Source organism: Mesorhizobium alhagi CCNWXJ12-2, from assembly GCF_000236565.1.
Taxonomy (GTDB): Bacteria; Pseudomonadota; Alphaproteobacteria; order Rhizobiales; family Rhizobiaceae; genus Allomesorhizobium; species Allomesorhizobium alhagi.
Map to the genome: position 1 here is coordinate 1 of NZ_AHAM01000189.1, position 53,313 is coordinate 53,313.

Below are 53,313 nucleotides of genomic sequence, written 5' to 3' on the forward strand. Positions count from 1 at the left end.
GATGGCCTTCTCAAAGCTCAAGGCCTTGCTCAGAAAAGCGGCCGCACGATCCGTGGATGAACTCTGGTCGGTCGTCGCAGACTGCCTCCCAGCCTTCAAAGCCAACGAATGCCGCAACTATTTCGAGGCCGCTGGATATGAACCGGAGTAAGTCGAATCTGCTCTAGTACTACAGTTGGTGCGCCGGGAGACCGGCAAGGAGTAGACGGTGGAAGTCCGTTACGATGAAGGAATAGCGAGCCACATCGGCCCCGAGCCGTGCGCAGGCATCCGTGAGGAGGTCGGCGAAGCGTCGGCAGGGGAGTGCATAGGCCAGCCATTGAGCCGCGAAAGAGGGTTTTTCCGGGCGCCGACGCCGTCAACTGGGCGGAAGGCGAAATGGGCAGGCGCGCAAGCGCGAGTGTCTGTCCGGCCCGGCGTGGTCGGAGACCCTGGCATGTGCAGACGCTCCTTGTACGGGAACCGGGAGATCTCTGGATTGGCCATACACCCCAAGACTAATGGGGTGGGATGGTCCGCAACGGGAAGGTGAGGAGCCGTAGCCGTTGATGCACGATCCAGAGAAGTCTGACTCCGGCATAGTAGCTGTGAAACCGACGAACAAAGCCGGGCAACCGGCAGCGGAGCCGGTGGAGCCAAGGCTGGGGACCAAGGGGAACGCGGAACAGCAGCACATGCACCGGACCCAGAGCCGGGCTCGCATGTCCCAGTCGCTGGACCGCGTACGGCAAGCCGCAAGGCTGAGGAAGAAGGAACAGTTCACCGCGCTCTTCCACCATATCAATGTCGACACGCTTCGGACGGCGTTCTACGCGCTCAGGCGCAAGGCCGCGCCCGGGGTGGATGGCATGACGTGGCAGGACTACGAGGCAGACCTTGAGCGCAAGCTTGAGGACCTGCACAGACGGGTTCAACGGGGAGCGTACCGCCCGCAACCGTCGCGCCGGACGTACATACCGAAGGCGGATGGAAAGCAGCGGCCGCTGGCGATTGCAGCCCTGGAAGACAAGGTCGTCCAAGGGGCAACGGTCATGGTGCTCAATGCCATCTATGAAGGTGACTTCTGCGGTTTCTCCTACGGGTTTCGGCCCGGACGAGGACCACATGATGCGTTGGACGCTCTGTGCGTGGCGATCGATAAGCGGAAGGTGAACTGGATTTTGGACGCCGACATCCAGAACTTTTTCGGGAGCGTCAGCCAGGATTGGCTCGTACGCTTCCTGGAACACAGGATCGGCGACAAGCGCATCATCCGCCTGATCCGGAAATGGCTGAAGGCGGGCATCCTCGAAGACGGGATCGTGACGGTGGATGACAGGGGTACGGGTCAAGGCTCGGTGATTTCGCCGCTTCTTGGCAACGTTTACCTGCACTACGTCCTCGACTTGTGGGCCCAGCGCTGGAGACAGCGCGAGGCCACCGGCGACATGATCATCGTGCGCTATGCCGATGATATGATCGTCGGCTTTCGAGCATGAGGGCGACGCTCGTCGTTTCCTCGATGCGATGCGTGCGAGGCTTGAGGAGTTCATGCTGTTGCTTCATCCGGACAAGACCCGCCTGATTGAGTTTGGCCGCCATGCAGCGGCCAATCGCAAGCGGCGCGGGCTCAGCAAACCGGAAACCTTCGCGTTTCTAGGCTTCACTTTCATCTGCGGCAGGTCTCGCCGGGGCAGATTCCTGCTCGTGCGGAAGACCCGGCGAGACCGCATGCAGACGAAGCTCCGAAACATAAAGGAGGAGCTACGGCGCCGAATGCATTGGCCGATCCCTGAGCAGGGGAGATGGTTGAGGCAAGTTGTTACCGGCCACTTCGCCTATTTTGCCGTGCCGACAAATGGCCGCGCTTTACAGGCGTTCCGATGCCATGTGACCGATCTCTGGCGGCGTACGCTCAGGCGTCGCAGTCAGCGCAACAGGACAACTTGGACGAGGATCACAAGGTTGGCCGGGGACTGGCTCCCACAAGCCAAAATCCTTCATCCATGGCCAAACCAGCGCTTCGCCGTCAGGCACCCGAGGTAGGAGCCGAGTGCCCGAATTGGGCTCGCTCGGATCTGCGCGGGGGGCGCTCAGCAATGGGCGTCCCTACCGTGAACAGATGACCTCTTTTCTTGTAGTGAGCGATCATGGCCTGGGCTTGATGCCGTCGTCGCCAAAGCGACCAGGCGAAAATGAAGGCACGGCTGTGAAGCTTTCGCCTGATGAGGCGCATGATCAACGTTCGAATTTCGGCGACGGTGGGGATGAGAGCGATTTTGCGCGTCAGGCTGCGATTGCTGACTTTGGACTCGTTTCGTTCGGTTTGCCGAGAGCCGAACGGCGCAAATCGGCGCCGAGTTTGGCCAGGAAAGCGGCTGCCGCCATGACCAGCGTCATATGACGGTGCCAGCCGTGCCATGAGCGGGCTTCGCAATGATCGAGACCGAGATCGTCCTTGGCGCGCTGGAAACATTCCTCGATCGTCCAGCGCAAGCCCGCGGCGCCGGCCAGTTCTACGAGCGTCGCGTCCGCGGGCGCAAACACCAGATAAAAGCTAAGCGCATGCGGATCGGAGCGGCTCCTGCGGATGAGGACGTAGCGGGCAAAGCCTTCGTCCACGACATAGGGCAGAGCAATGCGTGCCCAGTCGTAGAGCCTGAGGCCCTTGGCGCCTTCACCCGCCGGAAGCGCCTGCCAGGCCTCGGCGGCGAGTTCCTCGGCCATCTCTTTCGGATCCGTCTGCAGCAGCCCCTGATCGGTCAGCATGCGCAAGGTATGATTGGACCGTATCGCAAGAACATAAGGCTGTCGGCGCTCCTCGAGCATGCGCCGGGTCTGATAATCCCCGCCATAGGCTGCGTCGGCCAGAACCCACGCGCACGGCACACCCCTGTCGAGCGCGTCGGCCAACATGGCGCGCGCGATCGCCGGCTTGGTCGCGAATGCCACGTCTTCGGGAATATGCGCAGCCCTGCGGCGCGCCTCGTCCTTGGCCCACGCTTCCGGCAAGTAAAGCCGCCGATCGATGAGTGCCTGGCCGAAACGGCTGGCATAGGCGGCAAACACGCCAACCTGACAGTTTTCGATCCGACCGGCGGTTCCCGAATATTGCCGCGCGACCCCAACCGAATGCTGGCCTTTCTTCAGGAAACCGGTGTCATCGACAACCAGCACACCCGATCGGTCGCCAAGCGCCTCAGTGACATAGTCAAAAACAACAGCGCGCATCATCTCGCAATCCCAATGCGAGCGGCCAAGCAGCGCCTGCATCCGCCACGGCCTCTCCAGGCCCGCCTGTTCGGCCAGCAGCCAGCCGGTCTTGCGCTCAATCCCCGACAAAAGACCGTCGATGAACGCACCGCAGCTCGCGCGCGCTTCCGAGCGACGGAACACCGAACAAAGCCGGCCTTTCAATGCCGTCAGTTCCCGCTCCCAACCAATCCCGGATCCAGCCCAGTCCGAAACAGACATTCCAGATTCTCCTCAAGCTAAACGCCTGAGATGAATCATGATTTGGCATCAATTGCAACTGTAGTACTAGACGTGAGGCGTCCATCAGGGCTGCTTTTCGCGCGTCGGCCACAGCCTCCCACTGGGTTTCGGCATCGGCCTTCGTGTCCTGCGCGAAGATGGTCGTCGGCATCGCGGCAACCGCCATGCGCTGCTTATAAGAGTCGGCGCGCGCGCAAGCGGATTGCGCTCCAGTGACTGCGGCATCTCTGGTGCGTGGCGTGAACACCCGGCGGGCGGCGGCGCGCAGGCCCTTGTGGTCGTCTCGATGACCAGCGTCCCACCGCCCAGGCCGCGAGTTCGCGGCCGAGATGGGGTTTCAGTCCCACGCCCTGCCATTGCCACCGAGGGCGTCGTTGCAGCCTACGAACAGATCGTCGGTGAGAAGTGGAAACCCTTCGAGCGGGCCGTCGAAAAAACTGCGAAACGAATCCACCTCCACTGGGGCTGGGGGCCTGCCGCGTTCGGCAGCCCCCAAATATGCTGCAGGACACAATACGGATGCGGCAACGCCACCGGGTCAAGATTTGCGCATTGGGGATTGACGAAGGAAAACTCGAATGCTTCTATTCTCGATCTTCAATAAGCGGTCTCGTTAATCGAGAAAAACGGAATAGGCACCCTCAGCCATGGTTCAGCCCCCGATACATGTCGGCATGACCGGCATATCCAAGACCTACGACGGCCATAGCTTCGTCGTCCGCGATCTCAACCTTGAGATCGCAAAGGGTGAATTCCTCACGCTTCTAGGTCCTTCGGGGTCGGGCAAGACGACGACGCTGATGATGCTCGCTGGCTTCGAATATCCCTCAAGTGGCGAAATCACGCTTGACGGGCGGCCGATTCAGGACAAGCCGCCGGAAAAGCGGAACATCGGCATGGTGTTCCAGAACTATGCGCTCTTCCCGCATATGACCGTCGCCGAGAATGTTGGGTACTCATTGCGGGTGCGCGGCCTTTCCAAGGAGCAGATCGGCGCTCGCGTCGGCGAAGCGCTGGCGATGGTGCAGCTTTCCAATCTTGCGCAACGGAAGCCGACAGCCTTGTCGGGCGGTCAGCAACAAAGGGTCGCGCTCGCACGGGCACTTGTCTTCGAGCCCAGCCTTGTCTTGATGGATGAACCACTTGGTGCCCTGGACAAAAAGCTGCGCGAGGACCTGCAACTCGAAATTCGTCGGATCGCCGATCGGCTTGACCTCACGGTCGTCTATGTGACGCACGATCAGCATGAAGCGCTGACGATGTCCGATAAGATCGCCATCTTTAGCGACGGCTGCATTCAGCAGATCGGCTCGGCGCAGGAGATCTATGGTTGTCCTGCCAACCGTTTCGTAGCCGAGTTCGTTGGCGACAATAACTGTCTCGATGCGAAAGTCGTCTCGATCGAAGGCGACCTGGTGCGCGCAAGGCTCGTCGGCGGGCAGGAAATGCGGGCCCGCAGCAGCGTGCACTCGAAGGTCGATCAGCGCGCGACGATTGCCATCAGACCGGAGAGCGTGCGCATCGCGGTGCAGGAGCGCGCAGAAACGCTGCGCGGCCAGGTCTGCGACGTCATCTACTGTGGTGACCAGTTCCGGATCCACGTCGAACTGCCGGGCGGGGAACGGTTAATTGCGAAGAGTTCATCATCGTTAGGGGTTCCGATGGAGAAGGGCAGACCTGTCCTTCTCGATTGGGAGCCGCACGATGCATGGGCGCTCGACGGCAGACAACGCAACTGAAAATCCAGAGAGGACATCACATGCTACGAGCGAGTTTCTTCAAGCGATCATGGCTGGTCGGGCTGATCTTGGCCGCAGGAGCCTTCCCTGCTACGGCAGACGGCCTGACGGTCGTGTCCTGGGGTGGGGCCCTGCAGGAGGCACAGGCAAAAACTTTTTTCGATCCATATGCAAAAATGAAGAACATCACCGTGACTCAGGATACCTGGAGCGGTGAACTGGCCAAGCTGCGTGCCATGGTCGACAGTGGCAATGTCGCGTGGGATGTTATCGACGTCGATCCGCAAACCGGGGCGACCGCATGCGACCAGGGGTTGCTTGAGAAGATCGGCTCTGACACGGCCTTCAAGTCCGCAGGCCTCGTCGATGGCGCCCTTACCGACTGCGCGGTGGGAACAAGCGTGTACGCAACCATCCTTGCGTTTCAGAAACAGGCGTTCCCGAAGGCGCCCACCAGACTGACGGACATTTTCGACACAACGAACTTCCCGGGCAAACGTGGCTTTCGCAAGAGCCCCGTCGACACGCTTGAACTCGCCTTGATTGCCGACGGCGTCGCGACGGCTGATGTCTACGCCACTCTGGCAACCGCAGAGGGCGTTGATCGGGCCTTCAAGAAGCTCGACACAATCAAGAAGGATATAGTTTGGTGGGAGGCTGGCGCGCAACCGCCGCAGCTTCTGAAGTCCGGCGAGGTGAAGATGGCGCTGGCCTGGAACGGCCGCATAGCGGACGCCAATGCCAAGGAAAATGCCGATCTTGGGATCGCCTGGACCAATCAGATCCGCGGCTTCGACATGTGGGTCATCCCATCCGGTTCCAAGAACATGGAGCGGGCCAAGGATTTCGTGGCCTTCACCGTCAAGCCGGACGTCAATGCCGCCTTGAGCAACCACATTGCCTATGGTCCAACCGTAAAGGCGGCCAGCGATCTCGTCGCCAAGGACGTGCTGCCGAACCTGCCGTCAGCTCCTGAGAACAGTGAGGCGGCCTTGGCCCAAGACGGAGCATTTTGGGCCAAGAACAGCGACACGCTGAACGCCCGATTCGCCAGCTGGATTTCCCAGTAGGCCGATCAGTGGGAGGTCTTAGACAATGCTTCCGTACGGCGACGTGGGCTTGTTCATGACGCAGGATGATGCGCCTGCGGCAAAACGCGCGTCGCCGACGACGGGTGTCGACGTTCGCTCTTCGATCAGGCGCGACAGCAACCGGAGGACAGTCCTGGCTGCCCTTCCGGCGGCGCCGCTCCTGATCTTTCTGCTTCTGTTCATGGTGATCCCGTTAGGCTCGATCTTACATACGTCGCTGTCGGATGGAGAAATCGACAAGGCCCTGCCACGAACCACGCACGCGCTTTCGGCCTGGGACGGAGAAGACCTGCCGCCCCCGGCCGTCTACATGATGCTTGGACGGGAGCTGGAGGCGGCGAGCAGCGCCGGATCCCTGCGCCCGCTCGGGCGTCGGGTGGGGTACGAATTGTCGCGCGGAATGCAGATCATTCTCGACGGCCATCGGGGACTGTCAGGCGACTTCGATCGCGCCGACCCCCAGGGCTGGAAAGCCGAGCTGATCAAGGCGGAGCCGGCTTGGGGCCAACGCGGAATCTGGAGCGTCATCAAGCGGCACAACGGTCGTTACAGCGCCTTCTATTTCCGATGGGCGACGGGCATTCCTGTGAAGATCGACGCAGATGGTCGGTCGTCGCTCGAAACCGCCTATGAATTTCGCTCGATCTATCTCAGGACAATACTCATCAGCCTCATTGTGACGGGCCTTACGATCGTGATCGGATACCCGGTTGCGTATGTCATCGCCAATTCCAGTGGGGGGATGGCGGCAGTCCTCCTGTTCTTCATTCTCCTCCCGTTCTGGACCTCGCTGCTGGTGCGGACCATGTCGTGGATCGTCTTTCTCCAGACGAACGGTGTGCTTAACAATGCGCTGGCTGGAATGGGGCTGCGTTCCGAGCCGCTGTCCCTACTTTACACGCGCATGGCGACGATCATCGCGATGATCCAGATCCAACTGCCATTCACGGTCCTGCCCATGATCAGCGTGATGCGGGCAATTCCGGTGAACCAGGTCAAGGCAGCCCGCAGCCTTGGTGCGGGCCCGCTCCTGGCCCACGCCACGATTTTTCTGCCGCAGGCAATTCCAGGCGTTGCGGCCGGCGGACTTCTCACCTTTGTCCTGTGCCTTGGATTCTACCTGACCCCGGCATTGGTCGGCGGTCCGTCGGATCAGATGGTGAGCTTCTTCATTGCAAGATTTACCAATGAGGAACTGAATTGGGGGCTCGCTTCGGCACTCAGCGTCGTCCTGATCGTCGCAGCGGGTATCGTTGCTCTGCCCCTGGCGCGACATGTCGCACGTCACTCATCGGATCGGATCTGAGCATGAGCCGCCGCGTCTATTCCGAGTTTCCTGCCTACATTCGGATCCCGCTTTATGCGTTTGTGGGGATCGCGCTTCTACTGTTGATGCTTCCGCTAGCGGTCGCGCTTCCGATCTCGATCAATGCCGATCCCTGGTTCACCTACCCATTCCGTGCAATCTCTCTTCGTTGGTTCACTCAGCTTTTTTCCTCGCCTTTATGGACCGGGGCTATGGTCAACAGTCTCGTGATTGCCGTTTCCACGACGGCCGTCGCCACAATTTTGGGCACGCTCGCGGCAATCGGGCTTGTCAATCCACGGTTTCCGTTCCGCGCCGCCGTGATGGCGCTCGCGATCTCGCCTATGATCGTTCCCGTCGTCGTGCTGGGCCTCGGTCTGTTCATTTTCTTTTCGCCGCTCGGGCTCAACTATTCGTTCGCTGGCGTCGTTATTGCCCACACCATTCTTGCATCGCCCTTCGTTGTGATCACCGTCACGGCGACACTGACGCGCTTCGACTTTAGCCTGATGCGGGCCGCGGCGGGTCTCGGCGCCGGCCGGGTGACGGCATTTCGAACGGTGATGCTTCCAATTATCGCTCCAGGCGTAGCAGCCGGGGCGATCTTCGCATTCGCCTCGTCATTCGACGAAGTGGTGATGGTACTGTTTATTGCCGGGCCTCAGCAGCGCACGGTTCCAAAACAAATGTTCACTGGACTGCGTGAACAGCTCGATCCCACGATCCTGGCCGCCGCCGCGGTGATGATCCTACTGACGAGTTGCCTGATGGCTGTAGCCTACAACGCCAATAGAAAAAGGTAACCGAATGCTGCACGCCATGTCGCGAAACACCGGGAAGCTTGGTGCGGCGCAAGCCGGATTGTTCGCCGACGATTATCTCGAGGAGCCTTATTGGTGGTCGGCGGCACCGCTTTCCGCTGCCGACGGGAACACAGTACCCGGCAGCCTTGACGGTAAGGCTGATGTTGTCATCGTTGGTGGCGGCATTACGGGTCTGGTCGCCGCGCTGCATCTGGCGCGCTCGGGTTGTGACGTTGCAGTTCTCGATGCGCAGAGGATCGGCGAAGGCGCTGCACGGCGCAACGCCGGTTTCGTCGGTCGCACGCTCAAGCGGTCTGTTGAATGGCTGGCGGAAAGGTCGGGGCGCGAGCACGCGATGAAGGTCTATCGTGAGCTTGATGCCGCTCTCCATGGTGTCCAGGCCTTCGTCGAGCGTGAGCGTATCGAATGTCACTACCAGACCTGCGGCCGCTTCATTGCCGCCAATTCGAAAGCCCATTTTCGAGCTTTGATTGCCGAACTCGAACAGACCCGACAAGCCGTCGGGTTTGACTATTCTGTGGTCGAGAAACATGATGTTCATAAGGAAATCGCCTCCGACTGCTACCATGGCGGCGCGGTCATTCCCGATCTCGGTTCGATTCACCCCGGGCTTTATCACGCGAGCCTTGTCCGCAAGGCGCTCGATGCCGGCGTTAGGTTGTACCCTCTTACGAACGTCGTGGGCGTCGATCATGGTGCGAGTGGGAAAACCATTCGAACTTCGAAAGGCGACATTGCTGCCCTTCATGTCGTCGTCGCCACCAACGGCTATACGAGCCGTAACCTCAAATGGCTTGCAAGGCGGGTTATTCCTTTCCGTGGTTTTGTTATTGCAACCGAGCTGTTGCCACCGGAAACAATCGACAAAGTGATACCGCGCCGCCGCACCTATCTCGACACCAGGATGAACATCGATTTTATCCGCCCGGCGCCTGATTCAAGCCGCATTCTTTTTGGTGGCATGACCGGTACGGCGAGTTCGACGGCGACGCCGCTCGCCGGCGCGCTCCGCGATCGCCTGGTGAAAATTCTGCCAGATCTCAAGGGCGTCCGCCTTAGTCGTGCCTGGACGGGGCACTGTGCCGGAACCTTCGATTTCATGCCCCATATCGGCACGAAGGACGGCGTGCACTTCGCCCTCGGCTATAACTTCGCAGGCATTCCTCTGGGAACACATTTCGGGGAGAAGATTGCAGCCCGAATTCTTCAACGAGGAGACACGTCATCTGTCTTCGATGTCGAAAAATTTCCTACGGCGCCATTCTTCAACGGCTCTCCGTGGTTCGTGCCCTTGGCTATGCGCTATTTCGACTGGCATGATGATCGAATCGCAAAAGGCTAGGGCGCATACATCATGGCAAAGAGTACGACGACCAAGGCGGCCACCGAAAAGCCCCTGGAGCGTTATGTGCGAATTCTTGAGATCGTCGCCGGTTTTCCGGATGGCATTTCAGGGACTGCCGTCGGCGAGATGCTCGATCTGCCGAAGGCCTCGGCCTACAGGCTGATGAAGAGCTTGGCTGATGTTGAGTTGATCGAGCCAAGCGGCCCAAAGACGGCCAATTTCAAGCTCGGACGACGGCTCGAAAGGCTGCTTTTTTCTGGCGCGAGCGACGAATGGTTCAAGGCCGTCGCACGCCCGACTTTACAAGAGCTCTCAGAAAAGACCGGCCAAGCCTGCTTTATCGCACGACTGGCCGGCGACAGCGTCCGCAGCGTCGACATGGTCGCGCCCGACAATCTGGTGAGGGCCTACATCGTCCCGGGACATGAAATTCCAGCCCATGCCGGCGCCTCTGCCAAGGCGATCCTCGCCTTTCAGGACCCGAACTTCATCGCTTCAATGCTTGACAAGCCACTCAAGCGGTTCACGGCGGCGACCAAAGTCGACTTCGATGTTCTCGTGGAAGAGCTGCAACTCGTCCGCAAAACCGGCGTGGCCTATTGCATCGGAGAAGATGTGGACGGATTTGCTGCGATCGCCGCCCCGATCAGGATCGACGGGCAGCGTACGCAGCATAGCCTATGCGTGACGGGAACGATCCAGGGGATCATCGACACAAACCGAGAACTTAATGTTGCACTGGTCAGGCGCATGGCGGAGAAACTTTCCAAGATTCTCGAGAAACAATTCCAGCAGACGTTGAAAATTGCAGTTTGAATTCAGGTATCCGCGGTTATCAAGCAGCGTTCGGTAGCAGCCGAAGCGATTCGATTGGCATGCGTCATTGACAGTATTGAATGTCCTGCGTGAAATCTGCAAACTAGGCATAAAACATTTCTAACAAATACCATTGAGGCACTCGCTTACAGAGCAGCGAGTTTCGAGGGGCACGATTCATCTTGACAGAAAGCGGCCGGCAATCTATTTTCTCGTTAATTGAAATATCATATCGATTATCGAGAAAGGTGATCCCATGAGCGTGATCGACTGGCGTCAAGCCGCTTCAAATCTCAATTTCCGCAATCAGGCGTTTATTGACGGCAAATTTGTCGACGCAGTATCCGGGGGCGTCTTCGATGCGATCAATCCTGCCGATGGGACAACGCTCGCCCAAATAGCGTCGTGCGACGCGGCGGATGTCGACCTGGCCGTACGCTCCGCGCGCAAGGCTTTCGATGCTGGCTCCTGGTCGCGGCGCTCGCCGAGCGAGCGCAAGAAAGTGCTGCAACGGTTCGCCGATCTGATGCATCAGCACGGGGATGAACTGGCCCTGCTCGAGACCTTGAACATGGGCAAGCCGATCTCTGACGCACGGTCCATCGATGTCCCGGCATCGGCCAATACGATCGCCTGGTACGCCGAGGCGATCGACAAGATCTACGACGAGATTGCTCCGACCGGCAGCGGTGCACTGGGCATGATTACCCGCGAGCCCGTTGGCGTCGTGGCTGCGGTTGTTCCATGGAATTTTCCTTTGCTGATGGCATGCTGGAAACTCGGGCCAGCGCTCGCGGCAGGCAACTCAGTCATTCTCAAACCGGCCGAGCAGTCGCCGCTTTCCGCGATCCGGCTCGCGGAGCTCGCGGCGGAGGCCGGCATTCCGGATGGGGTGTTCAACGTGGTCACCGGCCTTGGCGAGACTGCGGGTAGGGCGCTTGGCCTTCACTTGGATGTGGACGCGGTGACGTTCACTGGCTCGACTGAAGTCGGCAAGCTCTTCATGAGCTATTCTGCCCAGTCGAATATGAAGCGCATCGCGCTCGAATGCGGAGGCAAAACCCCACATATTGTCATGGCCGACTGTGGCAACCTGGACGAAGCTGCGACGGCGGCGGCCTATGGCATCTTCTTCAACCAGGGTGAAGTCTGTAACGCCGGGTCACGTCTGCTGGTCGACGCCAAGATCAAGGATGTGTTTATCGAGAAGGTTATTGCTGTCGGGAAAACGCTTACGGTTGGCAATCCCCTCGATGCCGCCACGAAGCTTGGCGCCATGGTCAGCCAAGTTCAAATGCAACGGGTGCTCGACTACATCGATGTCGGCGCCAAGGAAGGCGCCGAGCTCAGATCCGGCGGCAGCCGCGTCCTCAGCGAGACAGGCGGCTATTATATCGAGCCGACCGTCTTCGACAACGTCAGCAACAAGATGCGGATTGCGCAGGAGGAGATCTTCGGCCCCGTCCTCGCCACCATCTCCTTCTCCGGGGTGGAGGAAGCGGTCGCGCTCGCCAACGACACCATCTACGGTCTCGCCGCCGCAGTTTGGACTGACAATATCGACATCGCGCTGTCCACCGCGCGTCGGTTGAGGGCAGGCTCGGTCTGGGTCAACAACTTCGACGAGAGCAACATTACGATGCCCTTTGGCGGTTACAAACAGTCGGGCTTCGGTCGGGACAAATCTTTGCACGCGATCGACAAATACACCGAGCTCAAGGCGACCTGGATCAAGATCCGCGCTTAGCCGTCCTCTCGGCTGCAACCAATGACAAAGCACGCCGGCCTCGCTCTTTGACGCTAGGCCAGAAAGAGCCATGCATGCGGGATCCACGCTTCGATATCCTGTTCCAGCCGGTGCAGATCGGACCTGTTGGCGCCCGCAACCGCTTCTATCAGACGCCTCATTGCAACGGCATGGGCAATTTGCGTCCGCAAGCCCATGCGGCGATGCGCGGCATCAAGGCGGAGGGCGGGTGGGCAGTGGTCAATACAGAACACTGCTCGGTCCATCCGTCCGGCGATCTGATGCCGGAAGTTCTGCAGATGCTGTGGGATGACGGCGATATTCCGCCGCTCGCCCTCATGGTCGAAGCGGTGCACGAGCACGGTTCGCTCGCCGGCGTGCAACTCGCCTATCCCGCATATTACAATGCCAATCGCATGACCCGCGACGTACCGCTTGGGCCGATGGATCGGCCGGTCAGCGGGCATCATCCGGTGCAGGTCCGCGCCATGGACAAATCTGACATCAAGGCGCTCCTGGGTTGGTGGAAGGCGGCGGCGCAACGCGCGCGCAAGGCAGGCTTCGATATTCTCAACGTCGACAGCAATTTCTCCACCATCGCCTTCCAATTCATTTCGCCCCGCAATCAGCGCACGGACGAGTACGGCGGTTCTCTGAAGAATCGGGTTCGCCTGCTGAAAGAATTGATCGAGGTGACGCGCGAGGGCGGCGGTGATGCCTGTGCCGTCAGCGTAAGGCTGATCATCGACGAACTGTTCGGGCCGGAAGGGCTCCGCGCCGCAGAGGAAGGCATAGAGGCCATCGGCATGCTCGCCGAACTGCCCGACCTGTGGGATCTCGTCGTCGGAACGTGGGCTGACGATTCGCCGACCTCGCGCTTCGCGGCGGAGAACGACCATGAGCCGTTCATGGTCGGGATCAAGGCGGTCACCACCAAGCCGGTCGTGGGTGTCGGGCGCTTCACCTCGCCCGACACGATGGCGAGCCTTGTCCGTCGTGGCGTGCTCGACATGATCGGGGCTGCGCGTCCCTCGATCGCCGATCCCTTTCTGCCAAAGAAGATCGAAGAGGGGCGCTATGAGGATATCCGGGAATGCATCGGCTGCAACATCTGTGTGTCGAGCCATTTCGCCATGACGAACCTTCGCTGCACCCAGAATCCGACCATGGGCGAAGAATGGCGCCGCGGCTGGCATCCCGAGCGAATTGCCGGGAAATCGAGCAATGCGACTGTGCTCGTAATCGGCGGTGGGCCGGCCGGTCTTGAATGCGCCCGGGCTCTCGGCGAACGCGGCTATGGCGTGACCTTGGCCGAGCGGGAGAGTCGTCTTGGCGGTCGCGTCACGCTCGAAGGCGAACTGCCGGGCCTTCGTGAATGGCTGAGGGTCCGCGACTGGCGCGTTACACAGATCGACAAGCTGGCGAATGTCGGCGTTTATCTCCAAAGCGATCTGGGAATCGCCGACATTCTCGAATTTGACGCCGACGAAGTCGTTCTGGCGACAGGATCGCGATGGCGCAGAGATGGCATCGGACGCGCGGCGTTCAAGCCGCTTGCACTGTCATCCGGCCCGCCTGTGTTCACGCCGGATGATGTCATGGGCGGCAACATTCCCTCGGGCCGAATCATCGTCTATGACGACGATCACTATTACATGGGCGCCGTCATCGCCGAGAAGCTGGCCGTTGCCGGCAACGAAATTACGCTGGTGACACCGGCGGCGGATGTCTCGTCCTTCACCGTCAATACGCTTGAGAACATCCGGACGGCAAAGCGGCTTCATGAGCGCGGCGTGGTGATGGTTACGCACAAGGCGCTCGTCGGCACGCAGGACGATCAGGCGCTCCTCGTCGATGCGCGGACGGGCGCGGGCGAGCATAGAGAAGCCGACGCGCTTGTCCTCGTTACGGCGCGGCTCCCTCGCACCGAACTCTTCACCGCGTTGACCGCGCGCATCGAGGAGCGACAGGCAGGCCGGCTGCGACGCGTTTCACGCATTGGCGATTGCGAAGCGCCGGCTGCGATCTTTGCGGCCGTCCACTCAGGCCACCGCTTTGCGCAAGAATTCGAGAACGACCACCCGATCTTGCGCCGTGAGCGGATCAACCTTACTGCCTAACAACAAGACCGAGCAAAGAGCGCCCCATGTCAGTCCCGTCCTCCCCAAACTCCGAAAAGCTCTATGCCCGCGCTCTCCAGGTCATGCCTGGGGGAAATACGCGTACGACGGTCTATCGAGCACCCCATCAGATCTATGCCAAGCGCGGTGATGGCTGCCGCATCACTGACGTGGACGGCACCGTGCGGATCGACGCCCTGGGGAACTTCACTGCCCTGATACATGGCTATGGCAATCGCCATATCCTGGAGGCGGCGACCCGGCAGCTCGAAGCCGGAACGTGTTTCGGAGCGCCCACCGAGAGCGAGATCCGGCTGTCAGAGATACTCTGCGAGCGCCTGCCCTCTGTCGAGCAGCTTCGCTACACCAATTCCGGCACTGAAGCGGTGATGAATGCAATCAAGGCCGCGCGTGCCTATACCGGCCGACCAAAGATCGCAAAATGCGAGGGTGCCTACCACGGGACCTACGACCCGGCCGAGACAAGTCAGGACGCCAGCCCCGCTACCTGGGGCGATATCGACAGACCGGGATCCGTGCCGACCGCCAAAGGGACACCCCAGGGGGTGCTTGACGACGTCGTCGTCATTCCATTCAACAATACCCAGGTCGCTGAGGCGATCCTACGTGCTAGCGGCAACAATCTCGCGGCCGTGCTCGTCGATGTCATGCCCAACCGCGCGGGCCTGGTGCCGGCCACGCCCGAATTTTTGGCGATGCTGCGGCGAGTCACGCGAGAACTCGGGGCACTGCTGATTCTCGACGAGGTCATCACATTTCGCCTTGGCTACAATGGCGCGCAAGGTCGTTTCGACATCGACCCGGACATTACGACACTCGGTAAAGTTATCGGGGGCGGCTTTGCGATCGGCGCCATTGGCGGCCGTGCGGAAGTTATGTCGGTGTTCGATCCGAGCAAGGGAGCGCCCGCCGTGCCACACGGCGGCACGTTCAGCGCCAACCCTATGTCGATGTCAGCTGGAATCGCAGCGATCGAGGAACTGACGCCTGCCGCTTTCGAGAAACTTGAGGCACTCGGCGATCGCTTTGACCAAGGTATTCGTACTTGTTTTACCCGAAATGGAATCCAGGGGCAGGTTACGGGATTGGGTTCACTTCGACGTGTCCATCTGACAGACGCCCCGCTGAGCGACTATCGCTCAACATTTGCTGCGGCAGATGGCCCTACGCGCGTATCTGCTCTTGCAAAGGCGTTATTCGACGAAGGTGTAATTATCGCAGGCAACGGGCTCTTGGCGTTCTCCACAGCCATGGAAGAGGCCGACGTTGATGAAATAATACGAGGCTTCGACCGAGTCTTGCTGCCGTTCACGCGATGAAATCGGCGGAGAACCCCCGGCATCTTAAGGAGCGCCACATGACGAGAGCCAAGGTCCCCGTGAATAACAGCTGGGGGGAGGCCATCGGTTACTCCCGGGCGATCCGTGCCGGGAACATCATTATCGTATCGGGCACCACTGCCACGGGACCTGACGGCTCACTTCATCCGGGTGACGCAGAAGGGCAGACCATCGAGATACTGGACCGCATTGGTGCTGTGCTGCGCGAGCTCGATGCTTCGATCGATGATGTTGTCGAGACGCGTATTTTCCTGCGCAATATGAGCGATTGGGAAGCGGTTGGGAAAGCCCACGGCGCTGTCTTCGATAAGATCCGCCCGTCAACGACGATGGTGCAGGCGGGAGCACTCATCGACGATAGCCTTCTCGTGGAAATCGCCGCCACAGCCATCCTCGCGGACTAAGGGAGGTCGTATGTCTAAGGGCACCATCATCACTTGCGCCGTGACCGGAAGCCTCACGAGGCCGGAGGACAATGGCAATTTGCCGGTAACGCCTGAACAGATTGCGGTTTCAGCTCTCGAGGCTGCTGACGCTGGCGCGGCCATTCTGCACCTGCACGTCCGCCATCCCGATGGTCGGCCGTCCATGGAACTCGACCATTACCGAGAACTCGTTCGACTAATCCGCGTCAAGAACACGGAGGTAATCCTTAACATTACGACTGGCCCTGGTGGCCGATTTCAGCCCGGTGAGGAAGACCCCAAGATTGCAGGCCCGCGTACGAATTTTGTCACCGCTGAACGTCGCGTCGAACATATCCGGGATTTGCGGCCCGATGTCTGCACGCTCGACCTCAATACGATGACATTCGGCAGCGAGATCGTGATCAATACCCCGCCCTACGTCAAGAAAATGGCCGAGATCATCTATGACTGCGGGGTGCGACCCGAATTCGAGCTTTTCGACAGCGGGGACATCAGCCTGCTCAATGACTTTCTCGCAAGCGGCGTGTTTCGCGGGCCGCCACTCGCAAGCCTTGTGCTAGGCGTAAAATACGGCTTCACGACCACACCCGAGACCATGATGTTCGCCCGCAACATGCTGCCGCAGGACGCAATTTGGACCGGTTTTGGCATTGGCCGTGCCGCTTATCCCATGCTGCTACAATCTTACCTGCTGGGTGGCCACGTCCGCATCGGCATGGAAGACACCGTCCGAATGTCTCGAACCGAACTCGTGAAGAGCAATGCCGAACTCGTAGACAAAGCGAAGTGGCTCCTGGAAAGTGTTGGTGCGACGATCGCAAGCCCAGAGTGGGCAAGGTCTAAGCTTAGATTGGATAGTTAGCTCCGCTTTCAGATTGCGCCGTACGTAATCTAGGAGAGGCCGGGTAGTGCGAGGGAACGACATACCCGCCGCTTAGCAAACAAGATTTAGAAGCGGTGTGAAGGACTGCCTTCCAAACAATGCCGCTGGACAAAATGCATTGGTTGAGGAGATCGAAACCATGGCCGCCGACAAGAACGCGTTCGTCTGGGAGGATCCCTTCCTTATCGAGAACCAGCTTTCGGAAGATGAGCGCATGGTGCGTGATGGCGCCGCGGCGTTTGCCGCCGATAAGCTCGCGCCGAAGATCGAGGAAGCCTATCTCGAGGAAAAGACCGATGCTGGGATCTTTCGCGAAATGGGCGAAGCCGGCCTGCTCGGCCTCACCATCCCCGAGGAATATGGTGGGCTTGGCGCCAACTATGTCACCTATGGGCTGGTGGCGCGGGAAGTCGAGCGCGTCGACTCTGGCTACCGCTCGATGATGAGCGTGCAGTCCTCGCTGGTGATGTTTCCGATCCATGCCTATGGCTCGGAAGAGAAGCGCAAAAAGTATCTGCCGAAGCTCGCCAGTGGCGAATGGATCGGCTGCTTCGGGCTGACCGAACCGGATGCAGGCTCCGATCCGGGCGGCATGAAGACGCGCGCCGAGAAGACCGCCAACGGCTACCGGATTTCCGGCTCAAAAATGTGGATTTCCAATGCGCCGATCGCCGACGTGTTCGTCGTCTGGGCGAAATCGGCGGCGCACGGCAATGAGATCCGTGGTTTCGTGCTGGAAAGGGACGTGAAAGGTCTGTCGGCGCCGAAGATCGGCGGCAAGCTGAGCCTGCGCGCGTCGATCACAGGAGAGGTCGTCATGGAAGGCGTCGAGGTCGGCGAAGACGCGCTTTTGCCCAATGTGTCGGGCCTGAAAGGGCCGTTCGGTTGCCTTAACCGGGCGCGATACGGCATTTCCTGGGGCGCGATGGGTGCGGCGGAGGATTGCTGGCACCGGGCCCGCCAATATGGCCTCGATAGAAAGCAGTTCAGCAAGCCGCTGGCCGGCACGCAGCTGTTCCAGAAGAAGCTCGCCGACATGCAGACCGAGATCGCGCTCGGCCTGCAAGCCAGCCTGCGGGTCGGGCGGTTGATGGACGAAGGCAAGATGGCGCCTGAGATGATCTCGATCGTCAAGCGCAACAATTGCGGCAAGGCGCTCGACATCGCCCGCCAGGCCCGCGACATGCATGGCGGCAACGGCATCCAGATCGGCTATCACATCATGCGCCACGCGCAGAACCTGGAAACCGTCAACACCTATGAAGGTACGCATGACGTGCATGCGCTGATCCTCGGCCGGGCACAGACGGGTTTTCAGGCCTTCTTTTAGGCGGCCACAAGGCTTTGCTGGGATGAAAATGACTATGGGATTGTCACAATCGCTCCACTTGCGCGCCGTTCTTCGGCAGCGCGGTGTGCCTCGGCGATATCTTCCAGTGCAAAGCGCTGCCCGATCTCGAGCGAAACATGCCCCTTCGCAACCGCATTGAACAGATCGGCCGCATTCGACCGGAACCGGTTGAGATCGGCATTGTGCGGAAAAACGGACGGGCGGGTCAGGAACAGACAGCCCTTCTTGTTCAACAATTCGGGATCGATCGCCGGCGCCTTTCCCGAGGACGCGCCGTAGATCACCACGAGTCCGAAGGGCGCTGCGCAGTCGAGTGACTTAAGCAGCGTGTCCTTGCCAACGGCATCATAGACGACGCGCGCCCTTTCGCCCTCCGTCGTCTTGAGAAAAGCATCCGGCCAATCCTGCTGGCTCGTGTCCACGACCGCGATACAGCCGGCGTCGAGAGCCGCCTGGCGCTTCTGAGGCGAGCCTGTGCCACCGACCACGCGCGCACCAAGTGCGGTAGCCCAGCGTGTCAGGATCTGCCCGACGCCACCGGCTGCGGAATGCACGAAAATGAGGTCGCCCCGCTGAACTGCATGGGTGTGGCGCAGGAGGTATTGCGCAGTCATGCCTTTGAACAGGACTGTGGCAGCCGTTTCGTCGTCGATGTCATCGGGCACCTGCACGAGCTTGTCTGCCGGAACATTGCGCCGGTCGGCATAGGCGCCGACACCGGCATTCATATAGGCAACCCGCTGGCCTGGCTTGATATCATCAACCCCTTCGCCAACCGCTTCCACGATACCCGCCGCTTCGAAGCCGAGGCCCGTGGGCAGAGGAAGCGGATAAATGCCTTTGCGTTGATAGATGTCGATAAAATTGAAGCCGATCGCCGTCTGGCGGACCTGCGCCTCACCTTCAGCCGGGTCGGAAATGCCTTCCTGCACGATCTTGAGAACTGACGGACCGCCGAACTCCGTTATTTCTACCACGCGTCTGTTCGTCATGTCCGTTGTCTCTCACTCATTCGCACGATAGGTATGACAAGAACCATACCTTGGACGAGGAGGCAATGGCAGAGTTTCTTCCCGAGCCACGGCCTGACGAAATGGATCTGCTGACAGTCCTGTTCGCTTTGGCCGATCCGCATCGCTTACATATTGCACTTGCGCTTGCGAGATCGCCAGATGCAGTCCTTCCCTGTACCGCGTTCGACCTTCCCGTCACCAAGGCGACGCGCACATATCATTTCAGGATTCTGCGCCAGGCAGGTATCATTCGCCAATACGACCATGGTAACGGGCGCTCAAATCAATTGCGGCTCGCGGACTTGAGACAACGCTTTCCCGGCCTCCTAACGATACTGCTTGCAGAACAGCTGACGTTAAAGCCGGCGAGTCCACTTAAGTAGCGATTGGAAGTGCCGAAAGCCGCCTGAGGGATCGGTCGCGGCGAGCATTGAAGGCTATTCGCAGCCGCAAGAGCCAATATCATAACTACCGGATCCGAACGGAATCATCGACGAAGCAAGCGGCGGGTGCGTCCGATGTTGGGCTTCACGTCGTTTCCATCAGCGGCAGCCACCTTGGCCGGCATTGAAATGTTGCACATGATGCGCAAGCAGCAAGGGCGCTTACTTTGAACCGGGACCCGTCGCTCAAGGAGCAATTTCAGGGCAATCGCCGCATGAATTGCGTCCATACGGAAGTTGCCTCTTGCCTTCTCAAAATTTGCAACACAACCACAGGGCCTGAAGTCGCTTTCGGCCGCACAAGTGCGACGGGTATTGGCCCACAATGCAATGAAGTTCTTCGCGATCGCCGGCTGCACATGGCGCCCAGCATTCCGCAACTCTCTACAGGGAGGACACGGCGGGGGCGGTGCCGCTCGCGACACGTCGCGGCGCATTGACGATGTGCTGCCGCATGAGGTCGGCAGCCACGCTGGCGCTGCCTTCCGACATCGCCTTGAAGATTGCTTTGTGTTCCTTCCACACCTGGAGCGTCATGCCAGGAAACCTCAGAACCTCTCCCATCGAACGGCGCAAATGGCCCCAGTTCAACTGCATCATGTCGGTGATGATCTCGTTGCCGCTGAGTTCATAGATCAATGTGTGGAAATCGATATCGGCCTGAAGCACGCCTCTGGCGTCGTTGGCATGCATCAGTCTTGTACCGCGAGCGACGATCTCGCGGCCGCGTGTGATGGAACCAGGCGAAAGCCGCGGTGTCGCCAATTCCACGGCCAGCGGTTCAATGGCGCCGCGCACCTGGTAAATCGATTCGAACAGTTTCGCGTCCACAGGCGCCACTTCGACTCCGCGGCGCCCCGTATCTATCACGAAGCGCTGGGCTCTCAACATGGCGATCGCGCTGTTGACAGGCTGACGCGAGACTTTGAGACGCTCGGCGATCTCATCCTGCCCGAGACGTTGCCCAGGCCGGAACTCGCCGGTGCAGATGGCATCTAGGAGCGCGCCGTATGTCTTGTCGACCAACGATTTGCTCGGACTGATGGCCTCCATGAACGTCTCCATTCTTCATGCCGTCAGAGATAGCAGCAGATTGCGAAAGCGACCACTTCTGGACTCTTTCATGAAATTCGTATACGAAATACGAAATTTAGGAAAGGGGAGGCGATTTCATGGCACAGCCGATTCGGGTCTTGCTGGCCAAGGTCGGGCTCGACGGGCATGACCGCGGCGTGAAAGTGGTGGCGCGTACGCTGCGCGACGCCGGCATGGATGTCGTCTATTCCGGCCTGCATCGCTCGCCTGAGGAGGTGGTTACCGCGGCTGTGCAGGAGGACGTCGATGTGCTCGGTGTCAGCCTTCTCTCCGGCGTGCAAATGACCGTCTTCCCGAAAATATTCGCGCTCCTCAAGGAAAAAGGCGTGGAGGACATGATCGTCGTGGCAGGCGGGGTGATGCCTGACGATGACGTTGTCGAGCTGAAGAAGATGGGCGTCGCCGAGGTCTTGCTTCAGGACACGCCGCCCAATGCGATCGTCGAGACGCTGACCCGCCTGGTGACCGTACGCGGAGCCCGCTGATGGCAACCGAGATGGAGAGCTGGAGCTTTCCTCCGGCCTATGACGACAGCTATTTTCCGCCGGCAGGCCAGCGCCACTGGTTTCCCAAGCGCGAGACGATGCCGCATGCCGATCGCGAGAAGGCGATCCTGGAGCGGCTGAAGCAGGTCTGCGCCTACGCCTATTCGCATGCGCCCTTCTATAAGACAAAATGGGACGAGGCCGGCTTCCACCCCTCGCAGCTGAAGTCGCTGGAAGACTTCGAGAGCAGCGTGCCGGTGGTGACGAAGGCTGAACTGCGCGCCTCGCAGGCGGCCAGCCCGCCCTTCGGTGACTATCTATGCGTACCCGACTCGGAGGTTCACCACGTCCACGGCACAAGCGGCACGACGGGTCGCCCGACCGCCTTCGCGATCGGCTGCAACGACTGGCGTTCGATCTCCAACGCGCATGCCCGCATCATGTGGGGTATGGGGATGCGCCCCGGAGACATCATTTGCGTCGCCGCGATCTTCAGCCTCTATGTAGGCAGCTGGGGCGCGCTGGCCGGAGCGGAGCGGCTCGGCGCTAAGGCGTTCCCGTTCGGGGCGGGTGCGGCCGGCATGAGCGCGCGCTGCGCGCAGTGGCTCGACCTGTTGCGGCCGCAGGCCTTCTACGGCACGCCAACCTACGCGCTGCATCTCGGCCAGACGGCAATCGACAATGGGCTCGACCCGCGTCAGTTCGGGCTCAGGCAGATGTTCTTCTCTGGCGAGCCCGGCGCCTCCATCCCGGCGGTGCGCGGCAGGATTGAGGAGCTGTTCGGCGCAAAGGTGTTCGACAGCGGATCGATGGGTGAGATGACGCCCTGGATGAACGTCGCAGGCTCTGCCGAGACCGAAGGCATGCTGTGTTGGCAGGACGTCGTCTATACCGAGGTGTGCGACCCGAACGGATTCTGCCGTGTGCCCTACGGCCAGCGGGGCACGCCGGTCTACACACATCTGGAGCGGACCTCCCAACCGATGATCCGGCTGCTGTCCGGCGACCTGACGATGTGGGAGTTCGCCCCCAATCCGTGCGGGCGCACCTATCCGCGACTGCCCATGGGCATCATCGGCCGCATCGACGACATGTTCACCATCCGTGGCGAGAACGTCTATCCGAGTGAGATTGACGCCGTGCTCAACGAGACGCCGGGCTATGGCGGCGAGCACCGCATCGTCATCACGCGCGACGGCGTGATGGATGAACTGGCGGTGAAGGTCGAGGCCGAGGACACGCTGTGGCGCGAGGGGCCTGCGCGCATCGCCGCCTTCCGTGGCACGGTGGCGGCAGGCCTGCAGAAGCTGCTCGGCCTGCGCGCCGTGGTCGAGATCGTGGCTCAGAACTCGATCGAGCGGACCGACTTCAAGGCGCGCCGGGTGATCGACGACCGCGAGGTGCTGCGCGACATGCGCGCCCGCCTCGAAGGCGCGTCGTCGTAGGGCGGTCGATGGCGTACACTCCTTCCGCGGAACTCGTCGGCCGCGTCGAGAAGGGCGAAACCTTCGCGGTTGCCCGGCTCATTTCGCGCGCCGAGGCCGGCGTGCCGGAGGCGCGCGCGGCGATCGGCGAGATCTACCGCAAGGCGGGCCGCGCGCATGTCGTCGGCATCACCGGCGTACCAGGCTCCGGCAAGTCGACGCTCGTTGGCGTGCTGGTCAAGAAATTGCGAGCGACCGGCGCCACCATCGCCGTGGTGGCGATCGATCCGTCCAGTCCCTATTCCGGCGGTTCGATCCTGGGAGACCGCATCCGCATGGCCGACGTGGCGCTTGATCCTGGCGTGTTCATCCGCTCGATGGCGACACGCGGCGCAGTGGGCGGCATGGCGCATGCGGCGCTCGACGTGGTCGACATCCTCGACGTCGCCGGCTTCGACTGGATCGTGCTGGAGACAGTCGGCGTTGGCCAGGACGAGGTCGAGATCGCCCATGCTTCGCACACCACCGTGGTGGTGTCGGCGCCGGGGCTCGGCGACGAGGTGCAGGCGATCAAGGCCGGCATCCTGGAGATCGCCGACATCCACGTCGTCTCCAAATGCGACCGCAGCGACGCCAACCGCACGCTGACGGACCTGAAGATGATGCTGAAGGAAGCCATGCCGGGCGACAGCGGCTGGCGCCCGCCGGTCGTCGGCGTCTCGGCGCTGAACGACCAGGGGCTCGATACGCTGCTGGAAGCCGCCGCAAGGCACCGCAAGGCGCTCGACGGCCCAGCCGGCGAGCGCCGGCGCCGCCACATTGCCGCCTTCCGGCTGGCGAAGACCGCCGAAACTCTGGTTCTGGAGCGGCTGAAGCCGCTTATGGCCACCTGCTCGGCCGACGCGGCGCAGAAATTATCCGCACGCCACAGCGATCCCTATTCCGAGGCGAATCGGCTGGTCGGCGAGTTCACGGGAGAGAACGACCATGACTGATACGATCGATCGCATCTCCACCGAAGCGCTGGAAAAGCAGGTCCGCGAGTGGGAGGAGGGCGAGGTCGCCGCTTTCGTCAAGCGCGCGCCGGAGCGCAAGGAGCAGTTCTTCACGCTGGGCGACATTCCGGTGAAGCGCACCTACATCGCCGCCGACATCGCCGGCACGCCGGCCGAGGATATCGGCCTGCCCGGCCGCTACCCCTTCACGCGCGGTCCGTACCCGACCATGTATCGCGGCCGCAACTGGACGATGCGCCAGATCGCCGGCTTCGGCACCGGCGAGGATACCAACCGCCGCTTCAAGTTCCTGATCGAGCAGGGCCAGACCGGCATATCGACCGACTTCGACATGCCAACCCTGATGGGCTACGACAGCGACCATCCGATGTCGGACGGGGAGGTCGGCCGCGAGGGCGTGGCCATCGACACGCTGGCAGACATGGAAGCGCTACTTGCCGACATCGACCTGGAAAAGATCTCCGTGTCGCTGACCATCAACCCGACCGCCTGGATCCTGTTTGCGATGTATGTCGCGCTCGCCGAGAAGCGCGGCTACGATCTGAACAAGCTGTCGGGCACCGTGCAGGCCGACATCCTCAAGGAGTTCATGGCGCAGAAGGAATACATCTTTCCGATCGCGCCATCGGTGCGCATTGTGCGCGACCTGATCGCCTATTCGACCAGGCACATGAAGCGCTACAACCCGATCAACATCTCGGGCTACCACATCTCGGAAGCCGGCTCCTCGCCGCTGCACGAGGCGGCCTTCGCGCTCGCCAACCTCATTGTCTATGTCGAAGAAGTGACGAAGCTCGGTATCGACGTCGACGATTTCGCGCCGCGGCTCGCCTTCTTCTTCGTCAGCCAGGCCGACTTCTTCGAGGAAGTGGCAAAGTTCCGCGCGCTACGCCGCTGCTACGCCAAGATCATGAAGGAGCGCTTCGGAGCCAGGCAGCCGGAATCGATGCGCCTGCGCTTCCACTGTCAGACGGCCGCCGCCTCGCTCACCAAGCCGCAATACATGGTGAATGTGGTGCGGACCGCCATGCAGGCGCTGTCGGCCGTTCTGGGCGGTACGCAGTCGCTGCACACCAACGGCTTCGACGAGGCATTTGCGATCCCGACTGAGGAGGCGATGCAGCTGGCACTGCGTACGCAGCAGGTGATTGCGGACGAGACCAACGTCACCCAGGTGGTCGATCCGCTCGGCGGATCCTACTATGTCGAGGCGCTGACCAACGAATACGAGAAGCGCATCTTCGAGACCCTTGACGAAATCGATGAGCGTGGTGGCACGATCAAGCTGATCGAGGAAGGCTGGTTCCAGAGGCACATCGGCGATTTCGCTTACGAGACGGCGCTGCGCAAGCAGTCGGGCGAGAAGCCCGTGATCGGCGTCAACCGCTACCGGCTGGAGGGCGCGGAGGAGAAGTTACACGTGCATCCCTACGACCCGACAACGGCCGAACGCCAGATCTCGCGCACGCGGCGCGTTCGTGCCGCGCGTGACGAGGCCAAGGTGCAGAGCCTGCTCGACAAGCTGGTCGCCACGGCCAGGGAGCAGGACGAGAACATCATCCCCGTTACCATCGAGCTGGTGCGCGAGGGCGCCACGATGGGCGACATCGTCGAGAAGCTCAAAACAGTGTGGGGCGTCTATCGAGAAACCCCGGTATTTTGAAATGCAGACCATCACGCACAGCTGGAGTTGCAGGGCATGATGACCGGGCAAAAGCTATTCGTCCTTCCCTATGACGGGATCGCACCGCAATTGGCATCGGCCCCGGTGTATACAGGTGCGCATGCCTCTGTCCTCGGCCGCGCCACGATCGGGCGAGACGCATGGCTCGGCATACATTCGGTGATCCGGGCCGACGGACACGACGTCACCATTGGCAACCAGTTCCGCCTGGGCGCCCGTGCGACCGTCCATATCGCACATGATGTCTTTCCAACCCATATCGGCAACGGTGTGACGGCAGGCGCCAATTCGATCATCCATGCCTGTGACGTCGGCGACCGCTGCCATATCGGACGCGACGTCATCATCCTCGACGGCTCAAAGGTACCGGACGATGTCGCGCTTGCCGATGGCGCAATCGTCTTCCCCCGCTCCATTCTCGAAAGCGGATGGGTGTATCAGGGCCAGCCCGCAAAGCCCGTCAGAAGGCTTGAGACGGGCGAACTGGACGCACTGCATGCCCGTAGCCACCGTGAACCGGACGAAATGGCAGCATCACTCCAGCTGAATGGATCCATTGACACTGCCGGCCCTCTTTTTCGAGCGGCAACGGCAAGCACGAGCGGGCGTATCGTCGCCGGCGCAGATGTCGGCATCTGGTTCAGCTGTGACCTTGATGCCGGGCGGCATGAAATATCGGTCGGCGAGCGCACTAACATCCAGGACAACACCATCATCCGCTGCGTCGAACAGCCGGTGACGATCGGATGGGAATCCACAATCGGTCACAACGTGCGGATGAATGACTGCGTCGTCGGAAGCCGAAGCCTCGTCGGCATGGGCGCGATCCTGGCGGAAGGAACCGTGGTTGAAGACGACGTCTTGCTTGCTGCCGGTGCACATACCATCAAGGGTCAGAGGATCGCGAGCGGCTGGCTGTATGGAGGAGACCCTGCGAAGAAGCTGTCACCCCTCGATGACCGCAAACGCGGCGTCATCGCCGCCATATGGCCTATGTACTGCATGTACGCACGCAAGTTCGACGACCAGCAGCGGGAACAACACTCACAAGGCAACTGAATGGTTCCCGGTGCCGGCACCCCAAGAAACGAAAACCAGATCGTGAGGAGGACAGCATGGCAAACCGCATCGGAACTCGGCCTGGGGACGCGGGCCAGACACGGCTGGCCTCGGGCTTGCTCGTAGACAAGGATAGTCCAACGATCGAAACGCTCGGCGTCCTGGACGAGTTGAATGCGTCCATAGCAGTGGTGCAGGCCGTCTCAGCCTTCCCGGAGCAACACGCAATTCTCGCGCGAGTTCGGGCCGTCATCCAGGAGATCGGCAACCTCATCGCCGCAGGTCGGTCAGCTGTCTTGTCGCCGAAAGAGGTCGAAGAGCTCGAAGTGCAAATTCGGAATGTCAGAGTGACTTCGGAATCTCAGCCGCATGCCGTTCCACCGGTCGGTAGTTTGTCGGCAGCGTTCTCCGAGGTAGCCAGGGCGCAATGCAGGCGAGCTGAACGTCGTCTGCTTACGCTGAGCGAGCTGCCTTTCAGCGCCCCCGGCCTCGGCGATTATCCGATCGACAGGCCACAGTTTCAGCACGCACTCCGGTATCTCAATCGACTTTCAGACTTTCTCGCCCTGACTGCGACAGTTGCCGACGCTTCCGGTGGAGAGTTGTCGAAACACTGACCACAGTTGCGTCAAGACGACGGTGAAAGACTTGCTTGCAGCAAAGGAAGATTTGGGCCGCCTCAACGCGACGCAGCACACCGGGCTTCGTCGCCAGATCACACCGCTGATCGCCCGCTCACCAAGCTCGTCGGAATCACTTCCTCGGTGCTGCCATGACTCTCATCCTTCCGTGGAATGTGAGCCTCCATCAGACCCCGGCACGCGATACGCTGGCATCACTTCCAGTCGTTCACCAGTTCGATGAATCCGAAACCAGTGTCCTGCTCCCCCGGTAGGTTCCGGAGATGGCGCTTGCCGCCTCATAGTTGCGCGAGCCGAGGGTCGGTGAGAGCCTGAGCTCATCTCGAAGCCAGATGATCCCATATCAACATGCATTTGACGGACCCCACCTGTCATGAGCGACCGCGGCCTGCGCCGCCTGTTGCGCTGCAGCTGTTCTTGCCAAGGTCAGTTCCGCCGCGACCTGATCGGGCATCTGCGCGGCGCCGGCTTCATCGCCTCCGGGCCGCGCAGCCCCACGCCCGGTGCGCCCTACACCTACGTCACCACAAAAGAGTTCCTGCTGGAGTTCGGCTTCGACACGCTGCGTGATTTGCCGGATTTCGAGGCGCTGGAGGATGCCGGGCTGCTGCACCGCCCCAACCTTGCCAAGGCAGACCTCCGCGACCATCCGGTCGAACCCGGCGCGTGCGACCGCTGGCGGCAGAGCGGCCGAGATCGTCGTCGATCGTGTCGATGCGAGACCAGCCAAGCGCCGTCAGACGGTCGCGCATGGCATATTAAGTCTGCCGCTCTCGCAGTGCAGGATCTGATAGGCGGACAACTGGCGCACAACAGGATTGCCTTCCGCTCCAGATGATGCGACCTGATCTTCTCATGCATCATGACGCGCCTCCCTCTCTCCGGGAGAGTGCTCGTCGTCGACGTGGTCGAGGATCAGGCTTACCATCAGCTTTGTCACTGATCGACTCGTCTCGGCGGGCAGCGCCTGCCATCGCGGCGTCTGCGCGAAACCGTAGTCGTCGTGTTGCCCGCCGCTCCCATCGTCAACACTCTGACAGCAGGCGCGCATGCGACGCGTTATCGGAATGGATATCCACCGGACCTTCGGGGAGGTTGTTTTCTAGGAAGAGGGCAAGCTTCGTCATGGCGGGCGTGTCGACATGACCCGGACGGCACTGGAAGGCTTGTGCAAAGATGACGATCGCATTTCTCGACCGCCTGACCCAACACTGCCACATCCTCGAGACCGGAAACGACAGCTTCCGAGTCACGAATCTCTCGGCCCACACGGCCAAGACCAGGGGGGCGGAAAACAGGAACTTGACCGCCGCATCCGACCTGAGAGGGAGGCGGGTCAGTTCTCGGTGAGAATGCCGAGTCGGTCTCAGCGAAAATCAACAGATGAAGCACAAAGATTGAGGAAGGAGCTGAAAAATCGAAAGCAGGCAAGGGATCCCAGCGAAACAATTTTGTACAATTGTCCCCGAGGTAAGCGGGACAGTATCGGGATGGATGAATGGGAGTTCGCCTTGAGCGTGACGACAAAAGTGGCTTCGGCCGAGAACGCTCCACAGTGGGGGAGCGATCTGATCGCAGACACGCTCCGCACGATCGGGTTCAGGTATATCAGCATGACCCCGGGGGCGAGCTTTCGCGGGTTGCACGACAGTATCGTCAATCATTTGCGGAACACGGATCCGCAAATGCTTACATGCATCCACGAGGAAAGTGCCGTTGCCCTCGCCCACGGCTACGCGAAGGTGACCGGCGAGCCGATGGCCGTAGCGCTTCACGCCAATGTCGGCCTGATGCATGCGACGATGGCGATTTTCAACGCATGGTGCGACAGGGTTCCGATGGTTCTGCTGGGTGCGACGGGTCCAATGGACGCGACGAGGCGGCGACCGTGGGTCGACTGGATCCATACCGGCCGTGACATGGGAAGCCTGATCCGGGGATACACGAAGTGGGACGACCAGCCATGCTCGCCGAGCGCGGGCGTGGAGTCACTGCTTCGGGCCAATCAGATTGCAAGGACCGCCCCTTGCGGCCCGACCTATGTCTGCCTGGATGCAGGCGACCAGGAATCGGAACTGACGGGGGTGCCCGACCCGGTAGAGTTGCGCCGGTTTCAGCCACCTCGTCCGGGCATCCCGTCGGCCGAAATTGCCGAAGAAGCCGCCAGACGGCTGCTTGATGCGAAACGCCCGGTCATTCTGGCGGGGCGCTCGTTGCGTAGTCAGGCGGCTTGGGACGCAAGGGTGCGCCTCGCGGAATCATTGAATGCCCGCGTCGTCACGGACCTGCGTACCGGTGCCTGCTTCCCGACCGTGCATCCGCTGAACCCCTACCGGCCGGGGATCTATATCGGACAGGATGCAATCGACGATATCGGTAGGGCGGACGTGGCACTGAGCCTCGACTGGATCGATCTGGCTGGAACGTTGCGGCAATCCGGGGCGACGTCGGCGCATGTGATCCACTTCTCGCCGGACCAGTATGGCCACAACGGCTGGAGCTTCGACCACCTCGGGGTCCCCGAAGTGGATCTGTTCTCTCTGACGACCAGCGATAATGCGGTATCCGTCCTCAACGAGGCGGTCCAGAGCCTCGGCATGGCTTCCAGGTCCGAGTGGCGAGCGGAGGAAGCGCCGCCGTCAAGTCCGCCGACCGGCGAGGACATGCCGCTTTCGATCAGGCAATTCGCGACCACGACCAGCAGCGCTCTGGAGGAGTTTCGTCCCACCTACATTCGCCTGCCTATCGGTTGGCCGGGAGAGTGCTGCAGTTTCGAGGGTCCGCTGGATTACCTCGGTTACGACGGCGGCGGAGGCATCGGGTCCGGCCCGGGCATGGCGGTTGGCGCGGCACTCGGGCTCAGGGGGACCGACCGGCTTCCGGTTGCCATTATCGGGGACGGCGATTTCCTCATGGGCGCGACCGCGATCTGGACCGCCGTGCGCTATCGGGTACCTCTGCTCGTGATCGTCGCCAACAACGCATCCTTCTTTAATGACGAGATCCACCAGGAGAAGGTGGCGATAGAGCGCGGGCGGCCGGTCGAGAACCGTTCCATCGGGATCAGCCTTGACGGACCGGTCTGCGACGTGGCGGCCATTGCCCGTGCGCAGGGTGCCGAAGCGTCCGGTCCCATCGAGAGCGCTTCGCAACTGGAGGGTGAGGTTCGAAAGGGTGCAGCGCACGTTCGAAGCGGAGGCGTGTTCGTCATCGACGCCCGGGTGGCGCCGAACTACGGAAAACAGGTTCTCCGGGGGTTGCTGAAGCCCTGACCCCGGGTTCGTACAAGCAGGGCAAATCATGGGAGGAAATCATGAAACGACCCGCAGCACTCATTCCGATCTGGGCGGCCGCATTCGTTGTCGGCGCGGCTTGGGCAACCGTGGCTGGCTCCGTGGAAATCGCGGCATCGCAGTATGGCGTCGCCACGGGCACCTATCCCTATGCACTGGCAAAGGCCAAGGGACTGTTCGAGAAGCATGGCGTGAACGTCGAGGGTATCCGCAGCGGCCGCGGATCCACGCCGACGATCCGTGAAATGGTGGCTGGTGAACTTCCGTTCGCCGACGCAGGCATAACGGGTGTTCTCCAAGCACGCGCGTCCGGTGCCGACGTCGTGCCCGTCGGTTGTGCGGTGGACACGTTCGCAGAAGTGATCTGGGTCACGAAGCCGGATTCGCCCATCAACGACATGGCCGACATCAAGGGCAAGCGGGTCGGCTATACCTCGCCGAAGTCCGCCACCAACATGATGGCGGTGATGCTCGTCGACAAAGCCGGATTGCCTCAGGATGAGGTGGAACTGGTCTCCGTGGGTGGGTTCAACGAACTTCTCACCGCACTGAACGCCGGCGGAGTCGACGTCATTCCGATGGTCGAACCGACCTTCACCATGGAAGGCGACAAGTACAAGGTACTCGCCAGGGGCAACGAGACGTTTCCCCCGATCAGCAACACCATGCTTCTGAGTTCCAGGAAGGCCATCGAAGAGCAGCCGGACGCGGTGCGGGGTATCATTGCGGCGCGGCGCGAGGCTGTCGAGTTCATCCGCAGCAATCCGGAAGAAGCGGGTGAACTGATCGCCAAGGAACTCGAACTCGATCCGGAAGTCATCAAGAAGGTCGTCAAGAATCTGCTCGAATTCGGTTCGGTGGATGGAATCGAATATTGGGGCCTCGGTGACTGCTACGACTTCAAGACCGTGAACAACATGTTGGAGGGAGCTCGCACCGTGGGAATGATCGACGGTGATTTCGACGTGAAATCAATCGTGGATCTGAGCCTTCTTCCGGAGGACCTTCAATAAGAAGTCGCCGCGGACAAGAGCGAAACGGAAAGATCCTCGATGCGCAACGGTGATATGATGCGCGTCGAGGATCGCAGTCTCGTCCAGGGACGAGGACGCTACACCGACGACATCGTACTCGAGAACATGGCCTATGCCGCCTTCGCGCGCTCGCCCTATCCTCATGCGCGGCTGCTTTCGGTAGACGGCAGCATTGCCGCCGGGCAGGAGTCGGTACTCGCGGTCTACACGCTCGAAGACTACCGCGCGGACGGCTGCCGGCCATTGCCCTACCTCCTGCCGCCACCGGAGAACAGGATTGGTGCTGCGGCCTTCCTTCCCGACCGCTGGCCCCTTGCGGGTGGTCGATTGCGACATGTCGGCGACCCGTTCGCCCTGGTGGTCGCAACCACGCTGGAGGCGGCGCTGGAGGCGGCCGAATCGGTCGTTGCCGAAGCCGCGATGCTCGCTCCGGTCATGGAAATGCGGGACGCGACGCGCTCGTTTCAGCCGATCTGGGAGGAGTGCGCGGACAACGTCTGTTTCCTTCATGAGGCGGGAGACGCCGACAGTACCGCGGCGGCTTTCGGCTCTGCCCCGCACGTGGTCTCCGGCAGGTTCGTGATTCCCCGTGTGAGCGCGAATCCGCTGGAACCTCGCGGCTGTGTCGCCGCCTACGATCCCGACAGCGATAGGTTGACCGTTTTCGCCGGTGTTCAGGACGTTTTTGGATGCAGGAGCGGATTGGCAACGGCGCTTTGCCGCACACAGGAGAGCATCGACGTGGTTTCGCCGTGTGTCGGCGGCAGCTTCGGGCTCAAGTACCTCGACCCGGAAACGACGGCGGTATGCTGGGCCGCTACGAAGCTCCGGCGGCCCCTGAAGTGGGTGTCGTCGCGCTCCGAAGCCTTTCTCAGCGACAACCACTCGCGCGACAACGTGACCATCGGCGAACTCGCTGTCTCGTCAAAAGGCGAGTTTCTCGCGTTGCGCGTCAGGACCGATGCCAATGTCGGCGCCTACGCCGCGTCGCTCGCTTCTGCCTCTCCTGTCAACAACCTTGGCTCGCTTGCCGGCGTCTATCGTACCCCCGCCATCGACGTGCGGGTCAGGGGCATCTTCACCAACACCAACCCGACCGGTCCTTACAGAGGCGCGGGGAGGCCGGAAGCCAGCTATGTGATCGAACGGCTTGTCGACATGGCGGCGAGAAGGCTGGGCCTCGACAGAACCGAGATCCGGCGCCGCAACATGATCCGCGCCGAAGAAATGCCCTACCGTACCGCCCTCACATATACCTACGATTGCGGCGAATTCGAAACTGTGATGGACAAGGCGTTGCGGGCCGCCGACTGGAACGATTTCGAACGAAGACGGGGACGTTCACGCCAGGACGGCAAGCTGAGGGGGATCGGGATATCCACTGTCATCGAGCGGGCCACCCTGGCCTGGACGTTCGAAAACGTACGCACCATCGCCAGATCCGATGGCCGGCTCACGATCGTGGCCGGCGGTTCCGATCAGGGTCAGGGACATGGAACCATGTATACCCAGCTGGCGACATCCTGGCTGGGACTGTCTCCCGACAGCATCGAAGTCGTAGAAGGCGATACTCGGTGGTTGCCGTCCGGAGGAATGACCGGAAGCTCGCGCACGTCGGCAATGGGTTCGGCCGCACTCGATCGATCAGTTCAGGATCTACTGAAGAGGGCCAAACCGATCGCCGCAGATCATCTGGAAGCGCATTCCGCCGACGTCGAGTTCAGAGCTGGCTTCTTCGTGGTGGCCGGGACCGATAGGCAGGTTGCGCTGACCGAAGTTTTCCGGATCGCCGCGGCAGCCGCGCCCGGATCGGCATCCGGAGGCCTTGAGGGAAACGGTCATTACAGTGCCGAAGTGGAGAATTTTCCGAACGGATGCCACGTCTGCGAGGTCGAAATCGATCCTGAGACCGGTGAACTCACGTTCTGTGACTATGTGGTAGTGGACGATGTCGGCAACGTCATCAACGAAACCATCGTAGACGGTCAACTCCACGGCGGAATCGCGCAAGGGATCGGCGAGGCGCTGATGGAAGCGGTTCGCTACGGAGACGATGGTCAGCTCATGTCCGGAAGCTTCATGGACTACGCCATGCCCAGAGCGGGCGACATGTGCGGCTTCAGGACAGGACTTCATCCGGTGCCCACGGCGACGAACCCCGTAGGCGCGAAGGGCGCGGGAGAGGCCGGCCTGGTGGGGGCGCTGCCCGCCATTGTCGGTGCCATCGTCGATGCATTGGCGGACTATGATGTCGACCACCTCGACATGCCGATCACCAGTGCGAAAATCTGGTCGGCGATCAGCGGCCACTGCCGAGCCGATTCCCCAATGGTCCACGAACCGCCGGCTGAATGAACCTGTCTTTGCGTCCCTACGCTCTCTGGCGGACTCGCACCATGCCGTTGCCTGGCCAGCCTACGAAAGGCGCCGTTCCCGCTATCAGTCCGCGACAAAAACGCGGTACACCATCGGTACGAACAGCAGGACAATGGCAATGCGAACCACATGCAGAGCCGCGACCAGCGCGACGTCCACTCCCATAGCATATGCAATGAGGCTCATTTCCGGGAACCCTCCCGGTGCGAAAGCCAACAGCAGGGCGGAAACGTCGAATGGCGAGATCCGGCTCACCACGTAGGCTCCGAAGAGGGCAATGAGGACCATCATCAGACTGGACCCCAGTCCGAACAGGAGAGCCTGCCCGACGAGGCGAGGCGGGACACCGACAAATCCGACCCCCACCGAGACGCCAAGCACGACCTGGGCGGAGATGACGAATTCGCTAGGGACACTGAAATCGCTCATCCCGCTCAGGTGAAACAGTGCGCTGACGATCATGGGGCCTACGAATGCGTACGCCGGAAATTTCAGAGCCTTACCCAGGTAAGTCCCGGCCACTGCAAAGGCGAGGATCAGGCAGAGCGTTGCGATGTCCATCTGGGCGATGGATGGGCCCGAAATCGTGCGGCCCGAAAACGGAATATCCAAGACATATCGGATCACCCAGGGCAGCAACATCACGACCAGGAGTATTCGCGAGGAGTGAGCCAGCGCAATATCGGTTTCCTTGCCACCGCCCAAACCTCCCAGGATGACCATCTCGGTCAGACCGCCCGGGGAACTCGAATAGAAAGCCGTCGCCTTGTCGAACTTCGCGACCGAATGGTAGTAGAGATAGTTGACCGTTACGATCGTTGCGACGACCACGAGCAGTCCGGCCAGCGGTGTTGCCCAGATGTCGAGCCTTTCGAGGAGCTCCGGTTTGAATGTCGTTCCGAGCATGACGCCGATGAGGGCGACGACCGGAGGTCTGGTCCAACTGGGGCTGGTCAGGCGCGGATATGCAAGATTGACCAGCAGGCAAGCGTACATCGGCCCGAGAACGAACGGCAGCGGCAGGTGCACCAGATAGAAGGCTATCGCTCCGATCACCCCAACGGCAAGCGCCGGGATCAGGCCGTCAATCAGGTATTGCCGCGGTCCTGCAATCCTTGGCCGCTTCAACATTGCGGATGCTCACGCACGAATGCTACCTGTTCCCCCCGTCCGGCGCCATATTCCGGATCATCAAGAAGCAGGAAGATCATCGCACAACGCAAATTTCCTATGCTTCGCATCAGTTTTCCTAATGTAGCCGGTAATCACCCAGAAACCCGAGCATACGCGCATCGCGTATCTTACCAGCCGTCTGGCTTCCTCCTCCCGGTCAGTTGTACGGCTCTGCCGGTCGCCATGAGACCTAGGCTCCCCGCCAGACCGGATCCCGTTTCTCCTTGAAGGCGACGGCGCCTTCGCGTGCATCCTCGCTGGTCTCCACCCTGCGCCATTCCAGAACCGTCTTGGCCCAGCCGTCGGCTTCTCCCGCTGCCGCTGCGATTTCGCAAAGCGACAGTGAGGCCGCGACTGCCAGCGGTGCATTGATGGCGATCCTTCGCGCCAAGTCTTCGGCTGCTGCGTTCAGTTCCGGCGTCGACACGACGGTGTTGAGAAGTCCCAGTTCGTACGCGCGTGCGGCAGTGATGGGATCGCCGGTCAGGAGCATCTCGCGCGCGACGACCAGCGGCATCCGGGACGCCAGTCGCACCGCGCCGCCTCCCGCGGCGATGATCCCGCGCTTGACTTCGGGAAGGGCGAAGCGCGCGTCGATTGTCGCAACGGCGAGATCGCACGCCAGCATGATCTCGAAACCGCCGGCAAACGCCCCGCCCTGGACCGCCGCGATGATCGGCTTCCTACGGCGCCGCCGAACGAAAAAGGCGAAACCGTCCTCGTCGTCCAGGCCTGGCCGTTCCCCGGCAGCGAACGCCGCCAGGTCCATGCCCGCGCAGAACACCGGCCCTGCGCCGCCGAGGATCGCCACGCGCGCCGAGGCATCATCCTCGAAAGCCGTGACGGCTTCCCGCAAGGCAAGCGCCATCCGAGTGTCGATGGCGTTGCGCTGCTCGGGCCTGTTCAGGCAGATTCGGCCGATGCGGGCATCCCGCGCAGACGGCGAATAGGTGACGAGGGACGACTGCGAGGCTGTCATGGAGCGAGACCTTCAGCGTTGCGGTTTCAGAGTATCCGGTTGCCGGCCGGCATTCACAGACAGGTCTCGAACAGCCCTGCCGCGCCCATGCCGCCGCCCACGCACATGGTTACGACCACATATTTCACGCCGCGCTTGCGGCCTTCCATCAGCGCGTGGCCGACCAGCCGCGCTCCCGTCATCCCGTAGGGATGTCCGATGGAAATGCCGCCGCCGTTGAGGTTGTATCGCTCGGGATCGATGCCAAGCCGATCGCGGCAATAGATCGCCTGACAGGCGAAGGCTTCGTTCAGTTCCCACAGGCCGATGTCGTCAACCGTCAGACCATGTTGGCGGAGCAGCTTGGGCACCGCGAAGACGGGCCCGATACCCATCTCGTCGGGTGCGCAACCGGCAACGGCCATGCCTCGATAGAGGCCGAGAGGCGTGAGCCTGCGCGAAGCCGCCAATGATCCTTCCATCAGCATCAGCGCCGCGGCGCCGTCGGACAGCTGCGAGGCGTTGCCGGCGGTCACCGTGCCGCCCTCGATCACCGGCTTCAGCCCGCTCAGGCTTTCGAGCGTCGTACCCGGGCGATTGCACTCGTCCTTGGCCAAGGTGACGGCCTGCTCGCGCGTCTCCCCGGTGGTCCGGTCCGTTTCCAGCATCGTGGTCGCGAAGGGAACGATCTCGTCGTCGAAGAGGCCGGCGGACTGGGCACGGGCAGTACGTGCCTGCGATTCCAGCGCATAAAGGTCCTGTGCCTCGCGGGTGATGCCGTAGCGTTCGGCGACGACTTCGGCCGTCTTCAGCATCGGCATGTAGGCCGCCGGTACTTTTGCGGTCACCGCCGCGTCGGCCTCGGCCGACACCCAGTCGAAATATCTGCCCTGGACGGCGGAAATGTTCTCCTGCCCGCCGGCCGCGACGATGTTCATTCCGTCGCAGACGATCTGCTTGGCAGCCGTGGCGACCGCCGTCAGTCCCGAGGCGCATTGACGATCCATGGTCTGGGCGGCGACTTCGGGCGGGAGCCCGGCCGCAAACACCGCATTGCGCGCGAGGTTCATCCCCGCCGTGCCGGCCGCGAGCACCGTCCCCAGCACGAAATCATCGATCTCACCCCCTTCGACGCCGGCCCGCTCCACTGCATGGGCGAGCGCGAATCCGGCCAGACTCGGCGATTTCGTGGCGTTCAGCGCCCCACGAAACGCCTTGCCGATGCCGGTCCGCGCGGTGCTGACTATGACTGCTTCTCTCACGGCCGTCCTCCCTGCGATGTCCACTTGCTGATCCTGCCGCCCTCTTCGGCCAGGCGGCGCAGCAACGGTGCGACGCTCCAGTACCCGTACGGGTCGCCGCCCCTTGCCGCGTAGTGCTCCATGCCCGTGACAATGCGCGCGAGCCCGATTTCGTCGGCCATGAAGAGCGGACCTCCGCGCCAGCGCGGGAAACCGTAGCCGGAGGTCCAGGCCACGTCGATGTCGGAGCCGCGATAGGCAATCTTCTCCTCTAGGATCAGCGCTGCCTCGTTGACCATCGGAAAGAACAGCCGCTCGAAGATCTCTTCTTCGGGAAAATGCTTCCTGCGAGCGATCCCAAGCTCGGCCGCCAGCCCGGTACAAAGCGCGGAGTGATCGGGATCGGGCAGAGCCTTGCGCCCCTCGTAGAGGTAGTAGCCAAGACCAGATTTCTGCCCGTGCCTGCCGGTTTCGTACATTCTGCGGCAGAGCGCCCGATAGGCCGGATCGCGCGGCCCGGCGCCCGAGGCGACCCACTCGATGACCGTGCGCGCGCCGACGTCCACGCCGGCCATGTCGAGCATCCGGCTCGGTCCCATGGACATGCCGAGAAACGCCGGATCCTCGATAACCCGGTCGATGTCTTGCGGCGAGGCTCCTTCCAGCTGCATGGCTTCGCTTTCTCGCATGTAGACCTCGGCCATGCGATTGCCGATGAAGCCGTAGCACACGCCGCTGACCACCACCGTCTTTCCGATCCGGCGGGCCGTCCTCAGGATCGTTTGCAGGACATCCGGCGCTGTTGATTTCCCGCGCACCACTTCCAGCAACCGCATGATGTGTGCGGGCGAGAAGAAGTGCGTGCCGATGACGTCGCCGGGCCGGCCGGTCGCGGCCGCGATCGCATTGACGTCGAGCGTGGAGGTGTTGGTGGCGATGATCGCTCCGGGGTTGCAGAGACTGCCCAGTTCCCGTGCGACGGCAAGCTTGAGCTCCATGTCCTCGAACACGGCCTCGACAACGAGATCGGACGAGGCGAGTGCGGCAGCGCCGACCGCGCCCTCTATGCGCGCAAGGGTGGTCTTCGCCGCCTCGTCGGACAGGCGGCCGCGGCGTACGAACGCACCGAGGGCATCGCTCAACCCCTCGAATGCGCGGTCGATCGCGGACTGCTCGGTGTCCGAGAGGATCACCTCGAAACCGGCAAGCGCAAAGCTGAGCGCGATCCCGGTCCCCATCGTGCCCGCGCCGAGGATGCCGACTTGCTCGACCGACCGGGTCGGGGATTCTTTCGGCAGATCGGGTATCGAGGCCGCGGCACGTTCGGCAAAGAAGAGGTGGCGCTGCGCGCGGGCAGGTACCGAGGGCACCAGTCTCGCGAACCAGTCAGCCTCTATCGCCGCGCCTTCGGCAAAGGGCCGCTCGATTGCGGCGGCCAGCGCCTCCGCTACCGCCCGATAGGCCGGCTCTTGCGGTTTTCCCGCCGCGGTCTTGCGCAGGCCGTCGAGCACTTCCTGATCCGCCCGTCCTTGCAAGGGCGCCGGCTCTGGCCGGCCCCGCGATGCGACGTATCCGACGAAGTCCGCGATGGCGGCGCCGTCCATGGGATCGGCGATACGATCGATCAGCCCGATCTCGAGCGCCTTCTCCGTGCCGATGGCTTCGCCCGTAGAGATCATCCGGGCCGCTTCCGCAAGCCCGACGAGGCGCGGCAGGCGCTGCGTCCCGTGCGAGCCGGGGATGAGCCCAAGCCGGATTTCCGGCATTCCGAACGCGGTTCCCTCGGCCGCGATGCGTCCGTGGCAGGCGAGTGCCAATTCGAGCCCGCCGCCGAGGACGGTTCCAAAAAGCACTCCGACCACCGGCCGGCTGCTCGCCGCGATCCGGTCGAGGAGGGCGTTCAAGGGCTCCGCGGAAAATGCCGGATTGTCGAAAAGCGCGATGTCGCCGCCGGCCACGAAGGTCCGGCCGGCGCAGCGAATGATCAGGCCGTCGGCGGAACCGTCCTTTTCGAACAGGTCGAAGCCCGCGATCAGCCCCTCTATCACGGAGCGTGAGAGAGCGTTGACGGGCGGATTGTCGATCGACAGAACCGCCAGCGCCCCCTCCCGCGCGAATGTCACCGTCTCGGCCATCTCTTCTCCCGACTCGACCGCCATTCACGTATTCCCTTCTCTCAAGGAGCTTTCTCGTCCGTTGCGAACTCCGCGAAGCCGGTTTCCTTCCTGCACGACGGTCCCCTCCGATCCGACCGAACCGTGACCTGAGGTCTCCGACAAGGAGAAGGACCTATTTCATCGTCCGCTGCAGCCGGGCCATGCCGTCCAGCCATCGGTCGTAGTCCGCCGCCTTGCGCTGCATGTACTTCGCGACGTCAGAATGCGGCAGGATGAGGAACCGGCCTTCCACGATCGCGGCCAGCGTCACGGCAGCCACCTTCTCCGCGGACATCACGCCGTCCGCCGATTGAGGGCCTTCGGGCAGGCCCCGCAGCATCGGTGTGTCCACGCCCTGCGGGCAGAGCGCAAAGACGCGGATGCCGTCGTCGCGGTGCGTGATGGCAAGGTTCTCCGCGAAGCCGATCGCGGCGTGTTTCGTCGTCGCGTAGACCGCGCTGCCGATCTGGTTGAGCAGCGCGGCGGCCGAGATCGTCTGCAGGAATGCGCCACCGCCGCGTGCCTTCATGAGCGGAACGAGTACCCGCGCGGCGTGAACATGCGCCATCACGTTGATCGCCCACGCCCTCTGCCACACCGCGTCGGGAGCCATGGCGGCATTCTCGAAGCTCTGATCGAAACCCGCGGCGATCCCGGCATTGGAGCAGAACAGTTCGACCGGACCGACTTCCGCCTCGACCCGGTAAACGAGCGCTTCGATCTGCTGCTGCTCCGAGACGTCGCAGGGTACGGCGATCCCGCCGATGTCGGCCGCCACCCTGCCGGCGCCGGGGACGTCGATATCGGAAACCACCACCTTGCGCGCCCCGGCGGAGGCGAAGGCCCTGCACAGTGCTTCCCCGATGCCGCTGGCGCCGCCGGTGACGACGACGATCTTGCCTTCGATCGTCATGCGCCGGTCACTCCCGCGATGGTCACCCCGCCGTCGACGACGATCGTCTGGCCGGTCACGAACGATCCCGCGCGCGCCGACAGGAAGATCGCGGTCCCCGCGATCTCGTCGGCTTCGCCAATGCGGCCGAGCGGGGTCTTCGCTTCGTATCCGCCCAATACGTCCGGGTTGGTCCAAAGGGCGCGCGAGAACGCGGTTCTGACCAGGCCCGGCGCGATGCAATTGACGCGGACGTTGTCCTTGCCGAATTCGACCGCCAGGTTTCGTGCGAGCTGCATGTCCGCCGCCTTCGAGATGTTGTAGGCGCCGATCGCGGCGGAGCCCGTCAGCCCTCCGATCGACGAGATGATCGTGATGGCGCCGTCACGGCGGGCGCGCATCCCTGGCGCGACCAGCGAGATCAGCCAGTGCGTGGAGAGCACGTTGTTCTCGAATACCTTCCGGAACTGCTCGTCCGTGATGCCCGCCAATGGCCCGTAGTGGGGGTTGCTGGCTGCGTTGCAGATCAGTAAGTCGATCCCTCCCCAGGCCGAGTTGGCCGTCTCGACGAGGTTCTCCAGGTCGGCGCGTACGGAAATATCCGCAGGGATCGGGATTGCCAGGCCATCCCCGTGCGCCTGGTTGATGGCGTCCGCGGCCGCCTGGCAGGCGTCGGACTTGCGTGAGGAGATCGTCACTCGCGCGCCGGCTTCCGCCATGCGGGTCGCGATCGCGAGGCCGATCCCGCGTGATGATCCCGAAATGAGGGCGCGCGCGCCCGTCAGGTCGAACAAACCTGTCACCGGCATGTTCCGCTTGGGGCAACCATGCGTCCTCGTTCCTCCCTCCCGGGTGGATTTCCGGGGCAGGCCGGGAGGACATGCGCTGCATTAGTCATGATCGATCTCCTCGTCGTCCATGCCATCGGTCTGCCTGGAAACGGCCGGTGCGAAAATCGACTCGGGTGCGGCGTTCAACGCCTGGATGACGTGTCGCAGGTGGCGTCGGCCGGCCGCCTCCGCCCGGTCGCCGTCGCCGGACAGGATTGCGTCCGCCATCGCGCGATAGTCGGCGAAGCGCTCCTTCGCCGGCCGGCGAAGGTAGGTGCGGATCAGGTGGACCTGGAAGCTGGGGATGAGACGGGCGAGGGCACGGTTGCCGGCGGCACGGGTCATGGCGCGATAGAAGCGGTTTCGCGCCTGAACGTGGTCGAACGAATCCTCCTTGTCGGCGAAGGAGGCGAGGTGCGCGTAGGCCGCCCCGAAGTTTTCCCGGCTCGCGGATCCTGCCATGTTCTGCGCCGCCAGCCTGGCGGCGAGGCCGATCGTCACTTCCAGGAGTTGGAGTATTTCCGTCGCTTCAGCCCGCGAGAGGTGACGAATCTGTGCGCCGCGGAAGGCAGTGATGCTGACCACCCCCTCCGCGGCAAGCCGCTTCAGCGCCTCGCGCACGGTACCGCGGCTGACGGCGTAGAGGCGCATCATGTCGGGTTCGATCAGTCTCTGCCCGGCAGCAAATCGGCCATCGTAGAGCCCGCGGACGATGTCGCGCACGATCTGGTCGGACGAACTCAGCCGCGGTCGATCGGCTCCGCGGGCGGGCGCAGTCTGCGCGGTCATCGACGCCCCCCCTCGCGGTTGCACGCCGGGCCGCGGTCCCCGATGGCGGAGAGCTTCGCCGGGATGCTTTCTGGCGCTTCGTCGAGGGCGTCACGACCTGCGGGCGCGCGAACGGAGGCGATTTCCGCTCCGCTCCAGGCCGCGCCGGCAATCCCGATCTGCGCCTTGTGCGTCACGTGCCGCCTCCGCTACCCTGCGCCAGTTCGACCGCGACCTCCGAGATGGGCCGGGCTTTCGCGCCAATCTCGGCAGCATCCGCGTTGGAGGCCGTGCCGTCCAGCGCGCGTTTGGCGATGCCCTGCATGATCGCGGCGATCCTGAACATCGACAGCACGAGGAAGAATTTCCAGTGACGGGTGTCGGAGAGACCGGTGCGTTCGACATAGCGGGCGAGATAGGTCTGCTCGTCCGGGATTCCGGTCCCTGCGAAATCGGTGCCGGCCAGTCCGCGGAACAACTCCGGCCGCAGACGCCAGCTCATCATGTGATAGGCGAAATCCGCCATCGGGTCTCCGAGCGTGGAAAGCTCCCAATCGAGCACGGCGACGACGCGCGGCTCGGTCGGGTGGATCAGTAAGTTGTCGAGGCGATAGTCGCCATGAACCAGCCGTGTGGGACCGTCCGGTGGAAGGTTGCGCGGCAGCCAGTCGATGAGCCAGTCCATTGCAGGGTTCGGATCGATTTCGGAGGCGCGGTACTGCCTCGTCCAGCGCGCTACCTGCCGTTCGGCATAGGCCCCGGCCCGGCCGTAGTCACGAAGGCCGATGGCCGCGACATCGAGGGAGTGAATGCGCGCGATCGTCTCGTTCATGGAATTGAAGATCGCCGATCGCTCCGCGCGGTCGAGGTCGATGAGCCGGGGATCCCAGAAGACACGCCCCGGGACGTAGTCCATCACATAGAACACGGTGCCGATGACGCTTTCGTCCCCACACAGCGCTCTGACGCACGGCACCGGGACGCCGGTACCCCGCAGCGCTTCCATAACGCGGAACTCCCGGTCGACGGCGTGCGCACTGGGCAGCGTTGGGCCCGCCGGCTTGCTCCGCAGAACGAGATCCAGGTCGGTCGCACGCAGACGGAAGGTCGGATTCGACTGGCCGCCCGCGGTTCGCTCCAGCCGAATCTCGCCCCGAAAACCCGGTATGGTTGCCGACAGCCATCGCGTCAGCCGTGCCCGGTCGGGTACCCAGTCTCCTGCGCCGCCTGTTCCGGTGGCAGTGCCCATTTCTTTCCTCTCGACGTTCTACGGGCATAGCCGGTCAGTTGCTCCCGTGTAGGACTTCACTGAACAGATAGTCAATCGAAATCGTCGGACGATGTCGCCAAAGCCCTTCAGATCGTCTATGGATGTCTTTGTGCGGCGATCGAAGGCCAAGGCACGGGCGCCTCGATGGCCGCGCGTCATAGTGTGAGTCGGCGAGACATCGCTGCCCGAGATCAGGTGGACGTAGCCATGCTCGAGAAATCGCAACGGGTCCTCGAACTGGAAGAAAGGCTCGTTGCCTTCATGGAGGAGCACATCTATCCGAACGAGGCCCGCTTCTACCGGGAGGCGGAAGACCACGGTCCATGGGCCGTCTATCCGGTCGTCGAGCAACTCAAGCCCAAGGCAAGGGAGGCCGGCCTGTGGAATCTCTTCCTGCCGCACTGCGAACACGGGGGCGGTCTCTCCAATCTCGAATATGCGCCGCTCTGCGAGATCATGGGGCGATCGCATCTGGCGCCCGAGATATTCAACTGTTCGGCGCCGGATACCGGCAACATGGAAGTTCTGGCGCGTTACGGCACGCCGGAACAGCAGGCCCGGTGGCTGATGCCCTTGCTCGCCGGCGAGATCCGTTCGGCCTTCGCCATGACGGAACCCGCCGTCGCGTCCAGCGATGCCACCAACATCGAGAGCGAAATCCGCGCGGATGGCGACGACTACGTCGTCAACGGGCACAAGTGGTACACGACCAATGCCACGGACCCGCGCTGCAAGGTAATCATCTTTATGGGCAAGACGGATCCGGACAACCCGGACCGTCATCGGCAGCAGTCGATGATCCTGGTGCCGCGCGACGCGCCGGGCGTCGAGGTGGTTCGTTCGTTGCCGGTGATGGGCTTCTACGGCGTGCCCGATCGTGCGGCCGAAGTGGTGTTTCGGGATGTCCGCGTGCCGAAGTCCAACCTGTTGCTTGGGGAAGGCCGCGGCTTCGAGATCGCCCAGGGCCGGCTTGGTCCCGGCCGGATTCATCACTGCATGCGCCTGATCGGACTTGCCGAGCGGACGCTGGAAAAAATGTGCCTCCGAATGGCGGAGCGCGCCCCATTCGGCAAGCCTCTGAGCGATCAGTCGGTCAGCCGCGAACGGATCGCCGAATCGCGCATCATGATCGAACAGTGCCGACTGCTCACGCTCAAGACGGCGCACATGATGGACACGGTGGGGAACAAGGGGGCCAGAAGCGAGATCGCGATGATCAAGATAGCCGTCCCGAACATGGCCTGTAAGGTCATCGATTGGGCGATCCAGGCATTCGGCGGCGGCGGTACCAGCAATGATTTCGGTCTAGCCGCAGCTTATGCGACCGCACGGTTGCTGCGACTTGCCGACGGCCCCGACGAAGTTCACCGCGATCAGCTCGCGCGGCTGGGGTTCAGGAAGCAGATGGGCAACAGGCAGCGTGGCGGCGCCTCCAACTGGGCACCGGCTCTAAGCGACCGAGCGCTTGGCGTCGTGACGAAGTGAGCGGCGTGTCTGCGACAGGCATGGGGCTGTCGTGGCGCTTGCGATCATTGCCTGGGGAACGTCGAGTTCGGTTCGGCTTCCGAATCGAACTCGACGCCATGCTGGATCGCGCGCTCTGATGGAAAGCGTCGCGATTGTCGGAGCAGGATGCCGTGGCGCCGGGATCTCGCTGGGCCGTCGATTGACGGCCGGAAACGGTGCATGGAGGGGTGCGGGCCCCCTGGAGCCATTGCCGGCTGGGTTGCGTGATCGTCTGAGGCAGGGCGATCCGTCTCACGGCATGCATGTTGTCGGCCTGCGCTGCCGCATCCAACTGCGCGATCGGCATTGCGTATTGTAGAAAATTGGTACTGTGTTCGAAGACTCGGCAGGCGCCTGAGCATCCGTTTTCCGACCCGTCTCACGTTCGGCGATGCGGGCGGCATGAAGACCGAGGGAGGAAGTCGATGAGTTACCGTCTCCCGCCGCTGAACGCGCTGAAGGCGTTCGAGGCCGCGGCGCGCCTCGGGAGCTTCAGCCGGGCCGCGGACGAACTCTGCGTGACGCAGGGAGCCATCAGTCGCCACATCAAGATCCTGGAGGAGAGTCTCGAGACCAAGCTGTTTCGTCGTGTTCACCGGCAAGTCCACCTGACCGAGGAAGGACTGGCCTATAGCCGAAGTGTGCGCGAGGCCTTTGCGATCATCGAGACGGAGACTGCCAACCTGAATCCTCACTATGCCGACCGGATCATCCGTATCAAAGCACTGCCGACCTTCGCGATGCGGTGGCTCATCCCCCGGCTGTCGGACTTCACCAGGCAGTACCCCGAGTACGAGGTGTCGATCCAGACCAGCCACAAGTTCGCGGACTTCGAATACGACGACCTGGACGGTTCGATCGAGTTTGGTACGGGGAACTGGAAAGACGTGGCCTCCGATCTCCTTTTCCCGACCATGCTGACGCCCGTGTGCAGTCCCCGGCTCGCCGACGGGGCCGGGCCGCCGCAGAGTCTGGAGCAGTTGCCGCGGTATGTGCTGTTGCATTCGAAGCAGCGGCCGGACCTGTGGAACCAGTGGCTTACGAGTGTCGGCGCGACGAACGTGCCCACAAAGGACGTCGCCCGTCTCGAGGATTCCGGACTCGTCTACCAAGCTGCGATCGATGGCCTGGGTCTGGCGATCGCCGAATTCGGATATGTGAAGGAAGACATCAGACTGGGCCGCTTGGTGAAGCCCTTCGACTACATCCTCGTCGGCAACCAAGGCTACTACTTCGTGTGCCTGCCACGGAAGCTGCGACTCAAGAAGGTCGCGGCCTTCCGCAAATGGATCATGTCGAGGGCGGAGGAAACGCGCTCGCTTGCCTCAGAAACTTCGGTTGCGATCGTCGAGGGCGCGTGAGCCCTCGATCCTTGCAGGCATGGACGAAGTCTGCCCAGGGCCAGGCAGGAGGCATATGCAGGTCCGGGTGCGCCTAGCGCCAGGACATTGTCACGGAACCCAGCGTGTCAAATGTTGCGCGGAACACATCGCCGGGTGCGACGTCCGAGGGGCGGCACGGCGCGCCCGTGAGTACCACTTCCCCTGCCTCGATTCTTGCGCCCTGTTCTGCCAGTTTGTCGGCAAGCCAGCAGACGGCGCTGGCCGGATTGCCCATGATCTCCGACATGTGCGGCGTGGCGATGATCTCTCCATTGCGCTCGAACTTCACTGAAATCGATCCAAGGTCCGCATCCCGGATCGGAAGCCGTCCGCGACCGAGCACGAACCGGGCCGCCGATCCATTGTCGCAGATGGCGTCGATCCCGCGCACACGCCAGTCCTGGATCCGGCAGTCGACGATCTCGAAAGCCGGAACCGCGTAGTCGACCGCCGCGATGACGTCTTCGATTGAGGCGTTCGGTCCCGCCAGGGGATGGGCAAGGACGAAGGCCAGTTCCGGCTCGATCTTCGGATCGATGAGTTCGGATCGATCGCCGATCCCGCCATCCTCGATGCGCATCTGATCGAACAGGTGGCCGTAGTCCGGCTCGCTGAGACCCACCATCTTCTGGACGGCCTGACTCGTGAGCCCGATCTTGTAGCCGCACATGCGGTGCCCGATGCCGGCACGTAGGCGGGCTACGTTTGCTTGTACCTCATAGGCCTGATCGACACTCAGTTGCGGGTGCGACAGGCTGATCGGCGGGATCGGCGTCAGGCTCGTCTCGGCATTCCACAGGCTTCTCCCCAGGGACGTGATCTCGTCATCGCGCGTCATGCCCAATCCTCCACTGATTTTTTCGGTTTTATGCACCGCCAGATACGAGCAGTCAACAGCAATTTCATACAATAAAATGCAGGAATATAGTTTAAAATGATAGATGTATCTAGTCAATCGCTACTTCTGTTCCATATAAGACCATTTTATAGGTACTTATCTGTATCAGTAGGATGTCATCAGGTATCAATACCCGCTTTCTCGCGCGAGTCACGCCAATGTTATGATTTTTTACTCATCTAGACGGACTAGCTCAAGTTGACGGCACTGGGGATCACGGCCGTCACTGATGTTGCGGTGACAACTCCTCGTCAGTCTCTGCGCCGCAGTCCGATCGGGGCGGCATGGGCACTATCGAGACGTAATATGGAGAGGGACATTGGATCTGGGACTTGAAGGTAAGACCGCCATTGTGTGCGCCTCGAGCCGGGGGCTTGGAAAGGCCTGCGCTTCGGCGCTTGCGCGCGAAGGCGTACGGATCGTCGTAAACGGGACGGACAAAGCCCGCACCGAGCAGACCGCTGCAGAAATCGGGACGTTCGCAGCCGAAAGGCCGCTGGCTGTGGCGGCGGACATCACCACCCCCGAAGGAAGGCACGCGCTTCTGGCAGCCTGCCCGAAACCTGACATTCTGGTCAACAACGCGGGAGGCCCGCCTATGGGGAACTTCCGGCAGTGGACGAGAAGCGACTGGATTAAGGCGCTCGACCTCAATCTGCTTGGCGCGGTGGAAATGATCAGGGCGATATTGGACGGAATGGTCGAGCGGCGTTTCGGCCGCATCGTCAATATCACGTCCGTTGCGGTCAAAGCGCCGATCCCCGATCTCGATCTGTCGAACGCCTCCCGCAGCGCCCTCACCGGGTTCGTCGGCGGACTGGCGCGTCAGGTCTCCAGGTACAACGTGACCATGAACAATATCCTGCCGGGAAGCTTCGATACCGATCGGCTGGCTTCCGCAGCGTCTCGCCAGGCAAGCGCAAACGCGGTCGCTCTCGAGGACCAATTGCGCGCCATGGGAGAGCGGGAGGTCTCGGGACGGTTCGGATCGCCGGAAGAACTGGGCAGCCTCTGCGCGTTCCTGTGCGCGAGCGGCTCGGGATATCTGACCCGACAGAACATCCTGATCGACGGCGGAACATATCCAGGCATCGTCTGATCGGCTCGGCCCAGTGGCACGATCATGAAACGGATCAAGGCTCCGTGCCTGATCCGGAACATCTGTTCGTATTAGTTTTCCTAATACAAGGATCAGGCATTTTGCATTGAGGAGCCCTCCCGAAAATGGTTCGCTGAAAGAAAAAACTGGGAGAAAATCAAAATGCCTGTATCGAGAGCTGGCGTTGAAGCCCGCTGCGCTGCAATATCAGAATACAGAAAAGCAATTTCTCCTTGGTGTTATGACCACGTACCACGTGACAATTTCTTAGGTATATGCGTTATTGACGATTGCATCGATTACATCGAGAGAAATCTCAGGAAGAAAATTACTCTCGACGATCTTGCAAATTTCTGCGGTCGCAACAAATTCCAGGTCATACGGACGTTCCGCAAATCACTGGGAACCACACCTCACGCCTTTATCCTCGGAGTCCGCGTATCGCGAGCCGCGGAACTCCTGAGGCAGGGAGAACCGGCAGCGGAAGTGGCATGCGAGGTCGGCTTCGTCGATCAAAGCCACCTCATCCGGTATTTCAAACGCCATGTGGGAACGACTCCCAGGCGGTTCGTCTACCAAGCCTAGCCTAGCGGGTGGTATTCGTCGTTGGGTGTGAACCGCGCCGGGTCCGCTGGAGGACGTTTCCTCCGAGTCATGGCGCCAGCTTCTGCACGGCGTACTTGGCATAGAAGCGTTCCTCGGCTTCGGCCGGCGGGATATTCCGATACGCGTCGGTCGAACATTCTGCAAGTTCGTCCAATTTGGGTGGCTCATGTTACCGTATCATTGGTGGATTCGCCGGCACTGTTCACACAGGCCGAGGCGGGCGTCCTGCCGCCCGCAATCGTCGTCGAGAACCGTGCAGGAATGCGGTTCCTGGAATGAGCGATGTTACCTGACCAAGTCTCCCTCGACGACAAATATGCCCTCGAGAATGGAATGGCATATATGTCGGGCGTACAGGCCCTTGTGCGGCTGCCAATGCTGCAGAAGGCAAGGGACGAGGCCAATGGCCTGAATACCGGGGGGTTCATTTCCGGCTACCGCGGCTCGCCTCTCGGCGGATATGATTATGCGATCTGGGGTGCGCAGAAGTGGCTCAAGGCCAAGGGCATCCATTTCGAGCCCGGCCTAAACGAGGATCTCGCTGCCACGTCCATCTGGGGAAGCCAGCAGCTCAACCTCTTCGACGGTGCTCTGGTCGACGGTGTATTCGGCATCTGGTACGGCAAGGGGCCCGGCGCCGACCGCTGCGGTGACGTCTTCAAGCATGCAAATGGAGCCGGCACGTCGCGCAATGGCGGCGTGCTCGCGATCGTGGGAGACGATCATGGATCGCATTCGTCCACGATGCCTCACCAGAGCGAACAGATCTTCGTCGCGGCGATGATGCCCGTGATCGCGCCGGCGACGCTGCAGGATTATCTGGACTTCGGAGTGGGGGGCTTTGCGCTGTCTCGTTATTCCGGCTGCTGGGTCGGCATGAAGGCCGTGGCGCAGACGATCGAAACGGCGGGGACGGTTGAAATTGATCCGATGCGGCCGGACATCGTGGTTCCCGCCGATTTCGATGTGCCGGCCGAAGGCCTGAACATTCGTCTCGTGGACCCGCCACTGGAGCAGGAGAGGCGATTGCATGGCCCGCGCATGGCCGCCGTCCAGGCATTCGCGCGCGCCAACCGCTTTGACCGGCTCGTGTGGAACCCGTCCGGCGCGAAGGTCGGAATTGCTGCGGCCGGGAAGGCGTATCTGGACCTAAAGGAGGCGCTCGACGAGCTCGGCATCGACGAAGCTGCGGCGGAAAGGCTCGGCATCCGCCTGTACAAGATCGGTCTGGTCTGGCCGCTTGAGATCGCTGGCATGAAGGCGTTCGCCGAAGGCCTCGACGAGATCATGGTGGTCGAGGAGAAGCGCGGGCTCATCGAGGACCAGATTGCCAAGATCCTCTACAACGATCCGAAGCGTCCAAGGATCGTTGGCAAGCAGGATCTTGCGGGCGAGGTGCTCTTTCCCAGCGAGGGCGAGATAAACCCCACGCTGGTCGGCCGCCGCGTGGGCGCCTTTCTTTCCTCCGTGCTGGACCGCGACACCGTCATCGAACAGAATCTCGCACGCCTGGAGCAAATCGATCTTGCCGCACGCAACCTGTCGCCCGTCCTGGTCCGTCCACCGTTCTTCTGTTCGGGCTGCCCGCACAACACCTCGACGGTGCTGCCCGAAGGCAGTCGCGGGATGGCCGGCATCGGCTGTCATGGAATGATCGCGTTCATGCCTGAACGGCGAACGCATCTGTGGAGCCACATGGGTGGGGAGGGATTGGCCTGGGTGGGGCAATCCCCGTTCACTTCTCAAAAGCATGTATTCCAGAACCTGGGCGATGGAACGTACTCCCACAGCGGTCTGCTGGCGATCCGAGCGGCCGCCGCGAGCAAGGTGAACATCACCTACAAGATCCTGTACAACGATGCCGTTGCGATGACCGGCGGCCAGTCGGTGGAAGGGGGGCTTACGGTGCCCCAGGTGTGCGAACAGGTCCTGGCTGAGGGTGCGAGGCGCGTGGTTATCGTCACCGATGAGCCGGACAAGTACTCGTCGGGATCAATTCGGATTCCTTTGGGCATCGCTGTGCACCACCGGGACGATCTCGACGCGGTCCAGCGCGACCTGCGCGAAGTGGAAGGTCTGACGATCCTCGTTTACGATCAGACCTGCGCGGCCGAGAAGCGGCGGCGCCGCAAGCGCGGCAAGTTTCCCGATCCGGACCGCCGAATTTACATCAATCAGGCGGTCTGCGAGAACTGCGGCGACTGCACGATCAAATCGAACTGCATCTCGGTACAGCCGGTCGAGACCGATCTTGGAAGAAAGCGCAGGATCGACCAGTCCTCCTGCAACAAGGACTTTTCCTGCGTGAAGGGTTTCTGCCCGAGTTTTGTCAGCGTGTCCGGCGCTCGCGTCAGGAAAGCGAGCCCGGTTGCGCGGATCAGCGCTACTGACGATCTGCCGATGCCCGTGGTAGCCACGATCGACGGGACCTTGAGCATCCTGGTCACCGGTGTCGGCGGCACCGGGGTGATCACCGTCGGAGCGTTGCTCGGCATGGCGGCTCGCCTGGAGGGATTGCATTGCACCGTCCTCGATTCGACCGGAATGGCGCAGAAGAACGGAGCCGTGATGAGCCACGTGCGGATCGGCGGCAAGCCGGCGTCGGTCGCTTCGCGCATACCCGCCGGAAAAGCCGACGTGGTGATCGCCTGCGACACAGTCGTCGCAACGGGACCCGCGGCGCTGGCGACCATCCGGTCCGGCGCGACCCGCGTCATCGCCAACGAGAAGGTCGTGCCGACAGCCGCGTTCATGCAGAACCGCGATTTCGATTTCGAGGAGGCGACGCTGCGCAAGCGTCTGGCGGACGCGGCGGGACGAGATATGATCGATTTCGTCCCGGCTCATTCGATCGCAACGGCGCTGCTCGGCGACGCGATCGCCACGAACACGTTCATGCTCGGATTTGCGTTTCAGAAGGGATTGCTGCCGCTCGGCTTTGAGGCCCTCACCCGGGCCATCGAACTCAACGGCGTCGCCGTCGAAACCAACAAGCAGGCATTCGAGTGGGGCCGGCGCGCGGCGCGGAATCTTGATGCCGTCGTGGAAACCGCCTCGCTGAAGGACGCGGGCCGTGCGCCGGAGACTCTCGAAGAGATCATCGACCACAGGGCGCGGCTTCTGACGGCCTATCAGGATGCTGCCTACGCGGCGCGATATCGCGATGTCGTCGAAAACGTACGCAGGGCCGAAGCCGGAGTGGCACCCGGCACGGCGGACCTGACCCTGACCGTCGCCGTCAACCTGGCCAAGCTCATGGCCTACAAGGACGAGTACGAGGTTGCGCGCCTCTACTCCGACGGCGAGTTCAGGAAACGCCTGAGTCAGGAGTTCGAAGGCGATTATCGCATCGCGCTCCACATGGCTCCGCCGTTCCTCACGAAGCGCAATGACGCGGGAGAGCCGGTGAAGCGAACATTCGGTCCTTGGATCATGCCCGCTCTCGGCGTTCTGGCGAGGCTGAAGTGGCTTCGCAATTCACGCCTCGATCCCTTCGGGCGGACACAGGAAAGACGGATGGAGCGGCAACTGATCGAAGACTACGAAGATAACCTGCGCGGGCTACTCGCGGGATTGCGTCCGGACAATCATGCGGCAGCGGTGGAGATCGCGGCTATCCCCGACATGATCCGCGGCTTCGGCCACGTCAAGCTGCAGAGCATTTCGATCGCCCAGCGTCGCCATGGCGCCTTGATGGAGAAATTTTCCGCCGGTCGCGCCATGCCGGTCGCCGCCGAGTAGGACTGTACCTCCTTGCAGCAAGCCGTAAGGTAAGGCGACGACCCTGCACGTCAGCTTCATGCGCGCCGAGTTCGGTAACTATTTTATCGCGAGGCGCCGGTCGTACATCGTTGCCGCGCTTCGGTCGAAATGTGGTCGGACCTATCGGAAACGCTGCTCCAGTGAAGACCATTCCTCTTCGCGTACGATTTCCCGGAAGAGCGCCCTCGCGCCTTCGAAGTCGGACAGCAGCACGGGCGGCGAATCGTCCGTCGCGAAGCGCTGCAACTGCATCAAGGCGTCGTTCGTGGCCAGCATCGTCCTCAGCATGACGAAGTTCGGGTAAACCACTTGGGAGAACCCCATGGCGGCAAGTTCTGACGGCTTCAGCCAGGTTGGACGGTTCTCCAGCATGTCGACGATCTGGTACGAACCGCGGAACGTCTTTCCCACGCGCTCGAGTTCCTCCACGGTGGATACACCGGGGATGAATACGCCGTCCGCTCCAGCCTTTAGATAGGCGTCGCAGCGCTTCAGCGAGCCTTCCAGTCCTTCGATCGCATACGCGTCGCAGCGAGCGATGACCATCAGATCCTTGTCCGATCGGGTCTCGACCGCAGCCCGGAGCTTCCTGATGATTTCGTCGTGCGGAGCTACGCGGCGGGCGTTGTTGTTACCGGACTGCTTGACCTCGCGTATCTGATCCTCGAGCACGACGGCGCCGACTCCCAGCTCATCATAGATGCGCACCATCCTGACGACGCTC

41 protein-coding genes and 6 pseudogenes are annotated in these 53,313 nt (G+C 61.9%); 33 read left to right on the top strand and 14 right to left on the bottom strand.

The window, feature by feature from the left end:
• Positions 1–151: pseudogene (locus tag MAXJ12_RS39005) on the top strand (IS630 family transposase); the annotation flags it as partial.
• A 550-nt stretch (positions 152–701) separates the two neighbouring features.
• Positions 702–1,478 carry a reverse transcriptase domain-containing protein gene (locus MAXJ12_RS40360; RefSeq protein WP_478212006.1) on the top strand — a complete coding sequence of 259 codons (777 nt, stop codon included), beginning with the start codon at positions 702–704 and terminating at the stop codon, positions 1,476–1,478.
• Positions 1,479–2,265: 787 nt separating this feature from the next.
• On the opposite strand, the gene MAXJ12_RS22130 is transcribed toward MAXJ12_RS40360, so the two are convergent.
• Together MAXJ12_RS22130 and MAXJ12_RS35450 are read right to left on the bottom strand one after the other, a co-directional pair.
• A complete protein-coding gene (locus MAXJ12_RS22130; RefSeq protein ID WP_008838226.1) occupies positions 2,266–3,453 on the bottom strand; it encodes an IS701 family transposase in 1,188 nt (395 codons plus the stop codon).
• Between the two features lie 70 nt (positions 3,454–3,523).
• Positions 3,524–3,789 (bottom strand): annotated as a pseudogene (locus tag MAXJ12_RS35450) (transposase); the annotation flags it as partial.
• A 359-nt stretch (positions 3,790–4,148) separates the two neighbouring features.
• Between MAXJ12_RS35450 and MAXJ12_RS22135 the strand changes: the two are divergent.
• The 12 genes from MAXJ12_RS22135 to MAXJ12_RS22190 all read left to right on the top strand — a co-directional run bounded on the left by MAXJ12_RS22135 (position 4,149) and on the right by MAXJ12_RS22190 (position 18,464).
• Positions 4,149–5,213: an ABC transporter ATP-binding protein gene (locus MAXJ12_RS22135; RefSeq protein WP_244421549.1), complete on the top strand. Its 1,065-nt coding sequence runs from the start codon at positions 4,149–4,151 to the stop codon at positions 5,211–5,213.
• Positions 5,183–6,283: an ABC transporter substrate-binding protein gene (locus MAXJ12_RS22140; RefSeq protein ID WP_244421550.1), complete on the top strand. Its 1,101-nt coding sequence runs from the start codon at positions 5,183–5,185 to the stop codon at positions 6,281–6,283. The genes MAXJ12_RS22135 and MAXJ12_RS22140 overlap by 31 nt, the downstream gene beginning before the upstream one ends.
• Before the next feature lie 25 nt (positions 6,284–6,308).
• Positions 6,309–7,610, top strand: coding sequence for an ABC transporter permease (locus MAXJ12_RS22145; protein WP_008838230.1), 1,302 nt, complete (start codon positions 6,309–6,311; stop codon positions 7,608–7,610).
• A 2-nt stretch (positions 7,611–7,612) separates the two neighbouring features.
• Positions 7,613–8,413 carry an ABC transporter permease gene (locus tag MAXJ12_RS22150; RefSeq protein ID WP_008838231.1) on the top strand — a complete coding sequence of 267 codons (801 nt, stop codon included), beginning with the start codon at positions 7,613–7,615 and terminating at the stop codon, positions 8,411–8,413.
• 4 nt (positions 8,414–8,417) lie between these two features.
• Entirely contained in the window at positions 8,418–9,776 is a 1,359-nt protein-coding gene (locus MAXJ12_RS22155; protein ID WP_008838232.1) for an NAD(P)/FAD-dependent oxidoreductase, read from the top strand.
• Positions 9,777–9,788: 12 nt separating this feature from the next.
• Positions 9,789–10,595 carry an IclR family transcriptional regulator gene (locus MAXJ12_RS22160; RefSeq protein ID WP_008838233.1) on the top strand — a complete coding sequence of 269 codons (807 nt, stop codon included), beginning with the start codon at positions 9,789–9,791 and terminating at the stop codon, positions 10,593–10,595.
• 256 nt (positions 10,596–10,851) lie between these two features.
• Positions 10,852–12,342, top strand: coding sequence for an aldehyde dehydrogenase (locus MAXJ12_RS22165; RefSeq protein WP_008838234.1), 1,491 nt, complete (start codon positions 10,852–10,854; stop codon positions 12,340–12,342).
• Between the two features lie 74 nt (positions 12,343–12,416).
• On the top strand, positions 12,417–14,462 hold the full coding sequence (locus MAXJ12_RS22170; protein ID WP_008838235.1) for an oxidoreductase: 2,046 nt from the start codon (positions 12,417–12,419) through the stop codon (positions 14,460–14,462).
• Positions 14,463–14,488: 26 nt separating this feature from the next.
• Entirely contained in the window at positions 14,489–15,802 is a 1,314-nt protein-coding gene (locus MAXJ12_RS22175) for an aspartate aminotransferase family protein (protein WP_008838236.1), read from the top strand.
• Positions 15,803–15,840: 38 nt separating this feature from the next.
• A complete protein-coding gene (locus MAXJ12_RS22180) occupies positions 15,841–16,227 on the top strand; it encodes a RidA family protein (RefSeq protein ID WP_008838237.1) in 387 nt (128 codons plus the stop codon).
• 10 nt (positions 16,228–16,237) lie between these two features.
• Positions 16,238–17,113 carry a beta-keto acid cleavage family enzyme gene (locus tag MAXJ12_RS22185; protein ID WP_008838238.1) on the top strand — a complete coding sequence of 292 codons (876 nt, stop codon included), beginning with the start codon at positions 16,238–16,240 and terminating at the stop codon, positions 17,111–17,113.
• Positions 17,114–17,273: 160 nt separating this feature from the next.
• Positions 17,274–18,464, top strand: coding sequence for an acyl-CoA dehydrogenase (locus tag MAXJ12_RS22190; RefSeq protein WP_008838239.1), 1,191 nt, complete (start codon positions 17,274–17,276; stop codon positions 18,462–18,464).
• A gap of 32 nt (positions 18,465–18,496) precedes the next feature.
• Here MAXJ12_RS22190 and MAXJ12_RS22195 read toward each other — a convergent pair whose 3' ends face one another.
• Complete coding sequence (locus tag MAXJ12_RS22195) at positions 18,497–19,477, bottom strand: quinone oxidoreductase family protein (RefSeq protein WP_008838240.1); 981 nt, start codon at positions 19,475–19,477, stop codon at positions 18,497–18,499.
• A 65-nt stretch (positions 19,478–19,542) separates the two neighbouring features.
• Between MAXJ12_RS22195 and MAXJ12_RS22200 the strand changes: the two genes are divergently transcribed.
• Together MAXJ12_RS22200 and MAXJ12_RS40365 are read left to right on the top strand one after the other, a co-directional pair.
• Entirely contained in the window at positions 19,543–19,881 is a 339-nt protein-coding gene (locus MAXJ12_RS22200) for an ArsR/SmtB family transcription factor (RefSeq protein ID WP_040587337.1), read from the top strand.
• A gap of 96 nt (positions 19,882–19,977) precedes the next feature.
• Positions 19,978–20,103, top strand: a pseudogene (locus tag MAXJ12_RS40365) (IS6 family transposase); the annotation flags it as partial.
• A gap of 222 nt (positions 20,104–20,325) precedes the next feature.
• On the opposite strand, the gene MAXJ12_RS22205 reads toward MAXJ12_RS40365, so the two are convergent.
• Positions 20,326–20,994 carry a GntR family transcriptional regulator gene (locus MAXJ12_RS22205; protein ID WP_008838242.1) on the bottom strand — a complete coding sequence of 223 codons (669 nt, stop codon included), beginning with the start codon at positions 20,992–20,994 and terminating at the stop codon, positions 20,326–20,328.
• 119 nt (positions 20,995–21,113) lie between these two features.
• Between MAXJ12_RS22205 and MAXJ12_RS22210 the strand changes: the two genes are divergently transcribed.
• The 12 genes and pseudogenes from MAXJ12_RS22210 to MAXJ12_RS22260 all read left to right on the top strand — a co-directional run bounded on the left by MAXJ12_RS22210 (position 21,114) and on the right by MAXJ12_RS22260 (position 34,027).
• Positions 21,114–21,521 (top strand): cobalamin B12-binding domain-containing protein, encoded by a 408-nt coding sequence (locus MAXJ12_RS22210; RefSeq protein ID WP_008838243.1) that lies wholly within the window; start codon positions 21,114–21,116, stop codon positions 21,519–21,521.
• Positions 21,521–22,966: a phenylacetate--CoA ligase family protein gene (locus MAXJ12_RS22215; RefSeq protein WP_008838244.1), complete on the top strand. Its 1,446-nt coding sequence runs from the start codon at positions 21,521–21,523 to the stop codon at positions 22,964–22,966. The genes MAXJ12_RS22210 and MAXJ12_RS22215 overlap by 1 nt, the downstream gene beginning before the upstream one ends.
• Positions 22,967–22,974: 8 nt before the next feature.
• Positions 22,975–23,940 (top strand): methylmalonyl Co-A mutase-associated GTPase MeaB, encoded by a 966-nt coding sequence (gene meaB / locus MAXJ12_RS22220; RefSeq protein ID WP_008838245.1) that lies wholly within the window; start codon positions 22,975–22,977, stop codon positions 23,938–23,940.
• Positions 23,933–25,624, top strand: coding sequence for a methylmalonyl-CoA mutase family protein (locus tag MAXJ12_RS22225; protein WP_008838246.1), 1,692 nt, complete (start codon positions 23,933–23,935; stop codon positions 25,622–25,624). The genes meaB and MAXJ12_RS22225 overlap by 8 nt, the downstream gene beginning before the upstream one ends.
• 36 nt (positions 25,625–25,660) lie before the next feature.
• Positions 25,661–26,704 (top strand): gamma carbonic anhydrase family protein, encoded by a 1,044-nt coding sequence (locus MAXJ12_RS22230; protein ID WP_008838247.1) that lies wholly within the window; start codon positions 25,661–25,663, stop codon positions 26,702–26,704.
• Positions 26,705–26,760: 56 nt separating this feature from the next.
• Positions 26,761–27,321: an ATP:cob(I)alamin adenosyltransferase gene (locus tag MAXJ12_RS22235; protein ID WP_008838248.1), complete on the top strand. Its 561-nt coding sequence runs from the start codon at positions 26,761–26,763 to the stop codon at positions 27,319–27,321.
• A 451-nt stretch (positions 27,322–27,772) separates the two neighbouring features.
• Positions 27,773–27,985: pseudogene (locus MAXJ12_RS35465) on the top strand (SMC-Scp complex subunit ScpB); the annotation flags it as partial.
• 409 nt (positions 27,986–28,394) lie between these two features.
• Positions 28,395–28,520, top strand: a pseudogene (locus MAXJ12_RS40370) (IS110 family RNA-guided transposase); the annotation flags it as partial.
• Positions 28,516–28,695 (top strand): annotated as a pseudogene (locus tag MAXJ12_RS38450) (ATP-binding protein); the annotation flags it as partial. The pseudogenes MAXJ12_RS40370 and MAXJ12_RS38450, both read left to right, overlap by 5 nt.
• A 47-nt stretch (positions 28,696–28,742) precedes the next feature.
• Positions 28,743–30,617 (top strand): thiamine pyrophosphate-binding protein, encoded by a 1,875-nt coding sequence (locus MAXJ12_RS22250; protein ID WP_244421551.1) that lies wholly within the window; start codon positions 28,743–28,745, stop codon positions 30,615–30,617.
• A gap of 122 nt (positions 30,618–30,739) precedes the next feature.
• Positions 30,740–31,651, top strand: coding sequence for an ABC transporter substrate-binding protein (locus tag MAXJ12_RS22255; protein WP_157999650.1), 912 nt, complete (start codon positions 30,740–30,742; stop codon positions 31,649–31,651).
• A 39-nt stretch (positions 31,652–31,690) separates the two neighbouring features.
• Complete coding sequence (locus MAXJ12_RS22260) at positions 31,691–34,027, top strand: xanthine dehydrogenase family protein molybdopterin-binding subunit (RefSeq protein ID WP_008838254.1); 2,337 nt, start codon at positions 31,691–31,693, stop codon at positions 34,025–34,027.
• Between the two features lie 84 nt (positions 34,028–34,111).
• Here the strand turns inward: MAXJ12_RS22260 and MAXJ12_RS22265 are convergent, their stop codons facing one another.
• From MAXJ12_RS22265 to MAXJ12_RS22305, 8 genes are all read right to left on the bottom strand, one after another.
• Positions 34,112–35,179 carry an AbrB family transcriptional regulator gene (locus tag MAXJ12_RS22265; protein WP_008838255.1) on the bottom strand — a complete coding sequence of 356 codons (1,068 nt, stop codon included), beginning with the start codon at positions 35,177–35,179 and terminating at the stop codon, positions 34,112–34,114.
• Positions 35,180–35,411: 232 nt separating this feature from the next.
• Positions 35,412–36,200, bottom strand: coding sequence for an enoyl-CoA hydratase-related protein (locus MAXJ12_RS22270; RefSeq protein ID WP_008838257.1), 789 nt, complete (start codon positions 36,198–36,200; stop codon positions 35,412–35,414).
• Positions 36,201–36,253: 53 nt separating this feature from the next.
• The gene (locus tag MAXJ12_RS22275; protein WP_008838258.1) at positions 36,254–37,441 is read right to left on the bottom strand and encodes an acetyl-CoA C-acyltransferase; all 1,188 of its coding nucleotides are present in this window, start codon (positions 37,439–37,441) and stop codon (positions 36,254–36,256) included.
• Complete coding sequence (locus MAXJ12_RS22280; RefSeq protein ID WP_008838259.1) at positions 37,438–39,579, bottom strand: 3-hydroxyacyl-CoA dehydrogenase NAD-binding domain-containing protein; 2,142 nt, start codon at positions 39,577–39,579, stop codon at positions 37,438–37,440. The genes MAXJ12_RS22275 and MAXJ12_RS22280 overlap by 4 nt, the downstream gene beginning before the upstream one ends.
• A gap of 130 nt (positions 39,580–39,709) precedes the next feature.
• Positions 39,710–40,489, bottom strand: coding sequence for an SDR family oxidoreductase (locus tag MAXJ12_RS22285; RefSeq protein ID WP_008838260.1), 780 nt, complete (start codon positions 40,487–40,489; stop codon positions 39,710–39,712).
• On the bottom strand, positions 40,486–41,262 hold the full coding sequence (locus MAXJ12_RS22290; RefSeq protein WP_008838261.1) for an SDR family NAD(P)-dependent oxidoreductase: 777 nt from the start codon (positions 41,260–41,262) through the stop codon (positions 40,486–40,488). Before MAXJ12_RS22290 ends, MAXJ12_RS22285 begins: the two co-directional genes overlap by 4 nt.
• Before the next feature lie 96 nt (positions 41,263–41,358).
• Positions 41,359–42,087, bottom strand: coding sequence for a GntR family transcriptional regulator (locus MAXJ12_RS22295; protein WP_008838262.1), 729 nt, complete (start codon positions 42,085–42,087; stop codon positions 41,359–41,361).
• A 172-nt stretch (positions 42,088–42,259) separates the two neighbouring features.
• Positions 42,260–43,315 (bottom strand): phosphotransferase family protein, encoded by a 1,056-nt coding sequence (locus MAXJ12_RS22305; RefSeq protein WP_008838264.1) that lies wholly within the window; start codon positions 43,313–43,315, stop codon positions 42,260–42,262.
• 228 nt (positions 43,316–43,543) lie between these two features.
• Here MAXJ12_RS22305 and MAXJ12_RS22310 point away from each other — a divergent pair, with 228 nt between their 5' ends.
• Complete coding sequence (locus MAXJ12_RS22310) at positions 43,544–44,821, top strand: acyl-CoA dehydrogenase family protein (RefSeq protein ID WP_008838265.1); 1,278 nt, start codon at positions 43,544–43,546, stop codon at positions 44,819–44,821.
• 446 nt (positions 44,822–45,267) lie between these two features.
• A complete protein-coding gene (gcvA, locus tag MAXJ12_RS22315) occupies positions 45,268–46,203 on the top strand; it encodes a transcriptional regulator GcvA (protein WP_008838266.1) in 936 nt (311 codons plus the stop codon).
• 73 nt (positions 46,204–46,276) lie between these two features.
• On the opposite strand, the gene MAXJ12_RS22320 is transcribed toward gcvA, so the two are convergent.
• On the bottom strand, positions 46,277–47,179 hold the full coding sequence (locus tag MAXJ12_RS22320) for a 2-keto-4-pentenoate hydratase (RefSeq protein WP_139043984.1): 903 nt from the start codon (positions 47,177–47,179) through the stop codon (positions 46,277–46,279).
• Between the two features lie 262 nt (positions 47,180–47,441).
• Here MAXJ12_RS22320 and MAXJ12_RS22325 point away from each other — a divergent pair, with 262 nt between their 5' ends.
• The 3 genes from MAXJ12_RS22325 (at position 47,442) to MAXJ12_RS22330 (ending at position 52,568) form a co-directional block, all read left to right on the top strand.
• Complete coding sequence (locus MAXJ12_RS22325; RefSeq protein WP_008838268.1) at positions 47,442–48,221, top strand: SDR family oxidoreductase; 780 nt, start codon at positions 47,442–47,444, stop codon at positions 48,219–48,221.
• A 162-nt stretch (positions 48,222–48,383) separates the two neighbouring features.
• Positions 48,384–48,806, top strand: coding sequence for a helix-turn-helix domain-containing protein (locus MAXJ12_RS40075; protein WP_008838269.1), 423 nt, complete (start codon positions 48,384–48,386; stop codon positions 48,804–48,806).
• A gap of 303 nt (positions 48,807–49,109) precedes the next feature.
• On the top strand, positions 49,110–52,568 hold the full coding sequence (locus tag MAXJ12_RS22330; protein WP_040587342.1) for an indolepyruvate ferredoxin oxidoreductase family protein: 3,459 nt from the start codon (positions 49,110–49,112) through the stop codon (positions 52,566–52,568).
• Positions 52,569–52,709: 141 nt separating this feature from the next.
• Here MAXJ12_RS22330 and MAXJ12_RS22335 read toward each other — a convergent pair.
• Positions 52,710–53,313: isocitrate lyase/PEP mutase family protein (locus tag MAXJ12_RS22335; RefSeq protein ID WP_008838272.1), on the bottom strand; the 604-nt coding region annotated here is incomplete at its 5' end.

Bases quoted from the DNA above. Each gene is read 5' to 3' on its own strand.
- gcvA (WP_008838266.1), top strand. From the start codon at position 45,268: ATGAGTTACCGTCTCCCGCCGCTGAACGCGCTGAAGGCGTTCGAGGCC.
- MAXJ12_RS22260 (WP_008838254.1), top strand. From the start codon at position 31,691: ATGCGCAACGGTGATATGATGCGCGTCGAGGATCGCAGTCTCGTCCAG.
- MAXJ12_RS22235 (WP_008838248.1), top strand. From the start codon at position 26,761: ATGGCAAACCGCATCGGAACTCGGCCTGGGGACGCGGGCCAGACACGG.
- meaB (WP_008838245.1), top strand. From the start codon at position 22,975: ATGGCGTACACTCCTTCCGCGGAACTCGTCGGCCGCGTCGAGAAGGGC.
- MAXJ12_RS22145 (WP_008838230.1), top strand. From the start codon at position 6,309: ATGCTTCCGTACGGCGACGTGGGCTTGTTCATGACGCAGGATGATGCG.
- MAXJ12_RS22185 (WP_008838238.1), top strand. From the start codon at position 16,238: ATGTCTAAGGGCACCATCATCACTTGCGCCGTGACCGGAAGCCTCACG.
- MAXJ12_RS22195 (WP_008838240.1), bottom strand. From the start codon at position 19,477: ATGACGAACAGACGCGTGGTAGAAATAACGGAGTTCGGCGGTCCGTCA.
- MAXJ12_RS22200 (WP_040587337.1), top strand. From the start codon at position 19,543: ATGGCAGAGTTTCTTCCCGAGCCACGGCCTGACGAAATGGATCTGCTG.
- MAXJ12_RS22135 (WP_244421549.1), top strand. From the start codon at position 4,149: ATGACCGGCATATCCAAGACCTACGACGGCCATAGCTTCGTCGTCCGC.
- MAXJ12_RS22180 (WP_008838237.1), top strand. From the start codon at position 15,841: ATGACGAGAGCCAAGGTCCCCGTGAATAACAGCTGGGGGGAGGCCATC.
- MAXJ12_RS22230 (WP_008838247.1), top strand. From the start codon at position 25,661: ATGATGACCGGGCAAAAGCTATTCGTCCTTCCCTATGACGGGATCGCA.
- MAXJ12_RS22190 (WP_008838239.1), top strand. From the start codon at position 17,274: ATGGCCGCCGACAAGAACGCGTTCGTCTGGGAGGATCCCTTCCTTATC.
- MAXJ12_RS22170 (WP_008838235.1), top strand. From the start codon at position 12,417: ATGCGGGATCCACGCTTCGATATCCTGTTCCAGCCGGTGCAGATCGGA.
- MAXJ12_RS22215 (WP_008838244.1), top strand. From the start codon at position 21,521: ATGGCAACCGAGATGGAGAGCTGGAGCTTTCCTCCGGCCTATGACGAC.
- MAXJ12_RS22140 (WP_244421550.1), top strand. From the start codon at position 5,183: ATGGGCGCTCGACGGCAGACAACGCAACTGAAAATCCAGAGAGGACAT.
- MAXJ12_RS40360 (WP_478212006.1), top strand. From the start codon at position 702: ATGTCCCAGTCGCTGGACCGCGTACGGCAAGCCGCAAGGCTGAGGAAG.
- MAXJ12_RS22205 (WP_008838242.1), bottom strand. From the start codon at position 20,994: ATGGAGGCCATCAGTCCGAGCAAATCGTTGGTCGACAAGACATACGGC.
- MAXJ12_RS40075 (WP_008838269.1), top strand. From the start codon at position 48,384: ATGCCTGTATCGAGAGCTGGCGTTGAAGCCCGCTGCGCTGCAATATCA.
- MAXJ12_RS22225 (WP_008838246.1), top strand. From the start codon at position 23,933: ATGACTGATACGATCGATCGCATCTCCACCGAAGCGCTGGAAAAGCAG.
- MAXJ12_RS22130 (WP_008838226.1), bottom strand. From the start codon at position 3,453: ATGTCTGTTTCGGACTGGGCTGGATCCGGGATTGGTTGGGAGCGGGAA.
- MAXJ12_RS22150 (WP_008838231.1), top strand. From the start codon at position 7,613: ATGAGCCGCCGCGTCTATTCCGAGTTTCCTGCCTACATTCGGATCCCG.
- MAXJ12_RS22280 (WP_008838259.1), bottom strand. From the start codon at position 39,579: ATGGCGGTCGAGTCGGGAGAAGAGATGGCCGAGACGGTGACATTCGCG.
- MAXJ12_RS22265 (WP_008838255.1), bottom strand. From the start codon at position 35,179: ATGTTGAAGCGGCCAAGGATTGCAGGACCGCGGCAATACCTGATTGAC.
- MAXJ12_RS22165 (WP_008838234.1), top strand. From the start codon at position 10,852: ATGAGCGTGATCGACTGGCGTCAAGCCGCTTCAAATCTCAATTTCCGC.
- MAXJ12_RS22155 (WP_008838232.1), top strand. From the start codon at position 8,418: ATGCTGCACGCCATGTCGCGAAACACCGGGAAGCTTGGTGCGGCGCAA.
- MAXJ12_RS22305 (WP_008838264.1), bottom strand. From the start codon at position 43,315: ATGGGCACTGCCACCGGAACAGGCGGCGCAGGAGACTGGGTACCCGAC.
- MAXJ12_RS22270 (WP_008838257.1), bottom strand. From the start codon at position 36,200: ATGACAGCCTCGCAGTCGTCCCTCGTCACCTATTCGCCGTCTGCGCGG.
- MAXJ12_RS22285 (WP_008838260.1), bottom strand. From the start codon at position 40,489: ATGACGATCGAAGGCAAGATCGTCGTCGTCACCGGCGGCGCCAGCGGC.
- MAXJ12_RS22330 (WP_040587342.1), top strand. From the start codon at position 49,110: ATGTTACCTGACCAAGTCTCCCTCGACGACAAATATGCCCTCGAGAAT.
- MAXJ12_RS22175 (WP_008838236.1), top strand. From the start codon at position 14,489: ATGTCAGTCCCGTCCTCCCCAAACTCCGAAAAGCTCTATGCCCGCGCT.
- MAXJ12_RS22210 (WP_008838243.1), top strand. From the start codon at position 21,114: ATGGCACAGCCGATTCGGGTCTTGCTGGCCAAGGTCGGGCTCGACGGG.
- MAXJ12_RS22160 (WP_008838233.1), top strand. From the start codon at position 9,789: ATGGCAAAGAGTACGACGACCAAGGCGGCCACCGAAAAGCCCCTGGAG.
- MAXJ12_RS22310 (WP_008838265.1), top strand. From the start codon at position 43,544: ATGCTCGAGAAATCGCAACGGGTCCTCGAACTGGAAGAAAGGCTCGTT.
- MAXJ12_RS22295 (WP_008838262.1), bottom strand. From the start codon at position 42,087: ATGACCGCGCAGACTGCGCCCGCCCGCGGAGCCGATCGACCGCGGCTG.